59 protein-coding genes and 2 riboswitches (1 of these 61 cut by a window edge) are annotated in these 57671 nt (G+C 35.1%); of the genes, 48 read left to right on the top strand and 11 right to left on the bottom strand.

What is annotated here, in order from left to right; all coding sequences use genetic code 11:
• The 5 genes from V7014_RS00800 to V7014_RS00780 all read left to right on the top strand — a co-directional run.
• Window positions 1–110 carry the 3' portion of a YqgQ family protein gene (locus V7014_RS00800; RefSeq protein ID WP_335502928.1) on the top strand. The gene continues 94 nt to the left of window position 1, outside the view, so only the last 110 of its 204 coding nucleotides appear in the window; its start codon lies beyond the left edge, outside the window; its stop codon occupies window positions 108–110.
• Between the two features lie 11 nt (window positions 111–121).
• Entirely contained in the window at window positions 122–1087 is a 966-nt protein-coding gene (locus tag V7014_RS00795; protein WP_335502924.1) for an ROK family glucokinase, read from the top strand.
• A 371-nt stretch (window positions 1088–1458) separates the two neighbouring features.
• On the top strand, window positions 1459–3339 hold the full coding sequence (locus tag V7014_RS00790; RefSeq protein WP_335502921.1) for an LTA synthase family protein: 1881 nt from the start codon (window positions 1459–1461) through the stop codon (window positions 3337–3339).
• A 217-nt stretch (window positions 3340–3556) separates the two neighbouring features.
• On the top strand, window positions 3557–4402 hold the full coding sequence (locus V7014_RS00785; protein ID WP_335502918.1) for a M14 family metallopeptidase: 846 nt from the start codon (window positions 3557–3559) through the stop codon (window positions 4400–4402).
• A 214-nt stretch (window positions 4403–4616) separates the two neighbouring features.
• A complete protein-coding gene (locus tag V7014_RS00780; RefSeq protein ID WP_335502916.1) occupies window positions 4617–5642 on the top strand; it encodes a hypothetical protein in 1026 nt (341 codons plus the stop codon).
• Between the two features lie 252 nt (window positions 5643–5894).
• On the opposite strand, the gene V7014_RS00775 is transcribed toward V7014_RS00780, so the two are convergent.
• Window positions 5895–6068, bottom strand: coding sequence for a DUF2759 domain-containing protein (locus V7014_RS00775; RefSeq protein WP_335502914.1), 174 nt, complete (start codon window positions 6066–6068; stop codon window positions 5895–5897).
• 218 nt (window positions 6069–6286) lie between these two features.
• On the opposite strand from V7014_RS00775, the gene V7014_RS00770 reads away from it, so the two are divergent.
• Window positions 6287–6919, top strand: coding sequence for an MBL fold metallo-hydrolase (locus V7014_RS00770; protein WP_335502910.1), 633 nt, complete (start codon window positions 6287–6289; stop codon window positions 6917–6919).
• Window positions 6920–7078: 159 nt separating this feature from the next.
• A complete protein-coding gene (locus V7014_RS00765) occupies window positions 7079–8188 on the top strand; it encodes a class I SAM-dependent methyltransferase (protein ID WP_335502907.1) in 1110 nt (369 codons plus the stop codon).
• Between the two features lie 62 nt (window positions 8189–8250).
• Here the strand turns inward: V7014_RS00765 and V7014_RS00760 are convergent, their stop codons facing one another.
• Together V7014_RS00760 and V7014_RS00755 are read right to left on the bottom strand one after the other, a co-directional pair.
• Window positions 8251–8496 (bottom strand): DUF2626 domain-containing protein, encoded by a 246-nt coding sequence (locus tag V7014_RS00760; protein WP_335502904.1) that lies wholly within the window; start codon window positions 8494–8496, stop codon window positions 8251–8253.
• A gap of 86 nt (window positions 8497–8582) precedes the next feature.
• Window positions 8583–9284, bottom strand: coding sequence for a helix-turn-helix transcriptional regulator (locus V7014_RS00755; protein WP_335502900.1), 702 nt, complete (start codon window positions 9282–9284; stop codon window positions 8583–8585).
• Window positions 9285–9600: 316 nt separating this feature from the next.
• Here V7014_RS00755 and comGA point away from each other — a divergent pair, with 316 nt between their 5' ends.
• The 7 genes from comGA to V7014_RS00720 all read left to right on the top strand — a co-directional run bounded on the left by comGA (window position 9601) and on the right by V7014_RS00720 (window position 13847).
• Window positions 9601–10665 (top strand): competence type IV pilus ATPase ComGA, encoded by a 1065-nt coding sequence (comGA, locus tag V7014_RS00750; protein ID WP_335502898.1) that lies wholly within the window; start codon window positions 9601–9603, stop codon window positions 10663–10665.
• On the top strand, window positions 10565–11692 hold the full coding sequence (gene comGB / locus V7014_RS00745) for a competence type IV pilus assembly protein ComGB (RefSeq protein ID WP_335502896.1): 1128 nt from the start codon (window positions 10565–10567) through the stop codon (window positions 11690–11692). Before comGA ends, comGB begins: the two co-directional genes overlap by 101 nt.
• Window positions 11693–11728: 36 nt before the next feature.
• Entirely contained in the window at window positions 11729–12025 is a 297-nt protein-coding gene (comGC, locus tag V7014_RS00740) for a competence type IV pilus major pilin ComGC (protein ID WP_335502894.1), read from the top strand.
• The gene (comGD, locus tag V7014_RS00735; RefSeq protein ID WP_335502892.1) at window positions 12018–12473 is read left to right on the top strand and encodes a competence type IV pilus minor pilin ComGD; all 456 of its coding nucleotides are present in this window, start codon (window positions 12018–12020) and stop codon (window positions 12471–12473) included. Before comGC ends, comGD begins: the two co-directional genes overlap by 8 nt.
• Window positions 12463–12819, top strand: a complete 357-nt coding sequence (comGE, locus tag V7014_RS00730; RefSeq protein WP_335502889.1) for a competence type IV pilus minor pilin ComGE — start codon at window positions 12463–12465, stop codon at window positions 12817–12819. Before comGD ends, comGE begins: the two co-directional genes overlap by 11 nt.
• On the top strand, window positions 12782–13207 hold the full coding sequence (comGF, locus tag V7014_RS00725) for a competence type IV pilus minor pilin ComGF (RefSeq protein ID WP_335502886.1): 426 nt from the start codon (window positions 12782–12784) through the stop codon (window positions 13205–13207). Before comGE ends, comGF begins: the two co-directional genes overlap by 38 nt.
• A gap of 457 nt (window positions 13208–13664) precedes the next feature.
• Complete coding sequence (locus tag V7014_RS00720) at window positions 13665–13847, top strand: YqzE family protein (protein ID WP_335502884.1); 183 nt, start codon at window positions 13665–13667, stop codon at window positions 13845–13847.
• A gap of 150 nt (window positions 13848–13997) precedes the next feature.
• Here V7014_RS00720 and V7014_RS00715 read toward each other — a convergent pair whose 3' ends face one another.
• Together V7014_RS00715 and V7014_RS00710 are read right to left on the bottom strand one after the other, a co-directional pair.
• Window positions 13998–14792, bottom strand: coding sequence for a YqhG family protein (locus V7014_RS00715; RefSeq protein ID WP_335502881.1), 795 nt, complete (start codon window positions 14790–14792; stop codon window positions 13998–14000).
• The gene (locus V7014_RS00710; protein ID WP_335502878.1) at window positions 14779–16452 is read right to left on the bottom strand and encodes a DEAD/DEAH box helicase; all 1674 of its coding nucleotides are present in this window, start codon (window positions 16450–16452) and stop codon (window positions 14779–14781) included. Before V7014_RS00710 ends, V7014_RS00715 begins: the two co-directional genes overlap by 14 nt.
• A gap of 232 nt (window positions 16453–16684) precedes the next feature.
• A riboswitch (glycine riboswitch) is annotated at window positions 16685–16777 on the top strand.
• 2 nt (window positions 16778–16779) lie between these two features.
• A riboswitch (glycine riboswitch) is annotated at window positions 16780–16857 on the top strand.
• A 116-nt stretch (window positions 16858–16973) separates the two neighbouring features.
• On the opposite strand from V7014_RS00710, the gene gcvT reads away from it, so the two are divergent.
• The 3 genes from gcvT to gcvPB are packed head-to-tail and all read left to right on the top strand — an operon-like array spanning window position 16974 to window position 20895.
• On the top strand, window positions 16974–18077 hold the full coding sequence (gcvT, locus tag V7014_RS00705; protein ID WP_335502876.1) for a glycine cleavage system aminomethyltransferase GcvT: 1104 nt from the start codon (window positions 16974–16976) through the stop codon (window positions 18075–18077).
• An 18-nt stretch (window positions 18078–18095) separates the two neighbouring features.
• Window positions 18096–19442 carry an aminomethyl-transferring glycine dehydrogenase subunit GcvPA gene (gene gcvPA / locus V7014_RS00700; RefSeq protein ID WP_335502977.1) on the top strand — a complete coding sequence of 449 codons (1347 nt, stop codon included), beginning with the start codon at window positions 18096–18098 and terminating at the stop codon, window positions 19440–19442.
• Window positions 19435–20895, top strand: coding sequence for an aminomethyl-transferring glycine dehydrogenase subunit GcvPB (gene gcvPB / locus V7014_RS00695; RefSeq protein ID WP_335502874.1), 1461 nt, complete (start codon window positions 19435–19437; stop codon window positions 20893–20895). Before gcvPA ends, gcvPB begins: the two co-directional genes overlap by 8 nt.
• Window positions 20896–20990: 95 nt before the next feature.
• On the opposite strand, the gene V7014_RS00690 is transcribed toward gcvPB, so the two are convergent.
• Complete coding sequence (locus V7014_RS00690) at window positions 20991–21464, bottom strand: hypothetical protein (protein ID WP_335502870.1); 474 nt, start codon at window positions 21462–21464, stop codon at window positions 20991–20993.
• 244 nt (window positions 21465–21708) lie between these two features.
• The gene (locus V7014_RS00685; protein WP_335502867.1) at window positions 21709–22083 is read right to left on the bottom strand and encodes a rhodanese-like domain-containing protein; all 375 of its coding nucleotides are present in this window, start codon (window positions 22081–22083) and stop codon (window positions 21709–21711) included.
• Between the two features lie 255 nt (window positions 22084–22338).
• On the opposite strand from V7014_RS00685, the gene V7014_RS00680 reads away from it, so the two are divergent.
• The 4 genes from V7014_RS00680 (at window position 22339) to V7014_RS00665 (ending at window position 28253) form a co-directional block, all read left to right on the top strand.
• On the top strand, window positions 22339–23175 hold the full coding sequence (locus V7014_RS00680; RefSeq protein WP_335502864.1) for a lipoate--protein ligase family protein: 837 nt from the start codon (window positions 22339–22341) through the stop codon (window positions 23173–23175).
• A gap of 361 nt (window positions 23176–23536) precedes the next feature.
• Window positions 23537–26092, top strand: coding sequence for a vitamin B12-dependent ribonucleotide reductase (locus tag V7014_RS00675; RefSeq protein ID WP_335502861.1), 2556 nt, complete (start codon window positions 23537–23539; stop codon window positions 26090–26092).
• 148 nt (window positions 26093–26240) lie between these two features.
• Entirely contained in the window at window positions 26241–27266 is a 1026-nt protein-coding gene (splB, locus tag V7014_RS00670) for a spore photoproduct lyase (protein ID WP_335502858.1), read from the top strand.
• A gap of 105 nt (window positions 27267–27371) precedes the next feature.
• Window positions 27372–28253: a patatin-like phospholipase family protein gene (locus V7014_RS00665; protein ID WP_335502854.1), complete on the top strand. Its 882-nt coding sequence runs from the start codon at window positions 27372–27374 to the stop codon at window positions 28251–28253.
• Between the two features lie 30 nt (window positions 28254–28283).
• Here the strand turns inward: V7014_RS00665 and V7014_RS00660 are convergent, their stop codons facing one another.
• Both V7014_RS00660 and V7014_RS00655 read right to left on the bottom strand, forming a co-directional pair.
• Entirely contained in the window at window positions 28284–28664 is a 381-nt protein-coding gene (locus V7014_RS00660; RefSeq protein ID WP_335502852.1) for an SA1362 family protein, read from the bottom strand.
• A gap of 153 nt (window positions 28665–28817) precedes the next feature.
• Window positions 28818–29765 (bottom strand): DUF1385 domain-containing protein, encoded by a 948-nt coding sequence (locus V7014_RS00655; RefSeq protein WP_335502849.1) that lies wholly within the window; start codon window positions 29763–29765, stop codon window positions 28818–28820.
• 253 nt (window positions 29766–30018) lie between these two features.
• Between V7014_RS00655 and V7014_RS00650 the strand changes: the two genes are divergently transcribed.
• The 11 genes from V7014_RS00650 (at window position 30019) to V7014_RS00600 (ending at window position 37897) form a co-directional block, all read left to right on the top strand.
• Window positions 30019–30567, top strand: a complete 549-nt coding sequence (locus V7014_RS00650) for a YqhR family membrane protein (RefSeq protein ID WP_335502846.1) — start codon at window positions 30019–30021, stop codon at window positions 30565–30567.
• A gap of 132 nt (window positions 30568–30699) precedes the next feature.
• Complete coding sequence (locus V7014_RS00645) at window positions 30700–31761, top strand: M24 family metallopeptidase (RefSeq protein ID WP_335502843.1); 1062 nt, start codon at window positions 30700–30702, stop codon at window positions 31759–31761.
• A gap of 18 nt (window positions 31762–31779) precedes the next feature.
• Entirely contained in the window at window positions 31780–32337 is a 558-nt protein-coding gene (gene efp / locus V7014_RS00640) for an elongation factor P (protein WP_335502840.1), read from the top strand.
• Window positions 32338–32568: 231 nt separating this feature from the next.
• Window positions 32569–33498 carry a stage III sporulation protein AA gene (gene spoIIIAA, locus V7014_RS00635; RefSeq protein ID WP_335502837.1) on the top strand — a complete coding sequence of 310 codons (930 nt, stop codon included), beginning with the start codon at window positions 32569–32571 and terminating at the stop codon, window positions 33496–33498.
• Window positions 33492–34007 carry a stage III sporulation protein SpoIIIAB gene (spoIIIAB, locus tag V7014_RS00630; RefSeq protein WP_335502834.1) on the top strand — a complete coding sequence of 172 codons (516 nt, stop codon included), beginning with the start codon at window positions 33492–33494 and terminating at the stop codon, window positions 34005–34007. The genes spoIIIAA and spoIIIAB overlap by 7 nt, the downstream gene beginning before the upstream one ends.
• Before the next feature lie 22 nt (window positions 34008–34029).
• Window positions 34030–34233: a stage III sporulation protein AC gene (spoIIIAC, locus tag V7014_RS00625; protein ID WP_042346019.1), complete on the top strand. Its 204-nt coding sequence runs from the start codon at window positions 34030–34032 to the stop codon at window positions 34231–34233.
• Between the two features lie 28 nt (window positions 34234–34261).
• Complete coding sequence (gene spoIIIAD / locus V7014_RS00620) at window positions 34262–34642, top strand: stage III sporulation protein AD (RefSeq protein ID WP_335502974.1); 381 nt, start codon at window positions 34262–34264, stop codon at window positions 34640–34642.
• A gap of 26 nt (window positions 34643–34668) precedes the next feature.
• Window positions 34669–35937: a stage III sporulation protein AE gene (gene spoIIIAE, locus V7014_RS00615; RefSeq protein ID WP_335502828.1), complete on the top strand. Its 1269-nt coding sequence runs from the start codon at window positions 34669–34671 to the stop codon at window positions 35935–35937.
• A 14-nt stretch (window positions 35938–35951) separates the two neighbouring features.
• Window positions 35952–36563, top strand: a complete 612-nt coding sequence (gene spoIIIAF, locus V7014_RS00610; RefSeq protein WP_335502824.1) for a stage III sporulation protein AF — start codon at window positions 35952–35954, stop codon at window positions 36561–36563.
• Between the two features lie 2 nt (window positions 36564–36565).
• Entirely contained in the window at window positions 36566–37231 is a 666-nt protein-coding gene (gene spoIIIAG, locus V7014_RS00605) for a stage III sporulation protein AG (RefSeq protein WP_335502821.1), read from the top strand.
• A 12-nt stretch (window positions 37232–37243) separates the two neighbouring features.
• Window positions 37244–37897 carry a SpoIIIAH-like family protein gene (locus V7014_RS00600; protein ID WP_335502818.1) on the top strand — a complete coding sequence of 218 codons (654 nt, stop codon included), beginning with the start codon at window positions 37244–37246 and terminating at the stop codon, window positions 37895–37897.
• A 102-nt stretch (window positions 37898–37999) separates the two neighbouring features.
• On the opposite strand, the gene V7014_RS00595 is transcribed toward V7014_RS00600, so the two are convergent.
• Window positions 38000–38644 (bottom strand): methyl-accepting chemotaxis protein, encoded by a 645-nt coding sequence (locus V7014_RS00595; protein ID WP_438824841.1) that lies wholly within the window; start codon window positions 38642–38644, stop codon window positions 38000–38002.
• A 96-nt stretch (window positions 38645–38740) separates the two neighbouring features.
• The gene (locus tag V7014_RS00590; RefSeq protein ID WP_335502813.1) at window positions 38741–39505 is read right to left on the bottom strand and encodes a hypothetical protein; all 765 of its coding nucleotides are present in this window, start codon (window positions 39503–39505) and stop codon (window positions 38741–38743) included.
• 239 nt (window positions 39506–39744) lie between these two features.
• Here V7014_RS00590 and accB point away from each other — a divergent pair, with 239 nt between their 5' ends.
• From accB to V7014_RS00510, 16 genes are all read left to right on the top strand, one after another.
• Complete coding sequence (gene accB, locus V7014_RS00585) at window positions 39745–40239, top strand: acetyl-CoA carboxylase biotin carboxyl carrier protein (RefSeq protein ID WP_335502810.1); 495 nt, start codon at window positions 39745–39747, stop codon at window positions 40237–40239.
• Between the two features lie 14 nt (window positions 40240–40253).
• On the top strand, window positions 40254–41609 hold the full coding sequence (gene accC, locus V7014_RS00580; RefSeq protein ID WP_335502807.1) for an acetyl-CoA carboxylase biotin carboxylase subunit: 1356 nt from the start codon (window positions 40254–40256) through the stop codon (window positions 41607–41609).
• Window positions 41610–41638: 29 nt separating this feature from the next.
• Window positions 41639–42049, top strand: coding sequence for an Asp23/Gls24 family envelope stress response protein (locus V7014_RS00575; protein WP_335502804.1), 411 nt, complete (start codon window positions 41639–41641; stop codon window positions 42047–42049).
• 433 nt (window positions 42050–42482) lie between these two features.
• Window positions 42483–42875, top strand: a complete 393-nt coding sequence (gene nusB / locus V7014_RS00570; protein ID WP_335502802.1) for a transcription antitermination factor NusB — start codon at window positions 42483–42485, stop codon at window positions 42873–42875.
• Window positions 42876–43059: 184 nt separating this feature from the next.
• On the top strand, window positions 43060–43914 hold the full coding sequence (gene folD, locus V7014_RS00565; protein ID WP_335502799.1) for a bifunctional methylenetetrahydrofolate dehydrogenase/methenyltetrahydrofolate cyclohydrolase FolD: 855 nt from the start codon (window positions 43060–43062) through the stop codon (window positions 43912–43914).
• A gap of 265 nt (window positions 43915–44179) precedes the next feature.
• A complete protein-coding gene (xseA, locus tag V7014_RS00560) occupies window positions 44180–45535 on the top strand; it encodes an exodeoxyribonuclease VII large subunit (protein WP_335502795.1) in 1356 nt (451 codons plus the stop codon).
• On the top strand, window positions 45528–45764 hold the full coding sequence (gene xseB, locus V7014_RS00555) for an exodeoxyribonuclease VII small subunit (protein WP_335502791.1): 237 nt from the start codon (window positions 45528–45530) through the stop codon (window positions 45762–45764). Before xseA ends, xseB begins: the two co-directional genes overlap by 8 nt.
• Window positions 45765–45769: 5 nt before the next feature.
• Complete coding sequence (locus V7014_RS00550) at window positions 45770–46663, top strand: polyprenyl synthetase family protein (protein WP_335502788.1); 894 nt, start codon at window positions 45770–45772, stop codon at window positions 46661–46663.
• 222 nt (window positions 46664–46885) lie between these two features.
• Entirely contained in the window at window positions 46886–48778 is a 1893-nt protein-coding gene (dxs, locus tag V7014_RS00545) for a 1-deoxy-D-xylulose-5-phosphate synthase (RefSeq protein ID WP_335502785.1), read from the top strand.
• Window positions 48779–48781: 3 nt separating this feature from the next.
• Entirely contained in the window at window positions 48782–49621 is an 840-nt protein-coding gene (locus V7014_RS00540; protein ID WP_335502782.1) for a TlyA family RNA methyltransferase, read from the top strand.
• 353 nt (window positions 49622–49974) lie between these two features.
• Complete coding sequence (ahrC, locus tag V7014_RS00535; protein WP_335502779.1) at window positions 49975–50424, top strand: transcriptional regulator AhrC/ArgR; 450 nt, start codon at window positions 49975–49977, stop codon at window positions 50422–50424.
• Between the two features lie 19 nt (window positions 50425–50443).
• Window positions 50444–52159 (top strand): DNA repair protein RecN, encoded by a 1716-nt coding sequence (gene recN / locus V7014_RS00530; RefSeq protein ID WP_335502777.1) that lies wholly within the window; start codon window positions 50444–50446, stop codon window positions 52157–52159.
• 191 nt (window positions 52160–52350) lie between these two features.
• A complete protein-coding gene (spoIVB, locus tag V7014_RS00525) occupies window positions 52351–53643 on the top strand; it encodes a SpoIVB peptidase (protein WP_335502775.1) in 1293 nt (430 codons plus the stop codon).
• A gap of 287 nt (window positions 53644–53930) precedes the next feature.
• Window positions 53931–54731: a sporulation transcription factor Spo0A gene (gene spo0A / locus V7014_RS00520; protein ID WP_335502771.1), complete on the top strand. Its 801-nt coding sequence runs from the start codon at window positions 53931–53933 to the stop codon at window positions 54729–54731.
• A 447-nt stretch (window positions 54732–55178) separates the two neighbouring features.
• A complete protein-coding gene (locus V7014_RS00515; protein ID WP_335502768.1) occupies window positions 55179–55931 on the top strand; it encodes a glycerophosphodiester phosphodiesterase in 753 nt (250 codons plus the stop codon).
• Between the two features lie 33 nt (window positions 55932–55964).
• On the top strand, window positions 55965–57635 hold the full coding sequence (locus V7014_RS00510) for a methyl-accepting chemotaxis protein (RefSeq protein ID WP_335502765.1): 1671 nt from the start codon (window positions 55965–55967) through the stop codon (window positions 57633–57635).
• The last annotated feature ends 36 nt before the right edge of the window (window positions 57636–57671 follow it).

Below are 57671 nucleotides of genomic sequence, written 5' to 3'. Positions count from 1 at the left end.
CAGAGATAAGAGAACTTTACAAATCTCAATTAATCGATGTAAATGATTATCAAATGGCGTTGATGCTATTACGAAGAGAGATTGCGATTGAAAGGGAAAAAAGAGAATAAGGTGGATTTCAATGGAAAAGTGGTTAATTGGAGTAGACTTAGGTGGCACAACAACAAAATTAGCATTTATCAATCTTCATGGAGAAATCATACATAAGTGGGAAATTCCAACAGATGTCTCTGATAAAGGCGTTCATATTACTAAAAATATTGCAAAAGCTATTAAAGGTAAACTAGAGGAGCTTGGGCAAACGAACGCTGATGTAATTGGTGTAGGAATGGGCGCACCAGGTCCTATCGATGAAAGCACGGGCATTATATACGAAGCGGTTAATCTTGGCTGGATTAATTATCCGTTACGAGATCAATTAGCGGCTGCAACAGGCTTACCAGTTGTTGTTGAAAACGATGCTAATATTGCTGCACTGGGTGAAATGTGGAAAGGTGCTGGCGACGGTGCGAAAGATCTAGTGTGTGTAACACTTGGAACAGGTGTTGGTGGCGGTGTTATTGTAAACGGTAACATGGTCTCAGGTGTAAGCGGTGCTGCTGGGGAAATTGGTCATATGACTGCCGTTGTTGAAAATGGATACGCATGCAATTGCGGTAGATCAGGGTGTTTAGAAACAGTCGCATCTGCTACTGGAATTGTGAGAGTGGCAATGGGAAATATCGATAGCAACCCTTCTTCATCATTAAAGAAAATGTTAGATCTTAATGGTGCTATTTCAGCTAAAGATGTTGTTACTTGTGCTGAAGATGGTGATCAATATGCTATTTCAGTACTAGATAAAGTATGTTTTTATTTAGGCTTAACACTCGCAAATGTGGCGAATGTGTTAAATCCTCAAAAAATCGTCATTGGTGGAGGGGTTTCAAAAGCTGGCGATATTTTATTAAATAATGTCGTAAAATATTTTAAAAAATACGCATTTATTAGAGTACGTGAATCTACGAGCATTAGTATAGCAACGTTAGGAAACGATGCAGGAGCTATTGGCGCTGCATGGCTTGTAAAAACTAAATTTATGAAATAGACAACAAGTAAGAGCTGATTTGCATAATGTTTATGGTCAGCTCTTTTATTTTTTATAAAAAATAAAATGAAACTTTTTCCTGTTTAGCTCGTCTAATAGAGAGGGTATAAGAATAACATTGAAAATGTGATTATTTTATTGGATTATTTTTCGATTTGATTTTTCACCGAAAAAGTATTATGATTTTAGCATTGGTTTTGTTACAGTATAGTTTTTCCAATTAAAGAATGATTACAAGCATATTACAAAGGCGTAACAAGCATCAGAGTGCTAACAATTATAAAAAATATAAAGTCGCCCGAAATAGCGACTATTTTTACGCGTTGTTGTTTAAGGGGAGGTCTTCAAAAAAAATGAAAAAGTATTTTACTATGGAAAAGTTTTCAGTAAAAAGTATTTCATTGACTGCTACAGCTATTATCATGCTGTGGATTAAAACGTATATTACCTATAAAACTAGCTTTGATATTAAAATAGAAAATGGTATGCAAGAATTTATCTTGTTTATTAACCCGCTCTGCTTTTTAATGGCAGTATTTGGTATAGGGTTGTTTCTAAAGGATAAACGTCGTCCTGCGTTTATTATGACTACTAGTATTCTAATGACAGCAGTACTATATGGAAATGTTGTATATTACCGCGAATTTACGGATTTCTTAACAATTCCGTTGTTAATGACAGCTAGTAATCTTAGTGATTTAGGTGGCAGTATCTTTAGCCTGCTTTCACCTTGGGACGTATTTTTCCTTACTGATATCGTTATATTAGCTTTATTAATTAAATTTAAGCCTTCATTTGTTGTGAATAAATCATATTCAAAAACAAATCGTCGAGTTTACTTTTTACTTGTGGTGGCAATCGGGTTCTTTAACTTAGGATTAGCTGAAACTGAACGTCCACAATTATTAACAAGAACATTCGATCGAGAAATGCTTGTGAAAAATATTGGAACATATAATTACCATATTTATGATGCGTTTCTACAAACAAAATCATCTGCACAAAGAGCTTTAGCTGATGGCAGTGAATTAGCAGAAGTTGAAAACTATGTGCGTGCGAATTATAAAGAACCAAATAGTGAAATGTTCGGTGCTGCTAAAGGCAAGAATGTTATCATGATCTCAATGGAGAGCACACAGAATTTTGTAATTAACAATACTGTGAATGGTCAAGAGATTACACCGTTCTTAAATGATTTTATTAAAGAAAGTTATTACTTTGATAATTTTTATCACCAAGTAGGACAAGGAAAAACATCTGACTCTGAATTCGTTGTTGAAAACTCACTATATCCATTAAGTCGAGGTGCTGTATTCTTTACACACTCTCAAAATGAATATAAAGCAACACCTGAGATTTTAAATGAAAATGGATATACAACAGCATCATTGCATGCTAATAACAAGAGTTTCTGGAACCGTGACGTAATGTATCAAGCGCTTGGATACGAAAATTTCTATGATATCGAGTCTTACGAAGTAACTGATGAAAACTCGATAGGTTGGGGCTTGAAAGATAAAGATTTCTTCGACCAATCGATTGATCATTTAAAAGAAATGCAATCAACTGGTAAACCATTCTATGCGAAATTTATTACGTTAACTAACCATCATCCATATGAATTGGATCCAGAAGATGCAACAATCGAGCCGTACAATTCTAATTCAAAAACGTTAAATAACTATTTCCCTACTGTGCGTTACCAAGATGAAGCACTGGAACAGTTTATTAACAAATTGAAGGAAGAAGGTTTGTATGAAGACTCAATCATCGTTCTTTACGGTGACCATTATGGTATTTCAGAGAACCACAATACGGCAATGGCTCAATATTTAGGTAAAGAAGAAATTACACCTTTTGATTCTGTACAATTACAACGTGTACCATTTATCGTTCATATTCCAGGTCATGAAGGTAAAACGATTTCTAAAGTTTCAGGTCAAATTGATGTTAAACCAACATTGTTACATCTATTAGGTGTTGACACAAAGAACAATATCGAATTTGGCTCAGATTTATTCTCTAAGGATAAATTAGACTTTACAGTTTTACGTGATGGTAGCTTTATTACAAAAGATTACGTTTATACACGTGACACTCTTTATGATAAGAACACCGGAGAGCCAATTGAAGATAAGACTGTAGCAGAACCATATATTGAGAAGGCTAAGCAAGAGCTAGAATTCTCGGATAAAATTATTTATGGTGATTTACTAAGATTTAACGATAAGAATAAATACGAAGCTAAATAAAATGAAAAAGGTTGCCAATAGGCAACCTTTTTTCTTTGAGGATAAAGAATTATATATTTTGCTATATGTCTAATCATTTAATTTATGAATGGATTTATTTATTAAATCTTCCAAAAAAGAGAATCGTCCAAAAGCAGTGATGATGTTTTCTTTATTCATCTTTAAATTCCATAGTTCATACATTCAATGTAAGGAATTAAGAAGGGAGCAACGTGACATGAGCATTGTGTACGACTACAATCAATTGAGCAGTAATTTAGCTTGGTTACAGCATAAGTTTCCTTATATAGAATGTAATGTGATTGGAAAGAGTGTTTTTGATAGGAGCATCTATGAGTTGCGAATTGGAAGTGGAGAAAAAGTCATTCATTATAATGCTGCATTCCATGCCAATGAATGGATTACATCACTTGTATTAATGACATGGATTTACCAATTATTAAAATCTAAAATACTTGATTCATTACATGCAGTTCAACTATCACTTGTTCCGATGGTAAATCCAGATGGAGTCGAGTTAGTGAGTAAAGGTACAGTTGCAGCACAAGGATTGTACAATGTGGAGGCAATGAACGAATATAAAAAAGATTATTGTGGCTGGAAAGCTAATATTCGTGGTGTGGATCTAAATAAGCAATACCCAGCAAATTGGCATCAATATAAAAAAACGGTATATTGTGATGCTCCTTATTATAGAGATTATCCTGGAGAAGAACCTTTGACTGAGCCAGAATCAATTGCCATGAGGAATTTGGTTGAAAATAATTGCTTTGAAGCGGTTTTTGCTCTTCATACGCAGGGTAAAGAGTTTTATTGGGGTTATTATGGATACGAACCGACTAATTCTAAAACGTTAGCAGATGAATTTGAAAGGGTAAGTGGATATAAGGCAATTCAGTATACGAATAGTCATGCTGGATTTAGAGATTGGTTTATTAGTCAGTATCGCAAGGCTGGTTTTACACTTGAGCTTGGTAAAGGAATAAACCCTCTTCCAATGTCTCAATTCTCGGAAATCTACCAACAAACAGTACCAATTCTCTATGCATCTTTGAATATGTAGGACTATAGACTGATATTTATCTTATTTATCTTTTTACTCTTTAATAATTATAGTTTATTTACTATTATTGTATATGAATTAAAATAAATCACAGAATTAGTGAGGTATAGCGCTGACGAAAAGCTTTACTAATAAGTTGGGGTGAAAAAGCTTGGTAGACAGACGAAGCGGGAAAGGTAGAAGGAGGCTTGGGCTTGTTTTATGCTTTTGTTTTTTGTTTCTTTTCATTGTTGGCTGTGAAGAGCAAGCAAAGGAAACAACGAAGCAGTTAGATGAAGATGCCCCTCGCGAGGTTACGGTTAAACCATTATCACTTTCTGATGATTATACATTCGAAAGCAGTTATGGATGGTTAGATAATGACACGATTATTTATTCAGCTAAAAGAGACGATGAGCATTATCTGTTTTCGTACCACATTCCTTCAAAAGAGAAGAAAAAGCTTTTTAAGACAAGAGAAATGATTGTTGAAGCTTCAGTTTCTCCTAATAAAAAGCATATACTTGTATATTCAACAAGTGATAGTTTAGTTGCAAATGTTCATTTTCTAACAAGTAGTGGAAGCGAACAATATTCTGTTTCTATTCCGTCTTCAGAACTTTCCTTTGCTTGGAATTTCTTTGGAGAAGATACAGTATTGATTGATAGTTTCAATGAAGATTGGACATACAAAACATATGTAACTAATTTCAAGAAAAAAACACTAGAAGAAGTAAAGTTACCCCAACCGTTTGCTCAATGGTACTCGGAAAATTCCACTATATTTTTACAATGGGATGATTATTCTCCGCAGTTAAGCGCACCATTGGTGAAGTACAATTTGGAAACAAAAGAGGAAAGCGACCTTTATAAAGATGTTATTACATTTAAGGCCAACAAGAAGGTACTGCTGACCATTCATGAAGTTCCAGATGATAAAAATAGTGTAGTTTACTCTTTTCATGATTGGAAAGGAAAAGAACTACATACAATGAAGTTGCCAGTAATTAGTTCCTATTCTGACTGGATGATTCCTTCATTTGATTTAAATGAGAAAACTCATTCGATGATTACATTTCAACCTTATGAATCCTCACTTATTGATGAATATGAACAGCAATTTCAGTTAAGTTTATATAATTGGAAGACTGGTGAGAAGAGAGTTTTAAAGGATCAAATGGAGTCAGCTCCGCTTGTATTTTCACCAGAAGGTGACAAATGCTTATATGGTAATAAACTTGAACAAATAATAGAGTTTTAATTAGTTAAACCAATCTGGTTTTTACTTTGCTTATCACCTGCTTTAATGGTCTGATGGATTGATCTTAGTAGGATAAACATATTATGATAACAAAATTGACGACATAGTGGACAATGAATGGGAAGGGATTTTTTCAAAAAAATCTTATCCATCATTAGTGTATAGCTATGTTAGAGTTCATGTTACGAAAAAAATCTCTAGCAAATTGCTAGAGATTTTTTTCGTAACATGAAAGAGAGTTCTAGATGATTTTTAGTGTGCAAGTGGTACCCCATGATGAATGGCCGTCATAATTGCAAACCAGCCAAAGACAGCAGCAGTACCAAATGCAAAAATAATTCCTAGTGGATTTCTTTTTCTAAAAGAATTCAGTAATCCAATGATAGCTAAAATTGCCACAAGTCCGAAAATTGGAACTATTCCCACAGAAAATCCCCCTTTGTCTTTTTGCTTAAGTTATTCAGTAGCATTTACCTTTGCCAACTGAACCAAACATCTACTATAATTTAGTAAAATAGCATTCGTAGTAATTTTAATTCTTTTTTGTATGTTTGTCGAGGGTTAAAATTGACACTTATATGTCAAATGTGGGAAGTTATGTATATTATTACGAATTTAGAAATCATGAGAAAGAAGGTTATATAATGAAGTATTATCAATTACCGTTAGGACCTCTAGGGACAAATTGTTACATATTAGAAGATGGCAAGGGAGAATGCGTTATTTTTGATCCAGGCAGCGAAGGAGCTAAGTTGATTCAATTTATTAAAAATAAATCATTAAAGCCATTAGCTGTCTTGTTAACACATGCTCACTTCGATCATATAGGAGCAGTTGATGATGTTCGTGATGCTTTTGAAGTCCCAGTATATTTGCATAAAAGAGAAGAGAAATGGTTGGAAAGCGCAGCGTTAAATGGCTCAAGTGCATTTATGGGGAACTCAATTTCACAAAGACCAGCGGATATATTACTTACAAAAGAAGAAGTGCTTACATTTGGCAATTTTACATTTGAAGTTTTTGAAACTCCTGGCCATTCTCCTGGAAGTGTTTCTTACTACGTTCGTGATGAGGGATACTTATTTGCGGGAGATGTGTTGTTTCAAGGTAGCATAGGTCGTACCGATTTGAATGGAGGTAGCATGGAAGTATTAATGCAATCCATCCATCAAAAGCTGTTGCCTTTAGCAGATGATACAATTGTATTTCCTGGGCATGGTGGATTAACGACCATTCAAGATGAGCAGGATTATAATCCGTTTATAAATGGTTTCTAAGTTAAATAAGTTCACTAGAAAAACCTTCTCAATAGAGAAGGTTTTTCTAGGGGATATTCTACTTTTAAAAAATGGGAGGGATATAGGTAAGCTATTATTCAAAATATATTATATATTTAACAACGTGTCAATAGTGAATAACATTTTTTGGGAGGTAAAATGGAAAGAATTTTGAAATTATATATGGATCAACTAAAACAACCTCATATGACATATAGAGAATATATGGAATTCGTACTTTATCACCCCACTTCAGGTTATTATAATCGAAATCAAGAAAAAATAGGTGTACGTGGTGATTTTTATACAAGTAGTAATATTAGTGACGTATTTGGTAGCGTTCTTGGAAGATGGTTTCTCCATTTGTTTGCAACATATGATATCCCATTACATATTATTGAAATTGGAGCTGGGACTGGTCGAATCACACATGCAGTATTGTCATACATACAAACACAAAATGAACAGTTATATAAACAATTACAATACACAGTGATTGAACGGAGTACATTTCATTTACAAAAGCAAAGAGAAATATTAGAAAATTATGATCATATTACTTACATGCATGACTTAGACAATTTAGATGAGTTAAAAGGAATTGTTTTTTCTAATGAATTATTCGATGCTTTCCCTGTTCATGTCATTGAACAAAAGGAAGGTATGATATACGAGGTTATGGTAGCGATGAATGAGAATGATTTAGTGGAACGATATGTCATACTTCAAAATAAAGAAATAGAAAAATATTTAGAAACATATCGAATCGAGCTTATAGAGGGACAAAGAATAGAGATTCCTCTTCCAATGATGCAATATTATCATACTTTATGTAACAAAATTACTCGTGGTATTCTTGTTACCATTGATTATGGCTATACGAACGAACAGTGGAAAGAGAGCATTCATCGGAAAGGGAGTTTAAGGGGTTATTATCAGCATCATTTGCTTGATAACGTTTTGCAAAAACCAGGTGAAATGGATATTACCACCCATATCCACTGGGATACTTTACAATCTAAAGGCAACAAGCATCAAATGCAAACAGTATCGTTTCAAGCGCAAACGGATTTTTTAGTAGCTTGTGGCATATTAGAAGATTTAAGGAATTCAATAAGTACGGATCCCTTTTCTCCTGAACATAAACGTAATCGAGCTATTCGATCATTGATTCAACCTGGGGAAATTAGTTCTCATTTCCAAGTGTTGATCCAGATGAAGCATTTAGAAATGGATAGGAATGCATTGTTTCCGATTTCAAAGGTATAAAAAAATAAAACTTCGGTTTCACTAATGACATTGTGAAAACCGAAGTTTTTGGATAATTGCGTTTAATGTCCAGCTGCGCCGGGTACCATCATGAAAGTAGTCCAATATGTAAAACCTGCGAAGAAGACTGTTAAATATGCTCCGAACACATATATATACATACGTTCAGAAAGTTTTAAATAACTTAATAAGACAAAAAATCCTGTTTGAGCCAAGAATAGTAACGAAGTTTGATACATATCCCCTAAATAAAACATGACAGCAAAAATCCCTGTCCAAAATCCAAGAACTCTGTACATGCGTTCCATTACAAATCCCTCCTTTTGTCCCTATTATCTCCATTCTATTCCAATTATAGTTTAAAAAGGAAGAGTCTGTAAAGGAATCTTTGTTACTAGTTTGTGACAAGAGCTTTGTAACTACAAGTGTCACAACCTGAAAGAATATTATCTTGCTCAATTAATTCGATATTATCAAAAAGAGCGCTAAACATACCTTTTAAGAAAGCATTGTGCATGCTGCAAACTACTTGTGTTTGATTAGTAGCTACTTCTTTAAATGGACAATTGTAAATTTGGAAGTGAATTTTAGTCTGATCGTCACTTACATGAAATTCTGGATATAGACCAGCTAGAGTAGCAGAATTTTTTAAAATAGTCATTTTATCTTCAAAAGATAATTCTGAACTATTATTGAAACTTAAAGCAGCTTGTGATTCTACCAATTCTTTACCGAAAGCTTTACCAGTTGTGAATAATGCTTCTTTACCTGGTTCACCAAGCGTCATCATCGTTTCGATTGCGATTTTTGACAGCAATTGATAATCGCGATAAGGGAAATGTAATTGAATCACTTCATCTGATAAGCTATATAATCTACTTGGTCTCCCCCCTTTACCTGTTTTCTTCGTTTCTGAGGTTAACATATTAATATCTTCTAATTTGGATAAGTGCAAACGTGCAACATTAGGGTGGATATTAAAAGTATCAGCTATCTCTTGAACCGTTACTTCTTGGTGTCTTTTATTAATATGTTGATAAATATAGTACCTTGTTGGATCACTCAATACATTTGTAATTTTTAATGTCTGTTCCATCCTATTCACCTCGGACTTATAGTTAATACCATTGTAATACAGTTATTGATGCTTTGGAATGTCTAATATGAACTAACTACTCGAAATTGGTAAAGTTCACAAAGATGATAGATAAAATACCTATTTTTGACACGAGTGACCATAATTTATAGTAAAAATGACAGGTATATGTATTCGAATTTAATATATCAATCGATTCAGATCGAGTGTCGACGAAATTCGTATAACAAATGAACTATTTTTTTGAAAACAAAGGAGGATTTTGGAAAATGTTAGCGAATTTAGTTACATGATAAAACATATTGGAGGTGATTATTTGCAATCCATTGAAACAATAGCTGATCATATTTTAAAGCGCGCGGTTCAGTTAGGAGCATCTGATATCCACATTATTCCTCGTAAGCAACAGCCTTTCATTCAATTTCGTGTTGAAAATCGTATCATTCCTTTCCAAGTATTAGACAAAGAATTTACTGATCGCATCATTTCTCATTTTAAATTTCTTGCGTGTATGGATATCGGCGAAAAAAGGCGCCCACAAAGTGGAGCTATGACGTATTCAACAAAAAATGAAACCATCGGTCTTCGAGTATCCTCGCTTCCTGCAGCAGGTTCTGAAACCTTAGTGATTAGACTACTCCCAAAACAAAGTATTTTACCCCTCGATCAATTATCGTTATTTCCTTCAACATCAAACAAAATTTTAGCACTTCTACAACACTCTCATGGACTAATGATATTTACTGGGCCCACTGGCTCTGGTAAGACGACAACTTTATACTCTTTACTCCATTATGCAAAGAGCTTTATTAATCGACATATTATTACGTTAGAAGATCCAATAGAGAATGTTTCAGAAGAAGTTCTTCAAGTGCAAATTAATGAAAAAGCAGGCATGTCTTATTCGATAGGGCTTAAAGCGGCACTTCGACATGACCCCGATATTATAATGGTTGGTGAGATTCGTGATGCTGAAACGGCAAAAATAGCTGTGCGTGCAGCTCTTACTGGTCACTTAATCTTGAGCACAATGCATACTAGAGATGCTGCTGGAGCCATTTATCGTTTAATGGAATTCGGTGTTAGTTTAACAGAAATTAAGCAAACATTAATTGCTGTTACAGCGCAACGGTTATTAGAATTAAAGTGTCCGATTTGCCATAATGAATGCTCACCATACTGTAATTTTTCAAAAAGAAAGAAAAGAGCTAGTGTTTATGAGCTTCTACATGGAAGAGAACTGTCGAAAGTGTTATATGAAGGTGTGAAAGGAGAGAATCATGAGCATTCATTTCGACTTCTTAAAGATGAAATTCAAAAAGCAGTGGCACTTGGATTTGTACGCGAAGAAGAATTTGGTAGATGGGTATATCAAGAATAGATATAGGCGGTGGAAACGAAGTGAACAAGCTATTTTTCTATTTCGATTAGGTGAATTATTAAGTTCTGGTTATCATTTATCTGAAGCACTACGTTTTATTGAATCACAAGAAGCTGCAAAAAGAAGAGTATATATAAATGAAGCGATTGTGCGCTTAAAGGATGGACAATCATTACATGAAGTACTTTTATTTTTAGGTTTTCACCCGCAGCTCTTACAATTCGTTTATTATGCAGAATACTATGGTGATCTCCCACACGCGTTAATGGAAGGCGGACAGTTTTGGAGTAAACGAACTGAGGATCGTGACAAGCTTCTGAAAATGTTAATTTATCCTTTACTTCTTCTCGTATTAATTATTGTAATTGCCTTTTTACTTCAAGGCGTTTTACTTCCTAAATTTCAATCCCTCTTTGAGAGTATGAACATCGCTCCCTCTTTTTTCTTACAAAGTATCATCTTTATATCGAACCTTTCCCAATTTACTCCTTATTTTCTCATAGGTATTGTCGTTGTATTAGTTACTATCAAAAAACTGTGGCTAAATAAGTTAAGTCATCTGAAAAGGAAAAAATATTACCTTAAAATCCCTTTAATAGGTGTTTATATTCGTTTATTTGATACGTATTATTTCACGTATCAGCTTAGCGGATTGTTGGCTGGTGGTTTATCAATCAATGATTCTATACAGTTATTTGTTAAGCATAATCACCAACCCTTCTTCCAAAAGCTTAGTGAAGTGATCTTTCAAGAATTGAATGAAGGAAGAACCTTGGAGAGCATCTTCGAAGAATTACCTTATTTTGAACGCTATGTTAGTGATGTTATGGCAAATGGTCAAAAAAATGGCAAGTTAGATCAAGAATTGTACCACTATAGCCGCATTTTACTTCAAACGATCGAGGATAAGATGATTACGGTTATAAAAATCATTCAACCATTATTATTCGCAACAGTAGGAAGTATTGTAGTGGCCATTTATTTATCTGTTTTATTGCCGATGTTTTCGATTATTGAAGGGTTATGAGGGATTTGGACGTATGCATAATTCAGGAGTGATGTTATGAATCAGAAGGGATTCACATTGATTGAAATGTTAATTGTTTTATTAGTTATTTCTATATTGTTAATTATTACAGTCCCAAATATAGTCCAGCATCAGAAATCGATAAGAAATAAAGGATGTGAGGCATTTGTTAAGATGGTACAAGCGCAAGTGCAATCATACCAAATTGATGAGAATCAATTACCGACAAGTTTAGATGAGTTAAAATCTAAAGGTTATATAGAAACAACTTCTTGTCCAAATGGTAAGAGTTTAAGTTATGGATCGGATGGCAAGGTGAGTGTGAGTGAATAGTCTTTGTAGCGTTTTACATGAAGAAAAAGGATATTCTCTTGTTGAAATGTTAGTTGTTCTTTCGATTTTTTTGCTGCTCATTTCAGCCTCTATTACTACCATGCCAAAGTATCAAGGTAAGAAAGAGTTAGAAAACTTCTTACAGCAGTTTTCTAAGGACTTTCATTTTGCTCAAATGTATGCAATTAATCACCAAGCTTCTGTTTCTTTCACAATAGATCTCGCAAATAAACGTTATTATGCAGCGGTTGGGGTTGATGAAGTATTGCTCTCAAAAAAAATACCAAAAAACATACAATTTGTTAAAGGGAGCTTAATTATGCGTGTATATTTTACGCCTATTGGGAATGTAAAGAATTTTGGAAGCTGGGGATTTGAATCTAGAAATATTCGATACAATTTCACTGTCCTAATAGGAAGAGGTAGGCATTATTATCGTGAATTCTAAAGGGTATATTCTTCTGGATGTGTTAGGAGCGCTAAGCATAGTTTTATTTGTATGTATAGCATTGTTACCATTATTGTTTAAGATGGAAAACGATCGACAAGACTTGCGGGAAGAATTAGAAGCTCACCATATATTGTATGAGAATTTACAACGTTATACCTTACAACAAGAAATAGCCTCAGTCACTATGATAAAAGTTCACTCTGGTTCATTTAGAATGACCATCCAACCCTTTGAAATAAACGGATTGTATGTGAAGGGGTGTGTTTCCTATCAAGATAGTCGAGAAGAGCAAATCTCAATTTGTGATGTTGTTAAAGCAAGAGCGGGGATTTACACTGATTGAAATGCTTTTGTCATTAGTAACCTTTATCATTATGGCGACTCTTCTTTTGCAAATTGTATTAGTTGTTCAACCAGTTAGACCAACATCTAAGGTGTTAAATCATATGGAATGGGAAATTTTTTTAAATAATTTGAAAAGAGAAGTGAGAAGAGGAGATAATACGACTGTATCAGAGAAAAGGATGTATATTAGCAATAGCAATTCGATAACTACAATTGAACAATATGGCATTATGTTACGACGGCGTGTTGATTTCTCTGGTCACGAAGTAATGTTGCACAATGTGAAGAATTTTACGGTAAGCAAAATAGACCAAATGATTACAGTTCATGTGACTGATACGAGTGATAATGATTATGAAGCCATCTTATTAACTTATAATGAGTAGGAGTGAATATAGACGAGAAAAAAAGAAGCAGGATACGTATTATTTCCCGCGCTGATTGTGTTAACGCTAATTATCATGTTAATAGTAGTGAGTGTCGAAGCATTTGTGACTGAAAAACGATTTAATAAAGAGGTATCGAGTAAATTAATGACCGATCATTTGCTGTTTCTAGCAAAGAATGATGCGAAAGATTATCTTCATACTGACTTGAAACAAGGAGAGGATGGCATTTTATATTATGAAAATGGTGATGTATATTTTCGTATCGAAATGAAAACAAAGGAAGAGATGAAGGTATTGTTNNGTTATATGCTTCTAGTCGGAAAGGTGGTAAAGCGGAAGCCGCCTATATATTTAAAATGAAAGAAGGAAAAGTAAGTAAATGGTTTGAAATATAAATCATGAAAACGTGTTTGAAAGTATTCATTTTGGACCACACTATTAAGGGTGGTAAATGATGAAAACAAATGATTTTATTAAATATTTAACACAGGAATTTGTAACGTATGTTGATCAGCCGAAGGAAGAAAGAAAACGGTATCGTTCTGTTGAGAAAAGCAGAAAGCGTAATTATTCTAAATCACTGTTTGGTTGGATTCCTTTCGCGCTGATGATGATGTTAAGACGAAATAAAAGATAAGCCATATCTCTAAAAAATGAGATATGGCTTTTTTTACAGCATAAAAAAGTATAAAAATTCATGAGTTGTGTAGTCGACTACCTGGCGTGTGCCTTCTTTTTCAATTGAAGTAAATCAAGATTAAAAGGATTGATATCGGTTTTTCTTATTTTAAAGAGCAAGATCACTTAAATAAAACATTCCTCCATTAATGACAGATATATTGATATTTGGTTCATATTGTTGCTTTAGAGCTTCTTTTTCTAGTTCATAGCTTTCATCTTTATCTTCTACATCTTCATAGAAATGTTCTAAAAGGCTGACGTCATCCTCCCATTTAGCTAAGGCTCTTTCAGCCCATGTGTGGTCTTCGTTTTGTAATTGTAATCTGATATAGCGGTCTAATCGAGCGACTCCACTTTTGGGCATAATGATTGGTGAGAGCGTGAAGGAAAAGTCCGGGATTTTCGGTGTTAATGAGTACTGCAACATCTTGTCATGAAAATTCTCGACTATTCTGCCTGATAATAAATGTAATCCTAATGAATATAAAACATCTTTCTTTCGATCTGAAACAAATGATACTTTAATATTAGCTGATAGCCATGGGTGCAATGGAGTCTGCACATTTGTTTGATTAAGATTGTTTTCATACAGTCTTATGTAGCTAGCTAATTTCTTTGTAGAATGGAATATCTGATGCAATCGAGGTGAACCAAAATGCATAATTTCACCCTTGATCGTTTCGGGAACAGTGTTTGGATCAGTTATTAAAGTGAGTGTTGCAGGGTTTGGTACACCTCCTGTTTTTTCGAGATAATGCCAATAAAATGGTCGATTCATCAATGCTTTATCTAATTCAATCGTTAATTTCACCGTTATATATGAAGTGGTATTGTCTATAATTTCTCCTCCATTCGCGGTGAAATATTTAATAAGGAAATTATGAATGTCACGTTGCCGCACGTTTTTCACGCTCCTTTAAGTCTTCTGCTAATGAAATCATTGAAGACAAGTTCTCCATTTTGATTTTCATCTCGCCTTCACTTCTTGAACCACCGATTATATCTTCTATATATTCTTCTAGATTATTGATTTCTAATTTTGTTAAAATATCATCCAATTCACCGACTACTTTTTCAAATAGTTGAATTTTTTCATAGAGTAAGTTTAAGATATGTTCTTCAACCGTATTTTTAATAGCAAAATTAAAGATTACGACATCCTTTTCTTGTCCTAAGCGATGTACACGACCAATTCGTTGCTCTAATCGCATAGGATTCCATGGTAAGTCAAAGTTAATAATCGTATTACAAAATTGGAGGTTGATTCCTTCGCCACCAGCTTCGGTTGCAATTAATACTTGGGCATGGTTTTGAAAAAGTTCTCTCATCCAATCTTTCTTACCACGCTTGAAACCTCCACGAAATGGTACTGATGAAATTTCATGCTGTTTTAAAAACCATTGCAGGTACATTTGAGTAGCGCGATATTCAGTAAAAATGATTACTTTATCGTCACAAGCTTTAATAATTTCTAATGCTTTTTCCGCCTTTGAGTTTTTTGTGACGGCATCGATTTTTTCACCGATGGCTTTGATTCTTTCTTTGATCATTTCATTAGGTGATTCTTGCTTCTTAATCATGTTTTGAATGGTGTAATAGACAGCTTCACGGCTGCTACATGCTTCACGTTGTAATGTTAAAGTAGAAAAGCTGCTCGCCGTATTCTCTGATAATCGATATTTAGATACAGTTTCATATAGTTCTTTTTCTTCTTGAGTTACATCGATAAACACCGTTTCAACTTTTCGTTTCGTCCATTCAATACCTGTATCGTGGCGACGGTTACGAATCATAACGGCGTTTACCAATTCTTTTAGATGTTCATCATCATTGATTTGTCTACCTTTACCTTTATAGGTTTTGGAGAAGATAGAGGCATTTCCTAAATGGCCAGGTTTTAATAAAGAAACTAAGTGAAATATTTCATCTACTTTATTTTGTATAGGAGTTGCCGTTAATAGTAAGCAAAATTTCTTTTTTAAGTTTTGTACAAACTCATAGTTTTTTGTTTGATTATTTTTTAATTTATGAGCTTCGTCCACGATGATTAAATCGTATTGTTGGTTATAAATAATATCTTTATGAGGTGCGCGCTTTGCCGTGTCAATAGAAGATACAATTACATCACAAGATTCCCAAACATAGCTCTTTCTTTGCACAACTGCAGGAATGAAAAACTTACTGTTTAGTTCGTATGCCCATTGAGAAACGAGCGAAGCAGGGACTAATATAAGTACTTTATTTACTAATCCACGAATCATATATTCTTTTAAAATTAATCCAGCTTCAATGGTCTTTCCGAGACCTACTTCGTCTGCTAGAATGGCTTTTCCATTCATGTTTTCTACCACTTGTTTAGCCACCTCTAATTGATGTGGTAATGGCTTCAAATGGTGAAGGTGCTTTGGTGCTTGTAAGCCTTCGAAATCAGGAATTTGTAAGCTTTGCTCAGCTTCAAGAGCAAGTTTGTATAGTTCCCAACTAGTCCAAGGCCCATCATCCTCTAAACGCTGTAATAATCCCTCTTCCCAAACAGGATTCCAATTTATATTAATCTTCATTAGTTGCACCTCCGAGAACAGTAAAATCCGAACATTATCATCATAAAATAAGGTTAATATTAGTTTTATTAGAAAACCCAACAAAATTATTGCAATAATTTTGTACTTAATGGTAGGATGATAATAAGAATTACGAATAACTAAGGTTTTTCTATGACTTTGAATATAGCTTTTGAAGCAGCTAGTTTTTTTATTATCTTAGTATGACCATTTTAATGATTAATATAAGCGGATGAAGATAAGGGGAGAGACTGTATCTATTGCAGCGCCGAAGGAGCAAGCATATTTTTGTGAATCTCTCAGGCAAAAAGACTCTTATTGGACGCATCTCTGGAGAGAGTTCAATCGAACCACCAACGGGGACAGCCTACTTTGTAGGTAAACTCTCAGGTAACCGGACAGAGACAGCTCATTATTAAAGGGGCTGCTCTGTCTTTTTTTGTGCTTTGATGGAGGAGAACGAAATAATAATGCGGCGTAGTTTGAATAAATAAAATCATGGTTGTTGTAGGAGGTTGCAAATGAGTGAATTGAAAAGAACACCATTATTTGATGTGTATGGTGAATATGGTGCGAAGACGATTGATTTTGGTGGTTGGGATCTTCCAGTGCAGTTTTCAAGTATTAAGTTAGAACATGAAGCTGTAAGAACGAAGGCAGGTTTGTTTGATGTATCTCATATGGGTGAAATCGAGGTAACTGGTAAGGATAGTTTGTTATTTTTACAAACGATGGTGACGAATGATGTGACGAAAATACATGCTGGGAAGGCACAATATTCTGCACTTTGCTATGAAAATGGTGGCACTGTCGATGATATTATTATTTACCAAAAAGGTGAAAATCACTATTGGTTAGTAGTTAATGCAGCTAATACTGAAAAGGATTTTGAGTGGTTACAACAACATGCTTCAAACTTTGATGTGAAGTTGGAAAATCAATCATTACAATACGCTCAATTAGCGCTTCAAGGACCATTAGCAGAAGAAGTACTGCAGCAAATTACTGAAAATACTGATTTGAATGAAATTAAGTTTTTTCAATTTAAAGAAGGCGTGAAAGTAAGTGGAGTTGATGCACTTGTATCGAGAACGGGATATACAGGCGAAGATGGATTTGAAATCTATTGTAATAGTAATGATGCAATCAAACTATGGAGAAAGATTTTAGAACATGATGATGTATTACCCATTGGATTAGGTGCTAGGGATTCTTTGCGCTTTGAAGCTGGTTTACCTTTATACGGACAAGAATTAACAGCGAATATTACCCCTATTGAGGCTGGAATTGGCTTTGCTGTTAATACGAATAAAGAAGTTCATTTCTTTGGAAAAGATGTGCTGTCACAGCAAAAAGCAGAGGGCGCACCTCGGAAATTAGTAGGAATTGAAATGATTGATCGAGGGATACCTCGTCATGGTTATCCTGTTTATATAGATGGACAATTAATTGGGGAAGTTACGACAGGTACACAATCACCAACCTTAAAGAAAAATATTGGCTATGCGCTTATCAAAAGAGAGCTTGCAGAATTGGACCGAATAGTTGAAGTTGAAATTCGTTCGAAAAAAATACAAGCAAGAATCATTAAATCACCTTTTTATAAACGACCAAAAAAACAGTAAGGGGATGGCTGAAATATGTTGAAGCATCGTTATTTGCCAATGACGGAGAATGATCAAAAAGAAATGCTTGAAGCAATCGGAATTTCAAAGATTGATGAGTTATTCGAGGATATTCCAGAGAAAGTGCGTTTTCAAGGGGAATATAAAATTAAAACGGCTAAATCTGAATCATCATTAACGAAAGAATTAAGTCAATTAGCAGCTAAGAATAAAGATACGAAGAGCTACACTTCCTTTTTAGGAGCTGGTGTATATGATCATTACTCACCAATTATTGTCGATCATGTGTTATCTCGATCTGAATTCTATACAGCGTATACACCTTATCAACCGGAAATTTCGCAAGGGGAGCTCCAAGCGATTTTTGAATTTCAAACGATGATTTGTGAATTAACGGGCATGGATGTAGCGAATTCTTCCATGTACGATGGAGGGACAGCACTTGCTGAAGCAGCAACACTAAGTTGTGGAGCGACTCGCCGCAAGAAAATCCTTATTTCTCAAGCGGTGCACCCAGAATATAAAGATGTTATTCGTTCATATGCAAAAGGCCAATACATTGAAGTGATTGAAATTCCATATAAAGATGGAGTTACAGATTTAGAGGCTTTGAAGGGTGAAATGAGTGACGAAGTAGCGGGTGTCATTGTTCAATATCCAAATTTCTTTGGTCGAATTGAAGACTTGGCTACAATTGAGAAAATGGCTCATGAAATTAAAAGCATGTTTATTGTTTCGAGCAACCCTCTTGCATTAGGAGTGTTAACGCCTCCAGGAAAATTTGGTGCTGATATCGTAACGGGTGATGCGCAAGTATTCGGTATTCCAGCTGCATTTGGTGGACCGCACTGTGGATATTTTGCTGTAACAAATAAATTGATGCGTAAAGTGCCTGGTCGTTTAGTTGGGCAAACAGTGGATGAGAATGGAGTGCGTGGTTTTGTGTTAACATTGCAAGCACGTGAACAACATATTCGCCGTGAGAAGGCAACATCTAATATATGTTCAAATCAAGCATTAAATGCATTAGCTGCCTCTGTCGCTATGACGGCTTTAGGTAAAAAAGGTGTTCGTGAAATGGCAACTCAAAATATTCAAAAAGCACATTATGCGAAGAAGGTATTGCAAGCGAAAGGAGTTGAAGTGGTATTTGAAGGTCCATCATTTAACGAGTTCGTTATCAAATTACCACAATCATTTGAAGCTTGTAATAAGCAACTTTTGGAGCGAGGAATTATTGGTGGTTATCATCTAGGAAAAACGTATCCTGAATTGAAAGATCATATGTTAGTTGCTGTAACAGAATTACGAACTAAAGAAGAAATTGACTTATTTGCACAAGAGGTGGGGGAGAGCCATGAGTAAGCAAGATCAACCTTTAATTTTTGAAATGAGCGTAAAAGATCGCATCGGATATAGTTTACCCGACATGGATATTGACGCTATTGATGTTTCCAAGTTACTTCCAGCTGGCTTTGTCAGAGAACAGGAAGCTGAACTACCTGAGGTTTCTGAGTTAGACATTATGCGACATTATACAGCGTTATCTAAGCGCAATCATGGAGTAGATTCAGGTTTCTATCCTCTTGGTTCTTGTACGATGAAATACAATCCGAAAATTAATGAAGCTGTAGCTCGCTATAATGGTTTTGCGCATATTCATCCATTACAAGATGAAAGTACAGTTCAAGGTGCTTTAGAACTAATGTATGATTTACAAGAGTCTTTGAAAGAAATTACAGGTATGGATGAAGTTACACTTCAACCAGCGGCTGGTGCTCATGGTGAATGGACAGGATTAATGATGATTCGTGCCTTTCATGAGCACAATGGTGATACTGAACGTACAAAAGTAATTGTTCCTGATTCAGCTCACGGTACAAACCCAGCTTCAGCTTCAGTAGCCGGTTTTGAAACGATTACAGTAAAATCCGATGAGCAAGGTTTAGTAGATTTAGAAGACTTAAAGCGTGTAGTTGGAAGAGATACAGCAGCTTTAATGTTGACGAATCCAAATACATTAGGGCTGTTTGAAGAAAATATACTAGAAATGGCTGAAATTGTTCATAACGCTGGTGGAAAGCTGTATTATGATGGAGCGAACTTAAACGCGGTATTATCAAAAGCTCGACCTGGAGATATGGGCTTTGATGTGGTGCATTTAAATCTGCATAAAACATTTACTGGCCCACACGGTGGTGGTGGACCAGGTTCGGGACCGGTAGGTGTGAAGAAAGACTTAATACCATTCTTGCCAGCTCCACAAGTTGTCAAGCGAGGTGAGGAGTATGTATTAGAATATGAACGTCCTCTTTCCATTGGCCGTGTGAAGCCTTTCTATGGTAATTTCGGTATTAATGTTAGAGCGTACACATATATTCGATCAATGGGTCCAGATGGTTTGAAAGCTGTTACAGAGTTTGCCGTATTAAATGCTAACTATATGATGAGAAAGCTAGCACCATATTATGATTTGCCATATGATCGTCATTGTAAGCATGAATTTGTATTGAGTGGAAGACGTCAGAAGAAATTAGGTGTTCGCACATTGGATATAGCGAAGCGCTTGCTAGATTTTGGGTATCATCCACCAACCACTTACTTCCCGTTAAATGTTGAGGAATGCATCATGATTGAACCAACAGAGACGGAAAGTAAAGAAACGCTAGATGGATTCATCAATACGATGATTCAAATCGCGAAAGAAGCGGAAGAAACACCAGAAATTGTTCAAGAAGCACCACACACAACAGTTATTAAACGTCTAGATGAAACAATGGCAGCACGTAAGCCTATTTTACGTTTTATAAAGCAGTAAATGATTATTAATAGATGGCCGTGTTAAATATTTTAATGTTGATTTGTAAATGAAAAATAGGGAGCTCCTTTATTGATGGAGTTCCCTATTTCTATCTAATCCCAATAGTTAAAGATAATCTCTCCAACGGTTTTGAGCTTCCAGAAAACAATTTCCTTTAATTCGGTACTATTTAACTCATTATTGTTTTGTATAATACTCTTCTTTGAACTGTTTATAAGAGTTACAGGATTGTTTAGCTCGCTCGTATTTAAAACCTTGTAAAAAGGATTAAACTGTTTATAAAGAATGGGTATATCTATGAATTCAATGTTTCCAAATTCAACTATAGAAGCAAAAGCAAGATTAGGATAATATTCATTAAGTAAGATATGAAATTGCTTATTAAAGAACTCAACATACACACTATAAAAATTCATTGGATATTCAGGCTCTTTAAATGCAATAATTTTCCCTCCGTTATGGATGGCAATAGTAATACATATTTGTTTAAATTGTTTCCCATTAACTTTTGTTTGGGGAGTGTCTACTGAATCGAAAAATCCAGTTACTCCATTTGGAAGTATCATCTTTTATTCACCACCAATTATATCTTCGACTATCGACAAATAAAAAACCAGTCAAAGTAATTGTTCGTTTGTTTTGTAGGTACACTATTTGAATCGGTCAATGCTTTGTTTCAGTTGAGGATGGAGACCGGAATTTAACCATCTGAATAAATCAATATGTGGAAAGTCAAAAAAACGTAAGGGATGTGTAAAAGTGATTAAAATCACTTTTACACATCCCTTTCTTGTACTATTAAAAGTAGAATTATTTTCTTTTAATTTTACCAGTCCATTGTTTAAAGCCTTTTTGTAGATGAAATAGCTCCCTATAGCCATTTTTATATAGCAATTGAGCAGCTCGTCCACTACGTAGACCACTTTGGCAGTATAAGTAAACAGGCTTGTCCGGACGAATTTCTTTTATTCGCGTTTTAAGCTGAGACATCGGAATGTTTCTCGCTCCTAGAATATGACCTGCTTCATATTCATTTGGTTCGCGTACGTCAATCAATTGTGCTTTACGATAGCCTTCAATAAATTCTTCTTGAGTTAACGTTTTTAAAATTCGACGTTGTGCCCACCACGTGTACACAGAATACACGATTACGGCAACTAAAAGTATAAGCAAGAAATACCACACAGTAAAAAAACTCCTCTCAAAACTAAAAAACAATCCAATCTTTAATTATTATAATATCCATATACCATAATATCAAAGGAATTTAACATAATCATGTAGGAAAAGCATTGTTTTTTAGTTGAAATGTTCAATTGTTTAATTTAGTATGTATATTGTTTGAAAAGATATTTGAAAGTTTGTTTGGTTGGTGGCAAATCCCGATACTAAACAATGTTAGGAATAAAATAAATTTATATAGAAGGTAGGCTTCACGATATGAACAAAGAAACGTGGGCATTTATTGATTCGGGCAATTGTTCGCCTAGCTATAATATGGCTATGGATGAAATGCTATTGAAATGGCATAGTGAAGGGGAAATACCACCAGTGATTCGCTTTTACGGTTGGAATCCAGCAACGCTTTCTATAGGCTACTTTCAAAAAGCTGAGAAAGAAATTGATTTACATAAGGTGAAAGAAGCGGGACTTGGTTTTGTGCGAAGGGCAACAGGTGGTCGTGCTGTGTTACATGAGCATGAGCTTACATACAGTGTAATTGTAAGCGAAGAGCATGAGCAAATGCCAAAAAATGTTACAGAAGCGTATCGAGTAATATCCGAAGGTATTTTAAAAGGGTTTTTAAATCTTGGTTTTGATGCATATTTTGCTGTTCCTAAAACGGAAGAAGATCGACAAAAATTAAAAGACCCTCGTTCAGCAATTTGCTTTGATGCTCCAAGCTGGTATGAACTAGTTGTTGAGGGGCGTAAGGTTGCAGGAAGTGCACAAACACGTCAAAAAGGTGTTATTTTACAACACGGCTCTATTTTGCTTGATTTAGATAGTGATAAATTGTTTGATTTATTTATTTTCCGAAACGAACGCTTGAAGGAAAGAATGTTCAAGAGCTTTCGAGATAAAGCGGTGGCTATCAACGAATTATCTGATCGAACAATTGGCATAGACGAAGCAAAAGTAGCCTTTAAAGAAGGTTTTGCGGAAGGACTTGAAGTTAATCTACAAGAATACCAATTATCTGAAGCTCAGCAAGAAGAAATTACAAAATTAGCTCAAGAAAAATATGAAAGTGATGCTTGGAATTTTTTGCGATAAACGGGTTCCGTTCATCGCTTTTTTATGTGTGATAATATTATTTTTCAATAGGAATGAACAGAAGATCTTGTATTTTTAAGGCTTCTTTTATTCGTGAAAAATGCAACTTCTGAAAAGGTGGGAAAAAAGATGAAAAATCGTATAAAATTCGTTTATTCTTCTTTTTTCTCTTTTATTTGAGCTTTTCTTAGTTTGACAAATTTATTATTTTGTTTTCTTGGACACAATATATAGATAGGTTGTGAAATTAAAACACAATATATTGAATAATATCTCTACATATGGTAAGTTAATGTTACTTTATAAAATCAACCTAACTAGGAAAAATATAAATGTAGTACGAATAAAGGAGAGATTGCTTATGTCTGTTGCGATTAAGCAAAGTAGCAAGAAAAGTATTGAAAGTCTAAACCAGGACATTAAATTGTTCCCGCAAGTTCATCCAATTACACCGGACATGAAAATCACGCATAAAGGCGTTTCACGTTTAGTTATGATTGATCGATATTCTTTTAAAGACACCGAGAAAATCACCTTATCAAATGGTGATTTTGTTGTGTTAACGATAAAAGAAGATCCTAAGTTTCCAGCTCGTGGCTTAGGACATATCGTAAGCATTGACTGGGAGAAGAAAAAAGCACAAGTATTGGTCGAAGATGAATTTCGTGGCTCTTTAGACAAACCAGAAGAAATTGAAACAGGCATTATTAATCGTTCTCTAGATATTATTGAGAAGCCCCTTGAAATTTTTTATGAACAAATTGCGAAAAGAAATGCGACAGGATTAGCTTCTGTTGAAACAACTGAAGAAAAGAAACAAGAATGGTTCGAGAAGTTCTATCAAGAGCTAGCTAACATGCACTTTGTACCAGCAGGAAGGGTATTATATGGTGCAGGATCACAAACAGATGTTACATATTTTAACTGTTATGTGATGCCATTCGTACCTGACTCTCGCGAAGGAATTTCAGATCACCGTAAGCAAGTAATGGAGATTATGAGTCGTGGTGGTGGTGTTGGAACGAACGGTTCAACATTACGCCCTCGCAACACACTTGCAAAAGGTGTAAATGGTAAATCTTCAGGTTCCGTTTCGTGGTTGGATGATATTGCAAAGCTTACACATCTTGTTGAGCAAGGTGGATCAAGACGTGGAGCACAAATGATCATGTTAGCGGATTGGCATCCTGACATTATTGAATTCATCATTTCTAAAATGCAAAACCCTCGTATTTTGCGTTTCTTGATGGAAAATACTAAAGACGAAAATATTAAAAAATATGCGAATGAGAAGCTTAAATTCGTTCCTTTAACTGAGTATGAAAGAGATATGTATCAAGGTATTCTTAATTATAAACAAATTCCTGGTCAAGGTGGTTTTACGGATCAAGTGATCAGTGAAGCGGAAGAAAAGCTTCAAACTGGTGGTCACTATAGCGTGCATAATCCAGAATTCCTTACAGGTGCTAATATCTCTGTCTGCTTGACGAAAGAATTTATGGAAGCTGTTGATCAAAATAAAGAGTATGAACTGCGCTTCCCACATGTTGAAAGTTATGATGAAGCTGAAATGAAAGAATATAATGAGGAATGGCATGAAGTAGGGGATGTCCGAGAGTGGGAAAAACGCGGACATAAAGTGCGAGTTTATCGTACAATCAAAGCGCAAGAGCTTTGGAACTTAATCAATATTTGTGCTACGTATTCGGCTGAGCCTGGTATTTTCTTTATAGATAATGCTAACGATATGACAAATGCAAAAGCATATGGTCAACAGGTGGTAGCTACGAATCCGTGTGGAGAACAACCACTTGCACCTTACTCTGTTTGTAACTTAGCAGCTATTAACTTAGCTCAAATGGCGGACAAAGAAAATAAAACAGTTAACTTTGAAAAGCTGAAACACACGGTTGAAGTAGGGATTCGTATGCAAGATAACGTAATCGATGCAACACCTTACTTCCTTGAAGAGAACAAGAAGCAAGCGCTTGGAGAACGTCGAGTTGGATTAGGCGTTATGGGACTACATGATTTACTTATTTATTGTGAATCTGAATATGGAACAGAAGAATCAAATAAACTTGTTGAACAAGTATTTGAAACGATTGCAACGACAGCTTATAAAGCATCTGTTGAATTAAGTAAAGAGAAAGGCAGCTTCCCGTTCTTACAAGGGAAAACAGAAGCTGAAACAAAACAACTTCGTTCGAATTTTGTACAAACGGGCTTTATGAGAAAAATGCCACAAGAAATCAAAGATGATATTCTACAATATGGTATTCGTAATTCACATTTATTAACGGTTGCTCCAACAGGAAGTACGGGTACGATGGTAGGTGTATCTACAGGACTTGAACCTTACTTCTCATTTACTTATTTTAGAAGTGGTCGTTTAGGTAAATTTATTGAAGTGAAAGCCGATATCGTGCAAGAATATTTAGATCGTCATCCAGAAGCGGATCCTAACAATTTACCGAGCTGGTTTATCTCAGCGATGGAATTAACCACTGAGGCACATGCTGATGTACAATGTATCATTCAACGCTGGATTGATAGTTCAATTTCTAAAACGGTAAATGCACCTAAAGGCTATACGGTAGAACAAGTAGAAAAAGTGTATGAGCGTCTATATAAAGGTGGTGCTAAAGGTGGCACTGTATATGTAGATGGTAGTCGTGATTCACAAGTATTGACGTTAAAAGCGGAAGAAAATCAATTTGAACAACAAGAACTACTTTTAGAAGAAGAGAAGAAAGTCGTACTAGTTGATACAATTAATGAACTTCGCTCTACTAAAGTTACGATTGGATCTGAGGTAGGCAATACATGTCCTGTTTGCCGAAAAGGTGAAGTACAGGAAATGGGCGGATGTAATACTTGTACGAATTGTGGTGCACAGTTGAAATGCGGTTTATAAGTAAATAAATTAAAGAGGGTAATCTGATGCTTTATTTTCAGGTTACCCTCTTATTTATGAGTTCCAAAATTTTTGCTGTGATTTTTGTGGATTTCAGTGAAAAATAATAAGGTCTAATTGAAATTTACAAAGAAGCTTGGTGACTACATTGAAACCTTTTATACCACAGTTAGTTTATATTGAACCACAAGCATTAGATTATCCTCTTGGGCGTGAGTTGAAAGAAAAATTCGAAAAAATGAATATAGAAATAAAAGAAACGACATCGCATAACCAAATAAGAAATTTACCTGGTGAGAATGATTTACAAAAATATCGAGTTGCTAAATCTACCCTTGTAGTAGGCGTTCGTCGCACGCTTAAATTTGATACATCAAAGCCTTCAGCAGAATATGCCATTCCTTTAGCGACAGGATGTATGGGGCATTGTCATTATTGCTACTTACAAACGACACTTGGAAGTAAGCCATATATTCGCACATACGTAAATATAGATGAGATTTTTGAACAAGCTGAGAAGTATATAGAGGAAAGAAAACCTGAAATTACACGCTTTGAAGCGGCGTGTACATCAGATATTGTTGGGATTGACCATTTAACACACTCCTTAAAGAAAGCTATTGAATTTTTTGGGAAAACAGAGTTAGGAAGACTGCGGTTTGTCACAAAGTTTCATCATGTTGATCATTTATTAGATGCTAAGCACAATGGTCATACACGTTTTCGTTTTAGCGTTAATTCACGGTATGTGATAAAAAATTTTGAACCTGGTACTTCTAGTTTCGATCACCGATTGGAAGCAGCAAAGAAAGTGGCTAATGCTGGATATCCTCTAGGTTTTATTGTTGCGCCAATTTACATGCATGACAATTGGCAAGAAGGATACTTTGAATTGTTTGAAAGGTTAGCTGAGGCATTGAAGGATGATAGGATTCCAGACTTATCATTTGAGCTCATTCAACATCGTTTCACAAAGCCTGCAAAAAAGATGATTGAAAAGCATTATCCGAAAACAAAGCTTGAATTGGATGAATCAAAGCGAAAGTATAAATGGGGTAGATATGGAATAGGTAAGTATGTTTACCCTACAGATGAAGCTCATGATTTAGAAGCAACCATCTCAAGCTATATTCATCATTTCTTCCCAAATGCTCAAATTGCTTATTTTACGTAAATGAAAATAATAAACGAGAACCATGAAAATCAGTAAATAACCAGTAATAATCTCATTCCTTCCTGCTTAAAGATGTATAAAGGCCGGAGACAGGAGGGAACAGCGATGAACATTGATGGTGTGTTTTCCGGAGGAGGCATGAAAGGTTATGCTTTAGTAGGAGCATATCAAGTTCTTGAGGAGAAAGGATTTACGTTCCAAAGAACGGCTGGTACAAGTGCTGGATCGATTATTGCTGCTTTTATAATAGCTGGTTATACAGGTGATGAAATAGAAAATATAATGATGGAAATGGATACAACAATATTATTGGATGAACGCATTGGTGGAAATATACCTTTTGCAAAGTGGTTGTTACTTTATTGGAAATTAGGGCTATATAAAGGTGATAAGTTAGAAGAATGGATCGCGGAGAAGTTAGCTGTGAAAGGGATTTATACTTTTGGGGATCTTCCTGTGAATACATTTCGTATTATTGCTTCTGACGTAACGAATGGCGTAATTATGGTTTTACCAGATGATCTAAATAAATATAATATTGATATCGCCACATTTCCGATTGCAAAAGCAGTTCGAATGAGCTGTAGTATTCCTTATTTCTTCGAGCCTGTAAGGATTAATAATAAAAAACCTTATACGTATATTGTGGATGGTGGAGTATTAAGTAATTTTCCAATGTGGCTGTTTGATAAGGAAAATGTAATGAAGACACGACCGGTTATTGGTGTGAAATTAAGTGATAACAAAGATGAGTTGCCACCAAGAAAGATTGACAATGCGATTGAAATGTTTGGTGCTTTGTTTGAAACGATGAAAGATGCTCATGATAATCGCTACATTTCAAGAAAACATGAGAAGAATATTATTTTTATCCCTACGAAGAATGTTTCTGCCACAGAGTTTGATTTGTCTGCGAAAAAGAAACAGGAGTTAATCCAACTTGGCCGTATGTCTGCGCAAGTTTTTTTGCGAAATTGGGCTTATTAACTGAATTTAAGACAAAAAAATCAGGCAGTGCTATGCCCGATTTTTCTTTTTGCCTTTTTTACCATCAATTACTGTTAGCTGAACATCTGATTTCTTACGAAGCTTTGGTTTTCTTTTCGAATGATTGAAAGAATAGGTAACTATATTAGAATCTTTTGTTTTAGCTGCTTTACGTTGTTGCTGATTTTTTTGAGATTGTTTAGCGGCTCTCTTATATGCTTTATGGCTAGTTGATTGGGTAGTTGATGCGCCTGTGAATTTCATGACAACTAAAATGATAATCGTTGTTACCACGGCAAATATTAGGAACCATCTAAGTGTACCGATTGGGTCACCAAATAATTTACTACCTAATCCTATTAACGCAAGCAAAATAAAACCTGTAACAACATAATAACTTGGACGTTTCATTAAGGCCACCTCCTTAAAAACATAAGAAAGAAGTATTGTTGGAGAATATAATGTGCAACTAATATATTATCTTAGAAAGCAGTAAATTTAGAAAAAAGTTCTCTTATTTCTACATTGTATGCTTTATTTGATAAAAAGCTGATATATTTTGTTTTACACTATACTTTCCTTTTGTAAACCTGTTTTATCTTCATTTTCTAATTCTAATAAACGATTGAAAGAATGAATGGCTACTTCTACCTGATCGTCGGTTGGTTTGTTAGTTGTTAACAATTGTAGCCAAAGTCCTGGATATCCTAAGAATCGTAAAATAGGAATATCGCGTACTTTATTTGTAATTTGTAACACTTCAAATGCAATTCCTAAAACGACAGGAATGAGTGCAATTCGATTTAGAACACGAACCCATAATGGATCGGTAGGAACAAGCATATAAACAAAGATCCCAACGATAATTGTAAACAAGATGAAACTACTTCCACATCGATAGTGAAGTCTAGACTGCGATTGTACGTTTTCAACAGTAAGCTCTAAATTATTTTCATATGCGTTTATTACTTTATGCTCTGCACCATGATATTGGAAAACCCTTTTTATTAATGGTGTTAGTGAAACGATGTAAATATACAAAAGTAATAGAATTAATTTAAAGACACTCTCTATTATTATTTGCCCAAAATCTGAAGAAAATACAGGTCTTGTCAATTCTGCAAGAAAAACAGGTACAAGAGTAAAGACAAATTTACCAAATAAGAAGGAAAGAACACCGATAGCTGCCACGCTTAAGAACATGCCAACCTTATATGAAGTTTTTTCTTCTTCAATCACTTCTTCTTGTTCTTCGGCTGGGTCGACATCAAATTTTTCTGTTGAGAAATTTAAATGTTTAGAGCCATTTGCACTTGCATCAATTATTGCTGCAATCCCTCTAAGAAATGGAATTTTCTTAACCGAAGTGAGAAAACGGTTCGGTGTTCGCGGAACATGAAAGTATTCAATTGAACCGTCTTTTCTTCTAATAGCAGTAACGGTATTTTTTTTACCTCCGAACATGACGCCTTCCACAACCGCCTGTCCGCCGTATACGGGTTTTTCTGACATTTCTACACCAACCTATGTTGTTTTATTTCACATTTAGCTATTACTTTGTTGTTTGCTATAGTGATCACTCATGCTCTTTAATTACGTTGAATAATCATGTGAGCTTAGTAAGCTGTTGGGCCTCTACATATATTCTACAAAAAAAATGAAGATGACTCCAGATAAATAGAAGCAACGAGAAAAAAATTTCGTTATTATTTTTCAGAGAAAAAATTTCCTGAGAATAGGACATACTAAATGTGGAGGTGTGTTAATGATGGAAAATGAACTACAAAATGGTAAGAAAAGCGATGCTGATTTAGATCAAAATCAACAAGAAAAGCAACTTTCTCAAACGGCAAACGTTGCTTTAACTGGGTTTATTGGTGGGTTATTTTGGAGTGCTTTAGGGCAGTTAGCATATTATTTTCATTTTACAGATATTGGTCCTAAAGTGATTTTTATGGGGTGGGTTTCTGACAAATGGGCTAAAGGTTTTTTAGGTACAGTTATAGCTCTTCTTCTTTATGGGCTTGTTTCAATACTTGTTGCTTTTTTATATTATGCTTTTTTACGCAAAGTGCGTAGTCTTTCTGCGACTATTTTATTTGGTGTTGCAATTTGGGCGATTGCACATTTTGTCTTTGTACCATTCTCCCCTGGTATGAAAGCGATAACAGATATGGATTTAAATACACTTGTAACAACGCTTTGCTTATATATTTTATATGGTGTATTTATTGGAGTAAGCGTTTCTTTCGATTACAGTGAAAGACTTCGTCAGGAAGAATTGGGGCAACTAGAGCAAGATGTTCAACCGTAACTCTGTTCATTCTTTTTCCAATCTACACAAAGTACTGTGACATCGGATAGAATATGATAAAATATTCTTACTGATTGAAAAAATTATAGGTTGGTATACTTAAAAATGAATGGATAGGAGCGGACTTGGACTATGGATAAATTACAAAGACTACGTGCTTCATTTGATCAATTACATATTGATGGCATGCTCATCACTAACCCTTATAACAGACGTTATATGACAGGATTTACAGGGACAGCAGGAGTCGCTTTGATTTCTAAAGCAAAAGCGTTGTTCATTACGGATTTCCGTTATATTGAGCAAGCTACGAGCCAATGTCCTGATTTTGAGATTGTAAAACATACGAAAGCTATTCATGAAGAAGTGGCGTATCAAGCAAAGCAGCTAGGCATTACGAAGCTAGGGTTTGAACAAGATGTCTTAACATACTCTTCATATGTAACATATGATAGAGCTTGTGAAGGAGAATTTGTACCGGTTTCTGGTGTAGTTGAGAAATTACGCTTGATAAAGACAAACTCAGAGATTAAGATATTAAAGGAAGCTGCGAAGATTGCAGATGCAGCTTTTCAACATATTATCGGATACATCCGTCCTGGCCTTACAGAACTGGAAGTTTCCAATGAATTAGAGTTCTTTATGAGAAAACAAGGAGCTACTTCTTCTTCATTCGATACAATCGTAGCTTCTGGCTACCGCTCAGCGCTTCCGCATGGTGTGGCTAGTGATAAAGTTATTGAAGTTGGAGATTTCGTAACGCTTGATTATGGAGCATATTACAATGGCTATGTATCTGATATCACTCGAACAGTAGCGGTAGGAAAACCTAGCGATGAATTAAAAAATATTTATAATATTGTTTTAGAAGCTCAATTACGAGGAATGGCTGGTATTAAACCAGGCATGACAGGTAAGGATGCAGATGCGTTAACACGTAACTTTATCGAGGAAAAAGGGTTTGGTCCTAACTTTGGTCACTCTACTGGACATGGTATTGGACTTGAAGTTCATGAAGGTCCAGGATTATCGATGAAGAGTGACATCGTTTTAGAGCCAGGAATGGCTGTTACGGTCGAACCTGGCATTTATGTTCCAGGTCTCGGTGGAGTTCGTATTGAAGATGATACGATTATAACGAATGAGGGAAATGAATCTCTAACACATTCAACGAAAGAACTTATCATTTTGTGATTTTTGGGAGGAAAAAAAATGATTTCTGTTAATGATTTTAAAACAGGATTAACAATTGAAGTAGATAATGCGATTTGGCAAGTTATTGACTTCCAACATGTTAAACCAGGTAAAGGTGCGGCGTTTGTTCGTTCTAAATTACGTAACCTACGTACTGGTGCAATCCAAGAAAAAACTTTCCGTGCTGGTGAAAAAGTTGCTAAAGCACGTATTGAAAACCGCAAAATGCAGTACTTATATGCAAGTGGTGATCAACACGTATTCATGGATAATGAAAGCTACGATCAAATCGAATTATCTGAAACTCAAATTGAGCGTGAATTAAAATTCTTAAAAGAAAACATGGAAGTATACATCATGATGTTCGGTACTGAAACAATCGGTGTTGAGCTTCCTAATACTGTAACGTTAGAAGTTACAGAAACTGAGCCTGGTATTAAAGGTGACACAGCTTCGGGTGGTACTAAACCTGCAACTGTTGAAACGGGTCTTATCGTTCAAGTACCATTCTTTGTTAACGAAGGGGATAAATTAATTATCAACACAACAGATGGTTCTTACGTATCTCGTGGATAATTAAAAATGAAAGAAGAGAGTGTTCAATTACTGAACGCTCTCTTTTTGTTATTACAAAGGAAAATATTCATACTTTTTTACTCCAGCACTCTGTTCTTAGTATCCTGCTTCCATCTCTCACATTTAAATTACTCCAAATAATTCTCCAAAAAGTTTATACCAAAAGTCATAAAGTGTACGAGCAACCCATACATTGTAATGGAATGATGCATTAGTCGAGAGGAGGCTTGTATGCAAACCGTATTATCGTTTCTTCCCAAAAAAATAGCACTTTTCTTTCAAGATATGCCTCCTAGTAAGTGGAATAACATTGAAGAAATACGTATTCGAATAAGGAGACCAGTAGAAATATCTTTAAAATCCACATATGAATTGTTACCTATCATCGTGACAGAAGAGGATGCTTCTCAACTTCTGAATAATATTACGAACTTCTCAATGTATACGATGGAGGAAGAGTTAAAGCGTGGATATATTACCATTCAAGGTGGACATCGAGTAGGGCTTGCTGGGAAAGTCATACTTGATGGAGGGAATGTTAAAGCAATCATTCACATTTCTTCCTTTAATATTCGAATTGCAAAAGAACAAGTAGGATGTGCAGAACATCTTATTCCTTATTTATATAGCAATGGTTGGCAGAATACAATGATTATCGGACCACCTCAAACCGGTAAAACAACACTTTTGCGAGATATCGCGCGAATTATATCTTCAGGAATACATGAACATAGAATCCCTGCTATGAAAGTGGGCGTGGTGGATGAGCGTTCCGAAATTTCCGGATGTGTAAACGGTGTACCACAACTACAGTTTGGCCCACGGATAGACGTTCTTGACGCCTGTCCAAAAGCAGAGGGAATGATGATGCTTATTCGATCCATGTCACCACAGGTCATTATTGCCGACGAGATTGGTAGAAGCGAAGATAGTGGTGCTGTTTTGGAAGCAATTAATGCAGGCATAAACCTAGTTATTACGGTTCATGGATTTTCTTATGAAGATGTTATAAGACGCCCTAACATACAAGAAATAATAAACTTACATGTATTTAAAAGATTTGTTGTATTAAGTAGAGATGAAATACATGATTTCTGTTATTCAATAATTGATGAAACTGGACAAAAGCTATTGAAGGAAAGAGGCGTAAAGCAATGGTAAAGCTCATTGGTGCCGCACTGATTTTAATAGCTTCTACATGGATTGGCTTCGAAATTTCCCGTCATTTAAGTCAACGCCCAAAACAATTAAGACTTTTTCGAACTGCACTTCAAGCTTTAGAAGCGGAGATTATGTATGGTCACGCACCTTTACAAGAAGCGGCCGTTCGTCTATCAAAGAGTTTACCAAAACCTATTAATATATTTTTCAGAACATTCGCAAAGCAATTGCAGCTTCAAGATACGAATGTAAAAACAGCTTGGGACACTAGTTTGGAAGAAACAAAAAAAGTATTGGCATTAAAACAAAATGAAATAGAGATTCTTCTGCAATTCGGCGAAACGCTAGGGCGGCATGATCGTTACCAACAGCAAAAGCAGATTGCGCTTACGATGACTCATTTAGAAAGGGAAGAGAGTGAAGCACTACAAGTTCAAAGTAAATACGAAAAAATGGTGAAAAGTCTAGGTTTCTTAACAGGTTTATTACTCATCATTTTACTAGTTTAACCAACATGTAGGAGGATACCAAATGGGAATTGAAGTGGGCTTAATATTTAAGATTGCTGGAGTTGGAATCGTCATTGCGTTTATCAATACATTATTAGAACAAATCAATAAAAAAGAATACTCACAATGGGTAACATTATTTGGATTTATCTATATCTTGTTCATGGTCGCTCAAATAATGGATCAATTATTCGAAAAAATTAAATCCGTTTTTTTGTTTCAGTAATAAAGAGGAGGGATGAGCAATCGAAATTATAAAAATAGTAGGTATTGCTTTACTAGCGACTTTTTTAGCAACCCTATTAAAAGAACAAAAGCCCAATTTTGCTTTTCTCCTCATCATCTTTGTTGGTTGCTCCATTTTTTTATTTCTTGTTAACCAAATTTATAGCATCATTCATATGCTTCAAGTATTAGCTAAGCAAGCAAATGTGAATATGATTTATTTAGAGACCATATTAAAAATTATCGGGATAGCTTATATTGCTGAATTTGCCTCGCAAATTACGAAGGATGCTGGTCAAGGAACGCTTGCTTCAAAAATTGAATTAGCGGGGAAAATCATTATTTTAGCTATGGCTATCCCAATCTTAACCGTCATGATTGAAACGATATTGAATTTAATTCCAACTTGATGAAAGTGGTAAGAAGAGGTGAAGAAATGAAGCAGTGGCTTTTTTTCGTAATGCTAGCAAGTATCATTCTCTGGATGCAACCACACGATGTACAAGCTTCACCGAATGTAAATATCAATCAAGATTCGATTGATAACCAAAATGAAAGTAGTAATCAAGAAATATTGAATGATGCAGTAAGTGAAGAGTCGGCACCAGGTAACGTTACGAAGGAATTAATAAATAGTAGTTTAGAGAAAGTAAATATTGATGAAATGAAACAATTCTGGGATCAAATCATGCATGAGTATGGTGGATTTCTACCTGAAGGGCAAAAAGGAAGTTTAATGGATTATATTAGCGGTGAGAAAGAATTTTCTATTAAAGGCTGGTCGCAAGGTTTTCTAAAATTTATCTTTCATGAATTAATTGCTAACGGTAAATTACTAGGAATGTTAATTCTATTAACCGTGTTTAGTATGTTTCTTCAATCTTTACAGAATGCATTTGAGAAAAGCTCTATAAGTAAAATAGCTTATAGCATCGTGTTTATGGTGCTTATCATTATTGCTTTAAATAGTTTTCATGTTGCTATCACCTATACAAAAGAAACCATTGAAATGATGATGTCGTTTTTCCTAGCATTAGTACCTCTTTTGTTAGCTTTAATTGCTGCTTCGGGAGGTCTAGTATCTGCAGCTTTTTTTCATCCTGTCCTTGTTTTTTTAATGAATACAAGTGGTTTACTAATAGGAAAAGTCGTTTTACCTCTATTATTTCTAGCTACTATTCTTAGCATTGTTAGTACATTAACCGAGCATTACAAAGTCACACAGCTAGCAGGCTTAATTAGAAATTTAAGCGTTGGATTGCTTGGAATATTTATGACTGTTTTTCTAGGGGTAATATCAGTTCAAGGTGCATCTTCTGCAGTAGCGGATGGGATTGCGATTCGAACAGCTAAATTCATAACAGGTAATTTTGTACCTGTTGTAGGTCGAATGTTTACAGATGCTGCTGATACCGTTATAAGTGCATCTGTTCTATTAAAGAATACTGTAGGGATAGCTGGTGTTGTCATTCTACTATTAATTACAATCTTTCCAGCTTTAAAAATATTAGTGATTGCTTTCATCTACAAACTAACAGCAGCAGTGTTACAACCGCTTGGTGGAGGCACAGTCATCCAATGTTTAGATATTATTAGCAAAAGTATGATGTATATATTTGCTGCACTTTCTATTGTATCAGTGATGTTCTTTTTAAGTATCACGATCATAATCGCAGCAGGGAATGTTACATTGATGGTCAGGTAGGTGAAGAATAAGTAATGAGTTTTCTTACTGACTGGATTACCAATATTATTATTTTTATACTTCTTGCCATTGTGATGGACATGCTTCTTCCAAGCTCTAGTATGCAGAAGTACGCAAAGATGGTTTTAGGTTTATTGTTAATAGCTGTATTAATCTCTCCTATATTTAAATTATTATCCACTAACTTTGAAGAATTATTAGCACAAGTTACCAATGAGGAGTATGTGGAAAAAGGAACAATGGAAAGTTTAATAGATCGCAAGAAAAATGAAATACAAGCCGTTAATGATGCATATATTTTAGAAGAAATGGCTGTCCAATTAAAGAAGACTGGAGAAGAGGAGTTGATTAATCGATATAATTATGAAATTCAAGATATTGAAGTGTCCTTGAAGACCCTTGAAAATCCGGAGCTGCCAAAAGATTTGGATTCCATTTCAGTCGTGCTTAAAGAGAAAGAAAGTAGTAACACAGCAATTGAAACTGTGCAAACAGTCAATATTGATACGGAAGAGAAACTACCAATACAGAATGATGAGACAAATGATATAAGAAAATTCCTTGGATTACAGTGGGGATTAGATGAAGAAAGAATCAATATTGTTTTTGAAAGGAGGGGCACTTAGCTTTGAAAGATAACAACCCGTTCATGAAATGGATTAAGAAAGTATTGAAGAAGGAGAAGCAGCCAAATGATGAAGAACAGACTAAAAAACCTTCATTATATTTGTACATGTTAGTGGTGCTTGTCTTAGGTGTCGTCTTCATGATGGGCAGCGAATTTTTAACGAAAAACAGTAAAACTACTTCCACTGAAACAGCTCTTCCTGTTTTTAAGGAAGAAGCTCAAGATGTGGAAACATTTGGACAGAAAAGTAGCAAGGCTGAAAAAACAATTGCTGACTATGAGCGAACTTTCGAAAACCAAATAAAAGAAGCGTTAGAAACAATTGCTGGTGTGAAAGACGTAACAGTAGTTGTAAATGTGGATGCAACAGAAAAAAAGATATATGAGAAAAACAGAGTAACACAGAAACAGATTACAGATGAGACAGATCGAGAGGGTGGAAAGCGCACTGTTGAAGATTCATCGACAGATGAACAAATTGTAATTGTAAGAAATGGAGAGAAAGAAGTACCAATCGTTCAAGTTACAGAGAAGCCAGTGGTTAGAGGTGTGCTAGTTGTAGCGAAAGGTGCTGATAACATTACGGTAAAGAAATGGATTGTTGAGGCTGTGACACGAGCATTGGATATACCTAGTCATCGAGTAGCGGTCATGCCTAAAAAATAAGGAGGAATAAAAATGTTATTGAAGAAACAAACCGTTTGGTTATTAACAATGCTGAGCTTAGTAGTAGTACTATCTGTTTATTACGTCACAACTCCAACCGAAAAAGAAAATAGTATGACGACGACCGTTGAAAAAGATAATCAAAAAGAAGGTACAAAAGAAACGACGAACAATCAAAATGAAAAACCATCGGTTGCTACAGATGATGAAAGTGGGTCAAAAGATGCAATAAAAGATTCAACAAATGACACTTCAAAAAATACATCAAAAGATAATTCAGAAGACACAATCAAAGAAGTTATACCAATTCAAGGCGATGAAACATTTCAAACACTTCGTTTAGAAATAACGGATGAACGAAGTAAACAAATTGAAGATCTTACAGAGATGGTAGGTAATACGGAATTGTCAGCGGAAGAGAGAGATAAAGCGAATGAAACTATAAAGGAAATTAGCAGTTTAACACAAAAAGAAGTCATGCTAGAAGGGTTAATCGCTCAAATGAACTATGATGCAGTATTAGTAAGAACGCAAGATCATAACGTACGTGTAACGATTAAAGCTGATAAACTATCCAAGTCAGCTGCTAATGATATTGTGAGGCTAGTGACAGGAGAAATGCCAACTGTGCAAGACGTAACAGTTGAGTTTCAACCGAAGCAATAAAAGTAATACTCTTGGTAGATATCAAGTTAAAAGGGACTATTCGAATTCTGAATAGTCCCTTTTTTACCTTTTTAAAGAAAGATGAGTATCGTGTAAAATGTGTTATGTAGATACTGAAACATGTTCATCTTGGTCATAGAGCATTACTAGATTTTGAATCGATTGATCAGCATCTTTTATGGATGAAATCAAATGTGAGTTTTGTGATGTTTGTAAAGTTGTTGTTGATGATAATTCTTGTAGTTGGGCGTTTGCCTCTTCGATAATGGAGGTGAAATCATCCATCGCATGATCGACTTTCTGGGTGGCTTCTTTGATTGTAACAATGAAAGAATGAGATTCAGAGAGCTGATTTTTAAGTTGAGAAACGTTTTCGACAATGGTTGAAAATCTTTGCTTTGATTCTAAAGCGAATGATGCATTCGATGTATTAGTTTTTGATGCAGATTGAATACTCTTGTTCGTTTCTTGGGTTTCTAAATTTATTGCATTTAAATTTTTTGAAACATGCTCTGCGGTTACGTGTGATATTTCAGCTAGTTTTCGCACTTCAGCTGCAACTACGGCGAAACCTTTTCCACTTTCCCCAGCCCTCGCTGCCTCAATGGATGCATTTAGTGCTAATAAATTTGTTTGTTGAGAGATATGTTGAATATCTTGAACATATGATACGGCTTCTTGAACTTCATTGGATAAACGATGCATTTTATTAGCTACTTGTTCAATTTGTATAGAGTAATTTTTCATTTCCTGTTCTAGTTGTTCCATATATGAATTACCCTCTGTTGCATCTGTTTCGGTCTGATTTGCGCTAGTTAGCAATTTATTGGATAAAACAGTATATTATTCGATCATTTCACGAGCTTTGAGTAAAGAGTCCCTTATATCTATTATTGTATCAGACTGGTGATTCATTCCAGCTGCTAGTTCTGTAATACTAGAAGACATTTCAATATTCGCTTCATGATGCTCAGCACTTTGAATGTGTACACTTGACATTAATTGTGAAATTATTGTAGTGTTCTTTTTTAGAACCACTTGATTTCTTTTTTGTTGAGCATACAAAAGGGCTGTTACTTTCTGAACGGAGTGAATGTCTTGGGAGAATTTTGAGGACATTGTCAATTGAAAATCTAATAAGATGCTTACTAATGTGTGTAATAGAAAAATTGTTACGTAATTTTGGAGTTCTAATCCAAGTTCGTCGTGATGAAGGAAAGTAAACAAGGTGAGCATAATCAATCCTAGTACAAATCCCATTCGTAATATTGTCTTGTTCATATAAATAGCGCAAGTTGCGATTACAAAGTATACTAAGAGTATAGCAGTAGGTGCGACACTATTTTCCATGATGATGAAAAGAATGATGGAGACTAGGATTGCAGCAATGTAAGGAATGAATGTAACCCCTTTCTTTTTGTAATGCATAAATGCAACAATGCCTACGCCTATAGTACCTCCGATACTGATGGAAAGGATGACCGCTAAATCTCTTTGCATAGCGATATCTACAAGGGTTGCAATGATTACAGAAACAAAAGTAGCGTTAACAACGAGACTGTTTTTACGATTTAAGTCTTTTAGCTTAATTTGCTCAAATTCAGTCAATAGATTCACACCTTTCTTAATAGTTTTACAATTAGTTATAGATATTTTATACTAATTTATGTATTTTTTGTAGTTATAGAAAAAACAAAAAATACTTTCTCAAAATTCTGAATTATAGTAAAAGGTAATACAGAGGGATAATGTGATTAAATGAGTATTTAGTGACATTTGAATTTTCACTAGGTAATATATTATCATGTTAGTATCTAGTCATAAATATAAAAATGGGGTGTCGGCAAATGTTAAAAGTACAAGAGATCAGAGAACTGGTAAGACTAGTTGATAATTCAACGATTCAAGAGTTTGTTTTTGAACAGGACGGAACAAAAATCGAAATGAAGAAATCAGGTGGAGCAGTAGTTGTCCCTCAAGTAGCTGTACAAGCTCCTGTTGTAGAAGCACCAAAAGCTCCTGAAGCATCAGCTGCAAAAGTTGAAGCTAAACCAGCTGTTGAAGCAGCACCAGTGACAGAAGCAGCTGTTCAAGATGAAAACTTACACAAAATCACATCACCAATGGTTGGTACATTCTATCAATCTCCATCTCCAGATGAAGGTCCGTATGTAAAAGTTGGATCAAAAGTATCAGACGATGACACTGTATGTATCGTTGAAGCTATGAAGCTTTTCAATGAAATTGCAGCAGAAGTTAAAGGAGAAATCGTTGAAATTCTTGTTAAAGATGGCCAACTAGTAGAATACGGTCAGCCATTATTCTTGGTAAAAGCTGAATAAGGAGCTGATAACGAATGATAAGAAAGCTATTGATAGCTAATAGAGGAGAAATCGCAGTACGTATTATTCGTGCTTGTAAAGAACTGGGGATTGAAACGGTTGCCGTTTACTCTGAGGGTGACCGTGAAGCATTGCATGTACAATTAGCTGATGAAGCATATTGTATCGGTCCAATCCTTTCAAAAGATAGTTATCTTAATACAGTGAATATTATTAGCACTGCAAAGAAAACAGGTGCAGATGCTATTCATCCTGGATACGGCTTTCTAGCAGAAAATGCAAGTTTTGCAGAGTTATGTAGGGAATGCAATATTACATGGGTTGGCCCATCACCAGAAGCTATTTCAAAAATGGGTACTAAAGACATTGCAAGAGATACAATGGAGGCTGCTGGAGTACCAATCGTTCCTGGATCGAAAGGTATTATTGAGAATATTGAACAAGGTAAAGAAGTTGCTGCTGGCATTGGCTATCCTGTTATTATTAAAGCGACAGCAGGTGGTGGCGGTAAAGGGATCCGTGTAGCTAGAACTGAAGAAGAACTTGTTAAAGGTATTAATATCACTCAGCAGGAAGCTGCAACAGCATTCGGTAATCCAGGGGTGTATTTAGAAAAATATATTGAAGATTTCCGCCATGTTGAAATTCAGGTTATGGCTGATAACTATGGGAATGCCATTCACCTAGGTGAAAGAGATTGTACAATTCAAAGAAGATTGCAAAAACTTATTGAAGAAACGCCATCTCCAGCATTAAATGACGAAATTCGTTCACAAATGGGAGATGCTGCAGTAAAAGCTGCTTTAGCTGTTGATTATTCTGGTGCAGGCACGGTAGAATTTATTTATGACTACAATCATAATAAATTTTATTTTATGGAGATGAATACACGAATTCAAGTAGAGCATCCTGTAACAGAGATGGTAACAGGCGTAGATTTAATTAAAGAACAAATTCGTGTTGCATCTGGAGAGAAACTTTGTTTAACTCAAGAAGAGGTAACTTTTAATGGATGGGCAATTGAGTGTCGTATTAATGCGGAAAATCCATCTAAGAATTTCATGCCTTCTGCTGGTAAGATTGAAATGTATCTTGCACCAGGTGGTTATGGAGTGCGTGTAGATTCTGCCGCATATCCTGGATATACAATTCCACCGTATTATGACAGTATGATTGCGAAATTGATAGTACATGGAAAAACACGTGAAGAAGCTATTGATCGTATGAAACGTGCATTGAGTGAGTTTGTTATTGAAGGTATCCACACAACTATACCGTTCCATTTGAAGTTGCTTCAGCATGAGAGTTTTGTATCAGGACAATTCAATACAAAGTTTCTTGAAAACCATGATGTAATGGGCTCTGAATAACAGAGATAAAGCTGGAGGTGTTTTTTAGTATGGCAGAACAAAACAATATGCTTGAAATGACACAAGAAAACAATGGTTTAGGTAAAGTAGAAATAGCACCTGAAGTTATTGAGGTAATTGCAGGAATTGCCGCTTCTGAAGTCGAGGGCATTGCACAAATGCGCGGAAACTTTGCTACTGGCGTAGTAGAAAGATTGGGTAAGAAGAATCATGGGAAAGGTGTTAAAGTCGAACTAACAGAAGATGGAATCAAAGTAGATATCTATTGTATGATCAAGTTCGGCATTTCGATTCCTAAGGTTGCTACAGAAGCCCAAGATAATATACGACAAGCAATCATTAATATGACAGCGATTGAAGCAGATGAAGTTAACATTCATGTTGTTGGTGTTGTATTTGAAACAACGAAGGCAGAAGCTGAAGTAGCACAAGAAATGTAATATTAATCTTAAAAGCCTAATTTTTTGTTACTGATAGATTTTGTCAGTACAACAAAAAAGTTAGGCTTTTTTGAATGCCATCATACTCCTACTATCTTGTTTTAGCAATCGTCATCGATCTATGCTGGTTTGGTAGAGGGTTGTTTTCTATTTTTTGCCATTTCAGGCAGAAAGGCTAAAGCTGAGTGATAGCTTAATGGGTAGTTTCATTTACTAATAACTGTCCAGTATATACTTTGTTCAGAATGTTTATACTGTGAATAGTTTTGTATAATGAATTAATGTTAATAAATATGATTTAGCTAGAATTTTACAAATATTCGATTCGATTCCTTAATATTATAGGAAACACTACCTTTCAATGTTCGTTTATGCTATAGTTTTTACTATAAAAAGCTACGAGCACGGGATCGTGTTTAAAGGAGTTACAAGTATGAAGCGCAGAACAGCACGTGAAAAGGCATTACAAGCCTTATTTCAAATTGATATATCAGATGCAGAAATTCAAGATGCAATAAATTTTGTTATTGAAGATCAAGGACAAGATGAATATTTAGATTTTCTTGTAAAAGGAACAATGGAAAATTTAAATAAAATAGATGAAATTATCACGAATAATCTTGAGAATTGGACAATTGCAAGATTAAGCAATATAGATCGTAATATTCTTCGTATTGCTACATTTGAGATGCTTAAATCTACTGAAGTTCCAGTAAATGTTGTTATGGATGAAGGCATTGAGATTGCTAAAGCATTTGGAGATGATCAATCTAGTAAGTTTGTTAATGCAGTACTTTCAAAAGTAAAACAGCATTTACACTTATAAAGCGGATTGAATAGTAAGTAGATTCCTTCATTCTTACTATTCAATAGTTAAATAAATCAGGTTCTTATCAACGTTTATAACTCATTTACACACTGTGAATTTTCACCTCTTAGAAATGAGAGCGAGTAGCGCTGGTTGGAGCGTGGTATAAAGAGATTTTATAGACAGAGAGGGAGAATGAATCATGTCAGCCATCATAATTGACGGGGTAGAAATTTCGGAAAAAGTACGTGAAGATATTGCGGAACAGGTTATTGAACTTAAAGAAAAAGGAGTTACACCTGGACTTGCAGTAATCTTAGTTGGGGATAATCAAGCTTCAAAAACGTATGTTGGCTCAAAAGAAAAAGCGTGTCAACAATTAGGAATGCACTCGGTTCTTATTACAATGCCAGAAACAGTTTCACAAGATGAGCTTTTGGAGGAAATTCATAAGCTTAATGAAGATGACAGTATTCACGGTATACTAGTACAATTACCATTACCAAAGCATATTGATGAAAATGCAGTAATTGAAACGATTAATCCATCAAAGGATGTAGATGGTTTTCACCCTTTAAATATCGGTAAAATGTTAGCGGGTCAAGATACATTTTATCCATGTACTCCTTATGGCGTAATGGTTATGTTAGAACATATTGGTTGTGACCCTGCTGGAAAACATGCTGTTGTTGTAGGAAGAAGTAATATTGTAGGAAAACCTGCTGGACAATTATTACTTAACAAGAATGCAACAGTTACATATTGTCATTCTAGAACTGAAAATATGGCTAAGTATACGAAAGATGCTGATATTCTTGTAGTTGCAGTTGGTAAACGAAATGTTATTACAAGCGAACATGTCAAACCAGGTGCAGTTGTTATTGATGTTGGTATGAACCGAGACGATCAAGGTAAATTATGTGGTGATGTAGCTTTTGATGAAGTAAAGGAAATTGCATCATACATTACTCCAGTACCAAAAGGAGTAGGACCAATGACAATTACGATGCTTATGTTTAACACAATCAAAGCAGCAAGAACAATTCATTCTCTTTAAAAAGAAATAGGTTTAATAAGTGTTAAAACTTAAAGAAAGCTGTCCAATTGTTTATAATAGCAAGAGGACAGTTTTTTTGATTTTAAAAAATTAGTTTGCGTGATGTTTAACCATACACCTGCCATGCTCGGGTCAGTAGGGGCTCCGTCTTGGAAATTCAAGAATGTCATCTCTTATGACTTCCTCATGGTTCCTTTTTAATTGATTGTAAAAAGGATGGTGACGGTTTTTCTATTCTCCCGATAAGTTGAAAAGGGGATTGATTATGACGATTGAACAATATGTAACAGTTACAGCTCTTACAAAATATATAAAACGAAAATTTGATTATGACCCTCATCTTCGTGATATCTATATTAAAGGTGAAATATCTAACTACAAGAGACATTCCAGCGGTCATATGTATTTCACTTTAAAAGACGAAAAAGCCCGAATATCTGCCGTTATGTTTTCATCGAGTAACGCATCACTAATGTTTGAACCTGAAAATGGAATGAAGGTATTAGTGAGAGGTGAGGTTTCTGTCTTCGAACAAAGCGGAAATTATCAAGTATACGTACGTGAAATGCATCCTGATGGTATTGGTGATTTATTTATTGCGTTTCAACAATTGAAGGAGAAATTGGAGAATGAAGGCTTGTTCTCACTTGAGCACAAGCAAGGCTTACCGAAGTACCCTTCAACTATAGGTGTAATAACATCACCAACAGGTGCAGCAGTTCGCGATATCATGACGACATTGAAGAGACGTTATCCTATGGGGAACGTTCTAATGATTCCAGCACTTGTTCAAGGACCTCAAGCTCCGGGTTCAATTGTGAAAGCGATTAAGCAAGCGAATACTAGAGATGATATTGATGTATTAATTGTCGGTCGAGGTGGTGGCTCAATTGAAGAACTATGGGCGTTTAACGATGAGAAAGTAGCACGTGCTATATATGATTCACAAATACCGATTATTTCAGCAGTTGGCCATGAAACAGATACAACGATTGCTGATTTTGTGGGTGATGTTCGAGCAGCAACCCCAACAGCAGCAGCTGAACTAGCAGTCCCTCATTACTTGGAATTGAAGAAGACACTAGCTGCATATGTATCGAAAATGACTACATTTGTAACGAATGAATTAAAGCAAAAAGAAGCAGCATTAACTCGTTTAGATAAATCTTATGCATTTCGTTATTCTGAAAAACTATATCAACAAAAGGTTGAACAGCTTGATTTTGCAGTGGAACAATTGCAGAAGGTAAGTCGACGATATTTTGATCAAAAACTTGATAAAGTTCAGCATTTACATCAAGTATTAAGAAGATATCATCCAAATGAAAAAATCGAAATGCATATGGACAAGATTATTAAGTATGAAAAACAATTAAATCGATTAATAAGAACAAATATACAATCCAAAGAACAGAAATTTGTAAGTGTAATGAGTAAGTTAAATGTTTTAAATCCGCTTAACATAATGGAGCGCGGTTATAGCATTGCATTTGATAGTCAACAAAATGTGATCAAAAGTAATCAGCAAGTTAAAATAGGTGATTCTATTTCAGTCGTTGTTAAGGACGGACAGTTACTTTGTGAAGTGAAAGATCGTAAGGAGAGTGAATTAAATGACTAAAGAAAAAAAAGATTTAACATTTGAAGAAGCAATGGAACAATTGGAGCATATAGTAGAACTATTAGAAGAAGGAGATGTCCCTCTAGAAGAAGCGATTAGTATTTATAAAAGAGGTATGGATCTATCAAAGGTATGTCATGGAAAACTACAAGTTGCACAAGAACAGCTTGTCCAAATTGTTGATGAGAATGGTGAATTAAAGCCATTTCAAATGAAAGAGGAGGAGTAAGACAAATGACCACTCTTTCTTTTCACAACTTTATGGAAGTACATAAAGGAATGGTTGAAACGGAATTAGTAAGACAAGTTGAAAGTTTGTCTGCGCCGCAAAAGCTAAAAGAGTCGATGATTTACTCATTACAAGCAGGTGGAAAAAGAATTCGACCTTTGTTAGTTTTTGCTGTTTTGGATGCTTTTAATAAATCTACAAAAATTGGACTTCAAGCTGCATGTAGTATTGAAATGATACATACATATTCTTTAATACATGATGACTTGCCAGCGATGGATGATGATGATATTCGTAGAGGAAAGGCAACTAATCATATTGTATTTGGTGAAGCTAATGCTATTCTTGCAGGTGATGCACTATTAACACATAGCTTTCATGTTATTGCACATATGGATGATCCTTCAGTGACCGCTGAACAGAAATTAGCAGTTATTAAAGAAATTTCTCTTTGTGCAGGTGCAGAAGGTATGGTTGGTGGGCAAACTGCCGACATGTTAGCCGAAGGGGAAAAAATAAGCTTAGAGCAGCTAGAGTATATTCATGAGCATAAAACGGGAAAGCTGTTAACATGTAGTGTGCTAGCAGGTGCCATTTTAGCAGGAGCGAATGAAGAGCAGAAAGCAGCGCTTACCTCATTCTCTCGTCATCTTGGATTAGCGTTTCAAATACGTGATGATATTCTCGACATTGAAGGTAATGAAGAGACGATTGGCAAACCAGTTGGTAGTGATATTTCAAATGATAAAAATACGTATCCTGCGTTGTTAACTTTGCAAGGAGCGAAAGAAAAGCTTGTTGAAGAAATTAATCAAGCCATTCACTCATTAAAAAGTTTGAACTTAAAAGATGAGCAATTAATGAGCATTACAAACTTAGTTGCAAGCCGAGATAATTAAGGATGCAGTCATCCTAGAAGGGTGCCTCATTTGTGATAGCGATTGATTTATGGTATATTGACGTAGAATAAAGTTTAAATAAGTAGTCTATTAACATGATTTTATGTTAATAATTGTGAATTTAATGTAATAGCCGAATAATAATAGTTAGGCCGTTATCACAAGCGTGTTAACGGTTTTTTTGAAAAAACCGGAAATGAATATAGAAAGTGAGTGATCCTATTGGATCTTCTATCAATAAAGGACCCTTCATTTTTAAAAAGTATGAATAAGCAACAATTAGAGGCTCTTAGCCAAGATATAAGAGATTTTCTTATTCAAAAGCTTTCTGTTACGGGAGGACATATTGGACCAAATCTTGGGGTTGTGGAGTTAACGATTGCTTTACATAAAGAATTTAACAGCCCAGTAGATAAGATTCTATGGGATGTTGGACATCAATCGTATGTTCATAAAATTCTTACTGGAAGAGCTGATCAGTTTGATACACTGAGACAATATAAAGGATTATGTGGTTTTCCTAAAATGATTGAAAGTGAACATGATGTTTGGGAAACAGGACATAGTTCTACGTCATTATCTGGCGCAATGGGAATGGCAATTGCTAGAGACTTGAAGAAAGAAAAAAGCCATATTATTCCTGTAATTGGTGATGGTGCTTTGACAGGTGGTATGGCTTTAGAAGCATTAAATCATATTGGTGCCGAGAAAAAAGATATGATTGTTGTATTAAACGATAATGAAATGTCGATTGCTCCTAATGTAGGTGCTTTGCATAATGTTCTTGGACATCTTCGCACAGCAGGTAAATATAACCGTGCGAAAGATGAATTAGAATATTTACTGAAAAAAATTCCAGCAGTTGGCGGTAAGTTAGCATCAACGGCGGAACGAGTGAAAGATAGTTTAAAGTATTTAGTGGTTTCAGGAATGTTTTTTGAAGAACTTGGATTTACGTATTTAGGACCAGTAGATGGACATAATTATGATGATCTAATTGAAAATATTCGTTATGCTAAAAAAACTTCAGGTCCAGTGTTATTACATGTATTAACGAAAAAAGGAAAAGGATATCATCCTGCTGAAGCGGATAAAGTAGGAACTTGGCATGGAACAGGTCCTTATAAGATTGAAACGGGAGCATTTGTAAAGTCGGTAACGAATGCGCCAGCGTGGAGTGCGCTAGTTAGTGAAACTGTACGTAAATTAGCTCGTGAGGATGAAAGAATTGTAGCTATCACACCAGCGATGCCTGTAGGGTCAAAACTTGAAGGATTTGCATCGGAATTTCCAGATCGTATGTTTGATGTAGGGATTGCTGAGCAGCACGCTGCAACGGTGGCAGCTGGACTAGCTACGCAGAAAATGAAGCCGTTTTTAGCGATTTATTCAACGTTTTTACAAAGAGCTTATGACCAAGTTGTACATGATATATGTCGACCTAATTTAAATGTTTTTATTGGTATTGATCGAGCTGGTTTAGTAGGTGCCGATGGTGAAACACATCAAGGTGTGTTTGATATTTCTTTTTTGAGAAATTTACCAAACATTGTATTAATGATGCCGAAAGATGAGAATGAAGGACAGCATATGGTAAATACAGCGATTAAATACGATGATGGTCCGATTGCAATGCGTTTCCCAAGAGGAAATGGATACGGTGTCCAAATGGATAAAGAGTTGAAAACCATTCCTATTGGTAGCTGGGAGGTATTGAAAGAAGGAAAAGATGCAACTATTTTGACTTTCGGTACAACAATTCCGATGGCGATGGAAGCGGCATCTACTCTTGAGAAGCAAGGCATATCTGTTAAGGTTATTAATGCTCGTTTTATTAAGCCGCTTGACGAAAGTATGCTACATGACTTGATGAAAACAAATACGCCGATTTTAACAATAGAAGAATCTATGTTAGAAGGTGGATTTGGTAGTGCAGTTTTAGAGTTTGCACATGATCATAACTACCATGGTGCTGTTGTTGACCGAATGGGTATCCCAGATCAATTTATTGAGCATGGTAATGTAGATAAATTATTGGAAGAAATATCTTTAACAAAAGAAGAAATTATAGCAACAATCAAAAAAATATCACCTCAAAAACAAAAAAGGGCTTAAGGTATGAAAATAAAAAAAGAACGAATTGACGTTCTACTAGTAGAACAAGGATTAGCAGAAACAAGAGAAAAAGCGAAAAGAGCAATAATGGCGGGGCTTGTGTATGCCAATGAAGAAAGATTAGATAAACCAGGTGAGAAGATACCGGTAGATAGTCAGCTAACTGTGAAAGGTAAAGTGATGCCATACGTTTCTAGGGGCGGATTAAAACTAGAAAAAGCAATAGCTGAGTTTAACCTTAATTTACAAGATCAGGTTATGCTTGATATCGGTTCTTCTACGGGTGGATTTACTGATTGTGGATTGCAAAATGGTGTTAAAATGTCTTATGCGTTGGATGTTGGTTACAATCAATTGGCGTGGAAACTTAGACAAGATGAGAGAGTAGTTGTAATGGAGCGAACTAATTTTCGCTATGTTACACCTGCTGATCTAGTGGGCGAGATGCCTAGTTTTGCAAGTATCGATGTATCGTTTATTTCACTTTCTTTAATATTACCTGTATTAAAAACTTTACTCGTTCCAAATAGTAATGTAGCGGCATTAATAAAGCCTCAATTTGAAGCGGGTAAAGATCAGGTTGGGAAGAAAGGGATTGTTCGTGAGCGAAAAATACACGAACAAGTGATTCATAAAATTATCGATCTTTCTTTACAATTAGGATACAATGTAATGAATTTAACGTATTCACCTATTACAGGGGGAGATGGAAATATTGAGTTTCTTATTCACCTTCATTGGGAAGGGGAAAAGGAACAAGGTGATAACCGTCTAGCTATTACCCCTGAAGAGGTGGTATCCGATGCTCATAATCAGCTAAAAAAAGCTAAAACAGATGAATAATTTTTGTATAATTTTATCTTTGTTCAATATGGTAGTGAAATAATAAGAAACAATGAATAATGATTGAATACATTCCTAAGATAGTACCAGAAACGACCAGATCTCTATCGTGACGAGTATCTGGTCGTTTACATTTTAGGTTGAAAGTGAAAATAAAACTTCAAAATATTGGATGTAAACATCGAAATGAATGTATCATGAAATGTCAATTATACATTAAGAGTTCATTTTTATGCATTTTTTAGCATGTAATTATATACAAGAAATGCAAAATGGTCTATGATTTGAATAGAGTGAAATAGTTTATTTATTTCAATAAATAACGGAAAGTGCTAACGTGAATGAGGTGTAATATGAATAAAGGTCAACGTCATATTAAGATACGAGAAATTATAGCTAACAATGATATAGAAACACAAGACGAGCTTGTAGATGAATTAAAGAATGCAGGTTTTAATGTTACACAAGCAACGATTTCAAGAGATATTAAAGAATTGCATTTAGTTAAAGTACCACTATTAGATGGAAAGTATAAATATAGTTTGCCAGCAGATCAAAGATTTAATCCGCTACAAAAATTAAAAAGGGCATTGATGGATGCGTTTATTCGTATCGATTCGACTAGTCATTTACTAGTTATGAAAACATTGCCTGGGAATGCTCATGCTATAGGAGCTTTAATTGATAATTTAGATTGGGAAGAAATTCTTGGAACAATCTGTGGTGATGATACAATTCTAATCATTTGTAGAACGCCTGAAGAGACAGATAAATTAACGAAACGTTTTCTAGATATGTTATAAAGGAAAAAGGTGATCGACAATGCTAGTTGAGCTTTCAATCAAAAATTTCGCGATCATTGAAGAATTAAACCTTTCTTTTACCAATGGTTTAACCGTACTTACAGGGGAAACAGGTGCAGGAAAAAGTATTATCATTGACGCAATTACTTTAATAGCTGGAGGAAGAGGGTCTTCCGAATTTGTCCGGCATGGAGAAGCTAAAGCGGAGCTAGAAGGAATGTTTCTTATTCCGAGTGATGATGACCATCCTATTTATGAAAAGGCTTTAGAATTTGGTATTGAAGTTTGTGAAGGTGCAGTTATTTTAAGAAGAGATATTTCACAAAATGGGAAAAGTATTTGTCGCATAAATGGGAAGATGGTAACAATTAGTGCTCTTAAAGAAATTGGTGGAACGTTAATTGATGTGCATGGGCAGCATGAACATCAAGAATTAATGGATCATCATTTTCACCTACCACTATTAGATCAGTTTGGTGGAGAAGAGATCAGTAAAGCATATCAACGCTACGAACAAATATATGAACAATACATTAATGTACAAAAACAATTTAACAGTTTAAATCAAGATGAGCGAGAGACGGTTCATCGATTAGACTTTCTCACTTTTCAGCATAATGAAATTCAAAAGGCGAATCTTATCTTAAATGAAGATGAAAACCTGACAGAAGAGAAGAAAAAAATCAATAACTTCGAGAAAATCTATGAAGGGTTACAATCAGCATATCAAGCGCTAAGAGGAGATCAAACAGCTTTAGATTGGCTGTCAGTTGCTATGAATAATGTGAATGATCTAGCTGATTTAGATGATGATGTGAAGGAAATTTCAGATACAATCTCAAATAGTTATTATTTACTTGAAGAGACTTCGTTATCTATCCGAAATGCCTTTGAAATGTTAGAGTATGATCCTGAACGATTGAATACGATAGAGAGTCGATTAAATGAAATTAATGGCTTAAAACGTAAGTATGGTAAAACAGTCGAAGAAATATTGGAATATTATGCTGAGATAGAAGCGGAAATTGAGACGCTTCAAAATAGAGAAACGCATTTAGTCAAGCTGGAAAAAGAATTAGAGTCATTAAAAGCTGATTTGCTTGTGGAAGGTATAAATCTTTCGGAAGTCCGTGAAAAGTATGCAGAATTATTAACGACTAACATACTACAAGAACTGAAAGAATTATACATGGAAAAGACTATTTTTGAAATAATGTTCCTCAAGAAGCCTTCATTGTCTGACGAATTAAATTCTCCTGAAATAACTCGCAGTGGATTGGATGAAGTGGAATTCTATATTAGTACGAATCCAGGTGAGCCATTAAAACCATTAGCTAGAACAGCTTCTGGTGGTGAACTATCTCGAATCATGCTTGCTCTTAAGAATATTTTCTCAAAGCATAGTGGAATTACGAGTATCATCTTTGATGAAGTTGATACAGGTGTAAGTGGCCGAGTGGCTCAATCGATTGCTGAAAAAATTTACAAAGTCTCAGTGGATTCTCAAGTTCTTTGTATTTCCCACCTACCTCAAGTAGCGGCAATGGCTGACACGCATCTGTTTATTCAAAAAGAAATAAAAGATGGTCGCACAAAAACGAGTGTTCAGCCACTAGCCTTTGATGATAAAGTGAAAGAAATCGCACGCATGATTTCTGGTGTAGAAATTACAAACGTAACTAAAAAGCATGCAGAAGAATTATTAGAGCAAGGTGATAAAGTTAAACAGGTATAAAGTTTTATGAAGTAATACCAACAATTACCTTCTGCATTTTAATTAAAAATAAGGTTTTTCTTTAAAAAGCAAAGCTATCCGATATTGGATAGCTTTATTTTGTTTCCATTGTTATAAATGAGCGGTTGAAAGGCAACATTAAAAATGTAGCCATAAAGAGAGTGGATTTGAAACGAGGAGAGTGAAGGGATTTGAAGGTAATTACTGTAAAACGTATTATAGGCGCAATTCTCCTTGTTTCGTTAATTAGTATTGGTTTTTACAAGCCAGTTGTTTCATTTTTTACAATTCCGAAGAAAATTACCCTTTTTGAAGGTCAAACATATGAAATTTCCAAATCGTTACCTGTTACTGCCTCCATTTCTAATGATGAGTCGGTTTCACTTAAAGAAACAATGGATTCAATTACAATAGATGGTCAACATTCAGGGACAAATCAGCTATTGTTGGATATAGCGGGATTTCCGTTGAAGAAAGTAGACGTAGAAATTATTGATGATTTTAAAGTGGTGCCAGGTGGTCAATCGATTGGTGTTAAGTTAAATACAGTAGGAGTGCTCGTAGTAGGACATCATTTAATTCAAACAGACACTGGCAAGAACTCACCTGGTGAATTAGCGGGTGTTAAAGTAGGAGATATTATTACAGAAATCAACGGTAATAGTATAAAAAAAATGGCGGATGTCTCCCAATATGTTCAACAAGCAGGTGAAGAACATAAGCCATTAGATTTACAAATACGCCGTGAAAATAAAACGATTACAACCAAGCTTACTCCATTAAAAGACAAGACAGAACAAATTTATAAGCTTGGATTATATATTCGAGATTCTGCTGCAGGAATCGGCACGATGACATTTTTTCATCCAGAAAGTAAGAAATATGGTGCTTTAGGTCATGTCATTTCAGATGCGGATACAAGAAAGCCTATAGTAGTTAAAGATGGGCAGGTGGTTTCTTCCACTGTAACTTCAATTGAAAAAGGAAGTAATGGTGATCCAGGTGAGAAATTAGCTCGATTCTCAACCAGTAAGGAAATCATCGGAAATATTAAAAGGAATAGCCCGTTCGGAATCTTTGGTTCATTGAAAAAACAAGTGCCAAATGGCAATATGGATGAAGCAATTCCAATTACTCTTTCGCATCAAGTAAAAGAAGGGCCGGCAGAAATATTAACTGTCGTAAATGGTACGAAAGTTGAAAAGTTTGACATTGAGATTGTAAGTACTATTCCTCAGAAGTTTCCAGCCATTAAAGGTATGGTATTAAAAGTCACTGATCCAGATTTATTAAAGAAAACAGGCGGTATTGTTCAAGGGATGAGTGGTAGTCCAATTATTCAGGATGGTAAACTAATTGGTGCAGTAACTCATGTGTTCGTTAATGACCCGACGAGTGGCTATGGTGTTCATATAGAATGGATGCTGCATGAAGCGGGTATAAATATTTATAAAAAATCCGAAGAGCGTATGAAAGCAAGTTAACAGGGCTGATTTCAGCCTTGTTTTTTTATCATTGAAAAAGGGTTACTAAATATCATTCAAGAAGAAGCCTTAAGTATGGTACAATGTTAAATTATAGCAATAATAAAATACGATGTAGAAGAAATTGCGAAATTCGTCGGATAATGAAGTAAAACAAAGAAAAATAATAAAAAAGCCGTGTTTTCCAATATTTTCAGAAAATGAAAAGGATTTTAAGTGCTACTGTCGAAATTTTCATATTACGATCTTTAAAAGAACTGTTATTGTAAATGAGGAGGAAATCGAAGGTGAAGAAAGTCAAAGTATGTATTGTAGATGATAATAGAGAACTGGTTCGTCTTTTGGACGATTATATTTCTAACCAAGATGACATGGAAGTCATTGGTGTAGCATATAATGGGCAGGAATGCTTAAATATGCTACAAAGTACAAACCCGGATGTTTTGCTACTTGATATTATTATGCCGCATATTGACGGACTTGCTGTGTTGGAGAAAGTAAGAGATAATGGGCAGATTAATTTGCCGAATGTCATTATGTTGACGGCATTTGGGCAAGAAGATGTAACGAAGAAAGCTGTAGAGCTTGGTGCAAGCTATTTTATTCTTAAACCGTTTGATATGGAGTACCTTGGGGAGAAAATACGTCAAGTAAGTGGAAAGATTTCTTCTACGAATAGTGTGAAATCTCCGTTAAGCAACAACTATCGCAGTTCCTATGAACAAAATAAGCCAAGAAATTTAGATGCAAGCATTACAACGATTATTCATGAAATTGGCGTACCTGCCCATATTAAAGGCTATCTGTATTTAAGAGAAGCGATTTCTATGGTTTATAACGATATTGAATTATTGGGTTCAATTACGAAAGTACTATATCCTGATATTGCAAAGAAATATAAAACAACAGCTAGTCGCGTAGAGCGCGCTATTCGCCATGCCATTGAGGTAGCATGGAGTCGTGGCAATATCGATTCGATTTCCTCTCTTTTCGGTTATACTGTTTCAATGTCGAAAGCAAAGCCAACGAATTCGGAGTTCATCGCGATGGTTGCTGACAAACTTCGCTTAGAACATAAAGCTTCTTGAAAAAGTTAGGATCGTTTTCTGTCGTTATTAAGTTAGTATGTAAGTAAAAGCTCGTTTGTTTTGTAAAATGAAGGGAGTTATCCTTGATTAATGCGGGACGTATTAATTTAGGATAGCTTTTTTTGTTGTATAATTAACGAATCTGAAAATGGCTGAGGGAATAAATGTTAGTGTAATACATATAATTGAAACATCAATGTGGAATCTCATCCTTTCATCGTTCATCTTATAAGCAGTGTGAAATCCTTTGGAGTAAAACTGCTTATTTAAGTTGAACTTTTTTGATGGAGTAAGGGATTTTATGAAATATATCCTTTTTGTGACTATAAATATAAATTTTTTGAATAGTTTATTAAATAACGTTGAAACATGGGTATGAAGTCTGACAAAATAGTAAGTGATGAAGCTTACATAATAAAAAAGACTCAAATTGAAGGAGGAATGTTCATGATCACAACGCAAATTTTTGCCCATCGAGGTTCGGCGGGTACTCATCCTGAAAATACAATGATTTCTTTCTTAGAAGCTGAAAGAGTAGGTGCTGATGGAATTGAGTTAGATGTGCAGCTATCTAAAGATGGTGAAATTGTTGTTATACATGATGAACAACTTGATCGAACTACAAATGGAAAAGGTAATGTAAAAGATCACACTTTGCTTGAATTAAAGTCCTTAGATGCGAGTTATAAGTTCCCTCAACAAAACTCTTCTGTACAAATACCTACCTTAGAAGAAGTATTTAACATGCTATTGAATAATTCAATGATTCTAAACATTGAGCTGAAGAACAGTGTTTTTATGTATCCAGGACTTGAAGAAAAAGTAATAGCTTTAATCAATCAGTATGAGTTGCAAAATCGAATTATTCTATCTTCATTTAATCACTATAGTTTGGTGTATTGTTATCGTCTTGCACCTGATATTGAAACAGCGCCTCTTTATCGTGATGGTTTGTATATGCCATGGGTTTATGCGAAAGCCATTCATGCTCAAGCGATCCACCCTAGTATTAAAGCGGCTCCGAATGAAATAATAAAAGACTCTATGTCCGCTAATATTGCAGTTAGACCATACACTATTAATAGTGAAGAGTTAATGCGTTCATTATTTAGAATTAATTGCTCTGCTATTTTTACGGATTATCCTGAAAAAGCTATTCGTTTGAAAAATAAAGAAAATAGTTCAAATAGACCGATGTAGTGTAAAAAAGTAAAAAAGGGATAGGTATATGGGATGAGAAAACTTAATAATTGTTCGATTAAATTGAAGCTACTTGTTACAATTTTGGCAGTTACTTTGTTTCCGCTGATGATTTCAGGATTTCTAGCTTATAAAATATCTTATAATGCTATTTATAATGAAACAAAGCATGATTTAGCCTATATTGTCGATTTAGAAAGAGATTTACTTGCTCAATATTTACAAGATGATCATATTACACCTGAAGAAGATGAGAGTATAAAGAAAGAACTGAAAAATTTAAAAGAAAAGCTATATGAACGTAATAATCAAGAAGGATACGGATACATTATGAAGCAAGATGGAACAATGGTGTATCATCCTGATTTGAAAACGGTAGGAGACAATTTATCTGATCAACAATTTGCGAAAGAAATGATTCAGAAGAAACATGGATACACGGAGTATGATTGGGAAGGAAAAACAAAAATAGCCGTTTATCAAGAGCTTCCTAACGGCTGGATCTACGCTACTTCAACATATTTGGATGACATGATGGAAATGGTAAGCCCTATTAAAAAATATGTATTTATCTTAAGTGTTATCGGCTCAATTGTAGCATTAGGAGTAGGGGCATTTATTGTATCACGCATTACAAAGCCTTTGTTGAATGTTGTAGCAGCAATGGAAAAAGCTGAAAATGGGGATTTAATGAGGCAAGTTCCAGTCTATTCTCAAGATGAGATTGGTCAAATATCCATCATGTATAATAAGATGATGAATCGTTTGAAATTGATCCTGTTGAGCATTCAAGAGGCTTCACAACAAGTAGCCGCATCTTCTCAAGAATTGACGGCAAGTGCTGATGAAAATACAAGAGCTTCAGAGCAAATTGCGAGAGCAGCAGAGGAAATATCTCGAGGATCCCAAGAACAAGTAGAAAAAGTATCAAATGTAGTAGATTCTATACATTCCATTTCGGAGTCCATTGAACAAACGGTTGAAAATGTTAATAAGGTAAATGAAGATTCTTTAATCGCGAATAACTATTCACAAGAAGGGGTACATAATCTTCATAAAGTAGTAGATGAGATGAATGATATTGTCGTGAAAGTAAGAAAGACAGAAACAGTCATTCGTGAGCTCGGAAAGCAATCTGTATCTATTATGGGAATTATCACTACAATTAGAGATATTAGTGAGCAAACGAATTTATTGGCATTAAATGCAGCAATAGAAGCAGCAAGAGCTGGTGAGCAAGGAAGAAGCTTTGCTGTTGTAGCGGATGAAGTAAGAAAGCTTGCTGAACAATCAGGGAAGTCAGCTCAAGACATAGCTAGTCTAATATTAACGATTAATGATGAAATTACTCAAGCAACGGCTATGATGGAAGAAAGCAGTCAAGCTGTTTCAGATGGTGAGGTTGTCGTGTTAAGTGCGAGCGAATCCTTTAAAAAGATTGAAAACGCTGTTAGTGATGTGAGTAATGAAATGAACAGCCTAAAGGATGCAATTATTCATATTCAAAGTAATTCAAGAGATATAGTTGAACATTCTGATATTATATCTAAGTTAGCAGAAGTAGCAGCTGGTGATACGGAAGAAGTGGCTGCGGCTGCTGAAGAACAAATGGCTACGAAGGAAGAAATCAATTCGGCATCACATGTATTAACAAATATGGCTGAGAGACTTCAGAGTGAAGTAAATCATTTTACTTTAAAATAGGTTCTTATTAACAATTCAAAGAGGCTGTTCGAAAAG

The sequence above is a fragment of the Bacillus sp. JJ722 genome (assembly GCF_036963345.1).
Taxonomy (GTDB): domain Bacteria; phylum Bacillota; class Bacilli; order Bacillales; family DSM-1321; genus Bacillus_AD.
Note: the sequence above shows the minus strand (reverse complement) of the source record. Positions and strands in the feature narration are given on the sequence as shown.

Bases quoted from the DNA above. Each gene is read 5' to 3' on its own strand.
- V7014_RS00795 (WP_335502924.1), top strand. From the start codon at position 122: ATGGAAAAGTGGTTAATTGGAGTAGACTTAGGTGGCACAACAACAAAA.
- V7014_RS00790 (WP_335502921.1), top strand. From the start codon at position 1,459: ATGGAAAAGTTTTCAGTAAAAAGTATTTCATTGACTGCTACAGCTATT.
- V7014_RS00785 (WP_335502918.1), top strand. From the start codon at position 3,557: ATGAGCATTGTGTACGACTACAATCAATTGAGCAGTAATTTAGCTTGG.
- V7014_RS00770 (WP_335502910.1), top strand. From the start codon at position 6,287: ATGAAGTATTATCAATTACCGTTAGGACCTCTAGGGACAAATTGTTAC.
- V7014_RS00765 (WP_335502907.1), top strand. From the start codon at position 7,079: ATGGAAAGAATTTTGAAATTATATATGGATCAACTAAAACAACCTCAT.
- V7014_RS00760 (WP_335502904.1), bottom strand. From the start codon at position 8,496: ATGGAACGCATGTACAGAGTTCTTGGATTTTGGACAGGGATTTTTGCT.
- V7014_RS00755 (WP_335502900.1), bottom strand. From the start codon at position 9,284: ATGGAACAGACATTAAAAATTACAAATGTATTGAGTGATCCAACAAGG.
- comGB (WP_335502896.1), top strand. From the start codon at position 10,565: ATGAGCATTCATTTCGACTTCTTAAAGATGAAATTCAAAAAGCAGTGG.
- comGC (WP_335502894.1), top strand. From the start codon at position 11,729: ATGAATCAGAAGGGATTCACATTGATTGAAATGTTAATTGTTTTATTA.
- comGF (WP_335502886.1), top strand. From the start codon at position 12,782: ATGTTGTTAAAGCAAGAGCGGGGATTTACACTGATTGAAATGCTTTTG.
- V7014_RS00720 (WP_335502884.1), top strand. From the start codon at position 13,665: ATGAAAACAAATGATTTTATTAAATATTTAACACAGGAATTTGTAACG.
- V7014_RS00710 (WP_335502878.1), bottom strand. From the start codon at position 16,452: ATGAAGATTAATATAAATTGGAATCCTGTTTGGGAAGAGGGATTATTA.
- gcvT (WP_335502876.1), top strand. From the start codon at position 16,974: ATGAGTGAATTGAAAAGAACACCATTATTTGATGTGTATGGTGAATAT.
- gcvPB (WP_335502874.1), top strand. From the start codon at position 19,435: ATGAGTAAGCAAGATCAACCTTTAATTTTTGAAATGAGCGTAAAAGAT.
- V7014_RS00690 (WP_335502870.1), bottom strand. From the start codon at position 21,464: ATGATACTTCCAAATGGAGTAACTGGATTTTTCGATTCAGTAGACACT.
- V7014_RS00680 (WP_335502864.1), top strand. From the start codon at position 22,339: ATGAACAAAGAAACGTGGGCATTTATTGATTCGGGCAATTGTTCGCCT.
- V7014_RS00675 (WP_335502861.1), top strand. From the start codon at position 23,537: ATGTCTGTTGCGATTAAGCAAAGTAGCAAGAAAAGTATTGAAAGTCTA.
- V7014_RS00665 (WP_335502854.1), top strand. From the start codon at position 27,372: ATGAACATTGATGGTGTGTTTTCCGGAGGAGGCATGAAAGGTTATGCT.
- V7014_RS00660 (WP_335502852.1), bottom strand. From the start codon at position 28,664: ATGAAACGTCCAAGTTATTATGTTGTTACAGGTTTTATTTTGCTTGCG.
- V7014_RS00655 (WP_335502849.1), bottom strand. From the start codon at position 29,765: ATGTCAGAAAAACCCGTATACGGCGGACAGGCGGTTGTGGAAGGCGTC.
- V7014_RS00650 (WP_335502846.1), top strand. From the start codon at position 30,019: ATGATGGAAAATGAACTACAAAATGGTAAGAAAAGCGATGCTGATTTA.
- V7014_RS00645 (WP_335502843.1), top strand. From the start codon at position 30,700: ATGGATAAATTACAAAGACTACGTGCTTCATTTGATCAATTACATATT.
- efp (WP_335502840.1), top strand. From the start codon at position 31,780: ATGATTTCTGTTAATGATTTTAAAACAGGATTAACAATTGAAGTAGAT.
- spoIIIAA (WP_335502837.1), top strand. From the start codon at position 32,569: ATGCAAACCGTATTATCGTTTCTTCCCAAAAAAATAGCACTTTTCTTT.
- spoIIIAB (WP_335502834.1), top strand. From the start codon at position 33,492: ATGGTAAAGCTCATTGGTGCCGCACTGATTTTAATAGCTTCTACATGG.
- spoIIIAC (WP_042346019.1), top strand. From the start codon at position 34,030: ATGGGAATTGAAGTGGGCTTAATATTTAAGATTGCTGGAGTTGGAATC.
- spoIIIAE (WP_335502828.1), top strand. From the start codon at position 34,669: ATGAAGCAGTGGCTTTTTTTCGTAATGCTAGCAAGTATCATTCTCTGG.
- spoIIIAF (WP_335502824.1), top strand. From the start codon at position 35,952: ATGAGTTTTCTTACTGACTGGATTACCAATATTATTATTTTTATACTT.
- V7014_RS00600 (WP_335502818.1), top strand. From the start codon at position 37,244: ATGTTATTGAAGAAACAAACCGTTTGGTTATTAACAATGCTGAGCTTA.
- V7014_RS00595 (WP_438824841.1), bottom strand. From the start codon at position 38,644: ATGAAAAATTACTCTATACAAATTGAACAAGTAGCTAATAAAATGCAT.
- accB (WP_335502810.1), top strand. From the start codon at position 39,745: ATGTTAAAAGTACAAGAGATCAGAGAACTGGTAAGACTAGTTGATAAT.
- accC (WP_335502807.1), top strand. From the start codon at position 40,254: ATGATAAGAAAGCTATTGATAGCTAATAGAGGAGAAATCGCAGTACGT.
- V7014_RS00575 (WP_335502804.1), top strand. From the start codon at position 41,639: ATGGCAGAACAAAACAATATGCTTGAAATGACACAAGAAAACAATGGT.
- nusB (WP_335502802.1), top strand. From the start codon at position 42,483: ATGAAGCGCAGAACAGCACGTGAAAAGGCATTACAAGCCTTATTTCAA.
- folD (WP_335502799.1), top strand. From the start codon at position 43,060: ATGTCAGCCATCATAATTGACGGGGTAGAAATTTCGGAAAAAGTACGT.
- xseA (WP_335502795.1), top strand. From the start codon at position 44,180: ATGACGATTGAACAATATGTAACAGTTACAGCTCTTACAAAATATATA.
- xseB (WP_335502791.1), top strand. From the start codon at position 45,528: ATGACTAAAGAAAAAAAAGATTTAACATTTGAAGAAGCAATGGAACAA.
- V7014_RS00550 (WP_335502788.1), top strand. From the start codon at position 45,770: ATGACCACTCTTTCTTTTCACAACTTTATGGAAGTACATAAAGGAATG.
- V7014_RS00540 (WP_335502782.1), top strand. From the start codon at position 48,782: ATGAAAATAAAAAAAGAACGAATTGACGTTCTACTAGTAGAACAAGGA.
- ahrC (WP_335502779.1), top strand. From the start codon at position 49,975: ATGAATAAAGGTCAACGTCATATTAAGATACGAGAAATTATAGCTAAC.
- recN (WP_335502777.1), top strand. From the start codon at position 50,444: ATGCTAGTTGAGCTTTCAATCAAAAATTTCGCGATCATTGAAGAATTA.
- V7014_RS00515 (WP_335502768.1), top strand. From the start codon at position 55,179: ATGATCACAACGCAAATTTTTGCCCATCGAGGTTCGGCGGGTACTCAT.
- V7014_RS00510 (WP_335502765.1), top strand. From the start codon at position 55,965: ATGAGAAAACTTAATAATTGTTCGATTAAATTGAAGCTACTTGTTACA.